This window comes from Agrobacterium sp. 22-221-1 (assembly GCF_053522445.1).
In genome coordinates this window covers 1-57,123 of sequence record NZ_JBNWCL010000020.1, presented here as the reverse complement: position 1 = coordinate 57,123, position 57,123 = coordinate 1, and the positions used below count along the sequence as shown (strand labels likewise).

The 57,123-nt window shown below is 60.4% G+C and carries 52 protein-coding genes and 1 tRNA gene (1 of these 53 only partly in view); 22 read left to right on the top strand and 31 right to left on the bottom strand.

Annotation, left to right across the window (positions count from 1 at the left end; genetic code table 11):
- On the bottom strand, window positions 1–886 hold the beginning of the coding sequence (mprF, locus tag ACQZ5N_RS22595) for a bifunctional lysylphosphatidylglycerol flippase/synthetase MprF (protein WP_448734161.1). The gene continues 1,715 nt to the left of window position 1, outside the view; only the first 886 of its 2,601 coding nucleotides appear in the window; it begins with the start codon at window positions 884–886; its stop codon lies off the left edge, out of view.
- 275 nt (window positions 887–1,161) lie between these two features.
- Here mprF and ACQZ5N_RS22590 point away from each other — a divergent pair, with 275 nt between their 5' ends.
- Window positions 1,162–1,455 (top strand): hypothetical protein, encoded by a 294-nt coding sequence (locus tag ACQZ5N_RS22590; protein WP_448734160.1) that lies wholly within the window; start codon window positions 1,162–1,164, stop codon window positions 1,453–1,455.
- 56 nt (window positions 1,456–1,511) lie between these two features.
- Here the strand turns inward: ACQZ5N_RS22590 and ACQZ5N_RS22585 are convergent, their stop codons facing one another.
- The gene (locus tag ACQZ5N_RS22585; protein WP_448734159.1) at window positions 1,512–2,552 is read right to left on the bottom strand and encodes a dipeptidase; all 1,041 of its coding nucleotides are present in this window, start codon (window positions 2,550–2,552) and stop codon (window positions 1,512–1,514) included.
- 233 nt (window positions 2,553–2,785) lie between these two features.
- On the opposite strand from ACQZ5N_RS22585, the gene ACQZ5N_RS22580 reads away from it, so the two are divergent.
- From ACQZ5N_RS22580 to ACQZ5N_RS22550, 7 genes are all read left to right on the top strand, one after another.
- A complete protein-coding gene (locus tag ACQZ5N_RS22580; protein ID WP_448734158.1) occupies window positions 2,786–4,381 on the top strand; it encodes an ABC transporter substrate-binding protein in 1,596 nt (531 codons plus the stop codon).
- Window positions 4,382–4,383: 2 nt separating this feature from the next.
- A complete protein-coding gene (locus ACQZ5N_RS22575; RefSeq protein WP_167377540.1) occupies window positions 4,384–5,397 on the top strand; it encodes an ABC transporter permease in 1,014 nt (337 codons plus the stop codon).
- Window positions 5,394–6,296: a nickel transporter permease gene (nikC, locus tag ACQZ5N_RS22570; protein WP_059755113.1), complete on the top strand. Its 903-nt coding sequence runs from the start codon at window positions 5,394–5,396 to the stop codon at window positions 6,294–6,296. The genes ACQZ5N_RS22575 and nikC overlap by 4 nt, the downstream gene beginning before the upstream one ends.
- Before the next feature lie 3 nt (window positions 6,297–6,299).
- Window positions 6,300–7,130 carry an ABC transporter ATP-binding protein gene (locus tag ACQZ5N_RS22565; protein ID WP_448734157.1) on the top strand — a complete coding sequence of 277 codons (831 nt, stop codon included), beginning with the start codon at window positions 6,300–6,302 and terminating at the stop codon, window positions 7,128–7,130.
- A complete protein-coding gene (locus tag ACQZ5N_RS22560; protein WP_448734156.1) occupies window positions 7,127–7,867 on the top strand; it encodes an ABC transporter ATP-binding protein in 741 nt (246 codons plus the stop codon). Before ACQZ5N_RS22565 ends, ACQZ5N_RS22560 begins: the two co-directional genes overlap by 4 nt.
- 242 nt (window positions 7,868–8,109) lie before the next feature.
- Entirely contained in the window at window positions 8,110–9,621 is a 1,512-nt protein-coding gene (locus tag ACQZ5N_RS22555) for a serine hydrolase domain-containing protein (protein ID WP_448734155.1), read from the top strand.
- A gap of 84 nt (window positions 9,622–9,705) precedes the next feature.
- Window positions 9,706–10,602: a LysR substrate-binding domain-containing protein gene (locus ACQZ5N_RS22550; RefSeq protein ID WP_448734154.1), complete on the top strand. Its 897-nt coding sequence runs from the start codon at window positions 9,706–9,708 to the stop codon at window positions 10,600–10,602.
- Between the two features lie 7 nt (window positions 10,603–10,609).
- Here ACQZ5N_RS22550 and ACQZ5N_RS22545 read toward each other — a convergent pair whose 3' ends face one another.
- From ACQZ5N_RS22545 to ACQZ5N_RS22505, 9 genes are all read right to left on the bottom strand, one after another.
- On the bottom strand, window positions 10,610–11,476 hold the full coding sequence (locus tag ACQZ5N_RS22545; RefSeq protein WP_448734153.1) for a D-amino-acid transaminase: 867 nt from the start codon (window positions 11,474–11,476) through the stop codon (window positions 10,610–10,612).
- 20 nt (window positions 11,477–11,496) lie between these two features.
- Window positions 11,497–12,555 (bottom strand): P1 family peptidase, encoded by a 1,059-nt coding sequence (locus ACQZ5N_RS22540; RefSeq protein WP_448734152.1) that lies wholly within the window; start codon window positions 12,553–12,555, stop codon window positions 11,497–11,499.
- A 142-nt stretch (window positions 12,556–12,697) separates the two neighbouring features.
- Window positions 12,698–13,657, bottom strand: a complete 960-nt coding sequence (locus ACQZ5N_RS22535; RefSeq protein WP_448734151.1) for a sugar kinase — start codon at window positions 13,655–13,657, stop codon at window positions 12,698–12,700.
- 21 nt (window positions 13,658–13,678) lie between these two features.
- Window positions 13,679–14,737: an ABC transporter ATP-binding protein gene (locus ACQZ5N_RS22530; RefSeq protein ID WP_448734150.1), complete on the bottom strand. Its 1,059-nt coding sequence runs from the start codon at window positions 14,735–14,737 to the stop codon at window positions 13,679–13,681.
- 30 nt (window positions 14,738–14,767) lie between these two features.
- Window positions 14,768–15,589, bottom strand: a complete 822-nt coding sequence (locus ACQZ5N_RS22525; RefSeq protein WP_031233854.1) for a carbohydrate ABC transporter permease — start codon at window positions 15,587–15,589, stop codon at window positions 14,768–14,770.
- 14 nt (window positions 15,590–15,603) lie between these two features.
- On the bottom strand, window positions 15,604–16,542 hold the full coding sequence (locus ACQZ5N_RS22520; protein ID WP_020810163.1) for a carbohydrate ABC transporter permease: 939 nt from the start codon (window positions 16,540–16,542) through the stop codon (window positions 15,604–15,606).
- Window positions 16,542–17,873, bottom strand: a complete 1,332-nt coding sequence (locus ACQZ5N_RS22515; protein ID WP_448734149.1) for an ABC transporter substrate-binding protein — start codon at window positions 17,871–17,873, stop codon at window positions 16,542–16,544. The genes ACQZ5N_RS22520 and ACQZ5N_RS22515 overlap by 1 nt, the downstream gene beginning before the upstream one ends.
- 105 nt (window positions 17,874–17,978) lie before the next feature.
- Window positions 17,979–18,635: a GntR family transcriptional regulator gene (locus ACQZ5N_RS22510; protein WP_020810165.1), complete on the bottom strand. Its 657-nt coding sequence runs from the start codon at window positions 18,633–18,635 to the stop codon at window positions 17,979–17,981.
- A gap of 21 nt (window positions 18,636–18,656) precedes the next feature.
- Complete coding sequence (locus tag ACQZ5N_RS22505) at window positions 18,657–19,541, bottom strand: dihydrodipicolinate synthase family protein (RefSeq protein WP_269829913.1); 885 nt, start codon at window positions 19,539–19,541, stop codon at window positions 18,657–18,659.
- Between the two features lie 307 nt (window positions 19,542–19,848).
- On the opposite strand from ACQZ5N_RS22505, the gene ACQZ5N_RS22500 reads away from it, so the two are divergent.
- From ACQZ5N_RS22500 to rutF, 7 genes are all read left to right on the top strand, one after another.
- On the top strand, window positions 19,849–20,460 hold the full coding sequence (locus ACQZ5N_RS22500; protein ID WP_003524196.1) for a biliverdin-producing heme oxygenase: 612 nt from the start codon (window positions 19,849–19,851) through the stop codon (window positions 20,458–20,460).
- Between the two features lie 462 nt (window positions 20,461–20,922).
- Window positions 20,923–22,014: a pyrimidine utilization protein A gene (gene rutA / locus ACQZ5N_RS22495; RefSeq protein ID WP_003492073.1), complete on the top strand. Its 1,092-nt coding sequence runs from the start codon at window positions 20,923–20,925 to the stop codon at window positions 22,012–22,014.
- Window positions 22,011–22,751, top strand: coding sequence for a pyrimidine utilization protein B (rutB, locus tag ACQZ5N_RS22490; RefSeq protein ID WP_448734148.1), 741 nt, complete (start codon window positions 22,011–22,013; stop codon window positions 22,749–22,751). The genes rutA and rutB overlap by 4 nt, the downstream gene beginning before the upstream one ends.
- A 25-nt stretch (window positions 22,752–22,776) precedes the next feature.
- Window positions 22,777–23,163, top strand: a complete 387-nt coding sequence (gene rutC, locus ACQZ5N_RS22485; RefSeq protein WP_448734147.1) for a pyrimidine utilization protein C — start codon at window positions 22,777–22,779, stop codon at window positions 23,161–23,163.
- A 13-nt stretch (window positions 23,164–23,176) separates the two neighbouring features.
- The gene (gene rutD / locus ACQZ5N_RS22480; RefSeq protein WP_448734146.1) at window positions 23,177–23,968 is read left to right on the top strand and encodes a pyrimidine utilization protein D; all 792 of its coding nucleotides are present in this window, start codon (window positions 23,177–23,179) and stop codon (window positions 23,966–23,968) included.
- 16 nt (window positions 23,969–23,984) lie between these two features.
- Complete coding sequence (locus tag ACQZ5N_RS22475; protein WP_020810327.1) at window positions 23,985–24,575, top strand: malonic semialdehyde reductase; 591 nt, start codon at window positions 23,985–23,987, stop codon at window positions 24,573–24,575.
- 26 nt (window positions 24,576–24,601) lie between these two features.
- Window positions 24,602–25,126 (top strand): NADH-dependent FMN reductase RutF, encoded by a 525-nt coding sequence (gene rutF / locus ACQZ5N_RS22470; RefSeq protein WP_448734145.1) that lies wholly within the window; start codon window positions 24,602–24,604, stop codon window positions 25,124–25,126.
- Between the two features lie 172 nt (window positions 25,127–25,298).
- Here the strand turns inward: rutF and ACQZ5N_RS22465 are convergent, their stop codons facing one another.
- The 3 genes from ACQZ5N_RS22465 to ACQZ5N_RS22455 all read right to left on the bottom strand — a co-directional run bounded on the left by ACQZ5N_RS22465 (window position 25,299) and on the right by ACQZ5N_RS22455 (window position 30,419).
- Window positions 25,299–26,744 carry an NAD(P)(+) transhydrogenase (Re/Si-specific) subunit beta gene (locus ACQZ5N_RS22465; RefSeq protein WP_425646878.1) on the bottom strand — a complete coding sequence of 482 codons (1,446 nt, stop codon included), beginning with the start codon at window positions 26,742–26,744 and terminating at the stop codon, window positions 25,299–25,301.
- 19 nt (window positions 26,745–26,763) lie between these two features.
- The gene (locus ACQZ5N_RS22460; protein WP_448734144.1) at window positions 26,764–28,338 is read right to left on the bottom strand and encodes a Re/Si-specific NAD(P)(+) transhydrogenase subunit alpha; all 1,575 of its coding nucleotides are present in this window, start codon (window positions 28,336–28,338) and stop codon (window positions 26,764–26,766) included.
- Between the two features lie 197 nt (window positions 28,339–28,535).
- Entirely contained in the window at window positions 28,536–30,419 is a 1,884-nt protein-coding gene (locus ACQZ5N_RS22455; RefSeq protein WP_448734143.1) for an MFS transporter, read from the bottom strand.
- Window positions 30,420–30,927: 508 nt separating this feature from the next.
- Between ACQZ5N_RS22455 and ACQZ5N_RS22450 the strand changes: the two genes are divergently transcribed.
- Both ACQZ5N_RS22450 and ACQZ5N_RS22445 read left to right on the top strand, forming a co-directional pair.
- A complete protein-coding gene (locus ACQZ5N_RS22450) occupies window positions 30,928–31,962 on the top strand; it encodes an aspartate-semialdehyde dehydrogenase (protein ID WP_003522626.1) in 1,035 nt (344 codons plus the stop codon).
- 215 nt (window positions 31,963–32,177) lie between these two features.
- Window positions 32,178–32,993 (top strand): lytic murein transglycosylase, encoded by an 816-nt coding sequence (locus ACQZ5N_RS22445; RefSeq protein ID WP_003522625.1) that lies wholly within the window; start codon window positions 32,178–32,180, stop codon window positions 32,991–32,993.
- Window positions 32,994–33,166: 173 nt separating this feature from the next.
- Here the strand turns inward: ACQZ5N_RS22445 and ACQZ5N_RS22440 are convergent, their stop codons facing one another.
- Window positions 33,167–33,808, bottom strand: coding sequence for a carbonic anhydrase (locus ACQZ5N_RS22440; RefSeq protein ID WP_006312112.1), 642 nt, complete (start codon window positions 33,806–33,808; stop codon window positions 33,167–33,169).
- Between the two features lie 175 nt (window positions 33,809–33,983).
- On the bottom strand, window positions 33,984–34,859 hold the full coding sequence (gene pdxY / locus ACQZ5N_RS22435) for a pyridoxal kinase PdxY (RefSeq protein ID WP_448734142.1): 876 nt from the start codon (window positions 34,857–34,859) through the stop codon (window positions 33,984–33,986).
- Between the two features lie 225 nt (window positions 34,860–35,084).
- Between pdxY and ACQZ5N_RS22430 the strand changes: the two genes are divergently transcribed.
- Both ACQZ5N_RS22430 and ACQZ5N_RS22425 read left to right on the top strand, forming a co-directional pair.
- Window positions 35,085–36,545, top strand: a complete 1,461-nt coding sequence (locus ACQZ5N_RS22430; RefSeq protein ID WP_031233581.1) for a phospholipase D-like domain-containing protein — start codon at window positions 35,085–35,087, stop codon at window positions 36,543–36,545.
- A 49-nt stretch (window positions 36,546–36,594) separates the two neighbouring features.
- Window positions 36,595–37,440: an endonuclease/exonuclease/phosphatase family protein gene (locus ACQZ5N_RS22425; RefSeq protein WP_174057346.1), complete on the top strand. Its 846-nt coding sequence runs from the start codon at window positions 36,595–36,597 to the stop codon at window positions 37,438–37,440.
- Between the two features lie 59 nt (window positions 37,441–37,499).
- Here the strand turns inward: ACQZ5N_RS22425 and ACQZ5N_RS22420 are convergent, their stop codons facing one another.
- The 4 genes from ACQZ5N_RS22420 to ACQZ5N_RS22405 form a co-directional block, all read right to left on the bottom strand.
- Window positions 37,500–37,694 carry a hypothetical protein gene (locus tag ACQZ5N_RS22420; RefSeq protein ID WP_003522620.1) on the bottom strand — a complete coding sequence of 65 codons (195 nt, stop codon included), beginning with the start codon at window positions 37,692–37,694 and terminating at the stop codon, window positions 37,500–37,502.
- 290 nt (window positions 37,695–37,984) lie between these two features.
- Complete coding sequence (locus ACQZ5N_RS22415; RefSeq protein WP_020809338.1) at window positions 37,985–41,179, bottom strand: efflux RND transporter permease subunit; 3,195 nt, start codon at window positions 41,177–41,179, stop codon at window positions 37,985–37,987.
- 131 nt (window positions 41,180–41,310) lie between these two features.
- Window positions 41,311–42,501, bottom strand: a complete 1,191-nt coding sequence (locus tag ACQZ5N_RS22410) for an efflux RND transporter periplasmic adaptor subunit (protein WP_003522618.1) — start codon at window positions 42,499–42,501, stop codon at window positions 41,311–41,313.
- Window positions 42,502–42,557: 56 nt separating this feature from the next.
- Window positions 42,558–43,364 carry an alpha/beta hydrolase fold domain-containing protein gene (locus ACQZ5N_RS22405; protein WP_003522617.1) on the bottom strand — a complete coding sequence of 269 codons (807 nt, stop codon included), beginning with the start codon at window positions 43,362–43,364 and terminating at the stop codon, window positions 42,558–42,560.
- A gap of 249 nt (window positions 43,365–43,613) precedes the next feature.
- Between ACQZ5N_RS22405 and ACQZ5N_RS22400 the strand changes: the two genes are divergently transcribed.
- On the top strand, window positions 43,614–44,513 hold the full coding sequence (locus ACQZ5N_RS22400; RefSeq protein ID WP_003522616.1) for a LysR family transcriptional regulator: 900 nt from the start codon (window positions 43,614–43,616) through the stop codon (window positions 44,511–44,513).
- A gap of 9 nt (window positions 44,514–44,522) precedes the next feature.
- Here the strand turns inward: ACQZ5N_RS22400 and ACQZ5N_RS22395 are convergent, their stop codons facing one another.
- Complete coding sequence (locus tag ACQZ5N_RS22395; protein ID WP_020809140.1) at window positions 44,523–45,422, bottom strand: LysR family transcriptional regulator; 900 nt, start codon at window positions 45,420–45,422, stop codon at window positions 44,523–44,525.
- 161 nt (window positions 45,423–45,583) lie between these two features.
- Here ACQZ5N_RS22395 and ACQZ5N_RS22390 point away from each other — a divergent pair, with 161 nt between their 5' ends.
- Entirely contained in the window at window positions 45,584–46,765 is a 1,182-nt protein-coding gene (locus ACQZ5N_RS22390; RefSeq protein ID WP_448734141.1) for an MFS transporter, read from the top strand.
- Window positions 46,766–46,826: 61 nt separating this feature from the next.
- Window positions 46,827–47,660, top strand: coding sequence for an aldo/keto reductase (locus ACQZ5N_RS22385; protein WP_448734140.1), 834 nt, complete (start codon window positions 46,827–46,829; stop codon window positions 47,658–47,660).
- Window positions 47,661–47,810: 150 nt separating this feature from the next.
- Here the strand turns inward: ACQZ5N_RS22385 and ACQZ5N_RS22380 are convergent.
- From ACQZ5N_RS22380 to ACQZ5N_RS22335, 10 genes are all read right to left on the bottom strand, one after another.
- A tRNA-Gly gene (locus tag ACQZ5N_RS22380) sits at window positions 47,811–47,885 on the bottom strand.
- A 685-nt stretch (window positions 47,886–48,570) separates the two neighbouring features.
- On the bottom strand, window positions 48,571–49,059 hold the full coding sequence (dps, locus tag ACQZ5N_RS22375; RefSeq protein ID WP_059758872.1) for a DNA starvation/stationary phase protection protein Dps: 489 nt from the start codon (window positions 49,057–49,059) through the stop codon (window positions 48,571–48,573).
- Window positions 49,060–49,181: 122 nt separating this feature from the next.
- Complete coding sequence (locus tag ACQZ5N_RS22370; protein WP_080850942.1) at window positions 49,182–49,940, bottom strand: iron ABC transporter ATP-binding protein; 759 nt, start codon at window positions 49,938–49,940, stop codon at window positions 49,182–49,184.
- The gene (locus ACQZ5N_RS22365) at window positions 49,937–50,905 is read right to left on the bottom strand and encodes an iron chelate uptake ABC transporter family permease subunit (protein WP_196379560.1); all 969 of its coding nucleotides are present in this window, start codon (window positions 50,903–50,905) and stop codon (window positions 49,937–49,939) included. Before ACQZ5N_RS22365 ends, ACQZ5N_RS22370 begins: the two co-directional genes overlap by 4 nt.
- Complete coding sequence (locus ACQZ5N_RS22360; protein ID WP_448734139.1) at window positions 50,898–51,863, bottom strand: ABC transporter permease; 966 nt, start codon at window positions 51,861–51,863, stop codon at window positions 50,898–50,900. Before ACQZ5N_RS22360 ends, ACQZ5N_RS22365 begins: the two co-directional genes overlap by 8 nt.
- Window positions 51,864–51,939: 76 nt before the next feature.
- Window positions 51,940–52,875, bottom strand: a complete 936-nt coding sequence (locus tag ACQZ5N_RS22355) for a siderophore ABC transporter substrate-binding protein (protein WP_448734138.1) — start codon at window positions 52,873–52,875, stop codon at window positions 51,940–51,942.
- Between the two features lie 382 nt (window positions 52,876–53,257).
- Complete coding sequence (locus ACQZ5N_RS22350) at window positions 53,258–53,515, bottom strand: hypothetical protein (protein ID WP_003522606.1); 258 nt, start codon at window positions 53,513–53,515, stop codon at window positions 53,258–53,260.
- 127 nt (window positions 53,516–53,642) lie between these two features.
- A complete protein-coding gene (locus ACQZ5N_RS22345; protein ID WP_020809148.1) occupies window positions 53,643–55,160 on the bottom strand; it encodes a tripartite tricarboxylate transporter permease in 1,518 nt (505 codons plus the stop codon).
- Window positions 55,161–55,266: 106 nt separating this feature from the next.
- Window positions 55,267–55,761, bottom strand: coding sequence for a tripartite tricarboxylate transporter TctB family protein (locus tag ACQZ5N_RS22340; protein WP_142779697.1), 495 nt, complete (start codon window positions 55,759–55,761; stop codon window positions 55,267–55,269).
- A complete protein-coding gene (locus tag ACQZ5N_RS22335) occupies window positions 55,758–56,702 on the bottom strand; it encodes a Bug family tripartite tricarboxylate transporter substrate binding protein (protein WP_020809150.1) in 945 nt (314 codons plus the stop codon). Before ACQZ5N_RS22335 ends, ACQZ5N_RS22340 begins: the two co-directional genes overlap by 4 nt.
- Between the last annotated feature and the right edge of the window lie 421 nt (window positions 56,703–57,123).

Sequence of the window (57,123 nt, the reverse complement as noted above, 5' to 3'; positions counted from 1 at the left end):
TTCCAAGCAGCTGATCGACGCTGATGGCGTTGCCCAGCCCCGCAACCATGACGGTTTCGAAGACGCCAAGGCCAGCGGGCACATGGCTGAGGACGCCGAGGCCGACGGCGGTGGCGTAGATGGCGAAAAATGTCGGCCAGCCGAGATGCGTGTCGGGCAGGAGGACATAAAGCACGGAGGCGGAAGCGGCGATATCGAAGGCGGAGACGAGGAACTGGCGTGACGATGTCCGGCTGTCCGGGAGACGAAGCCGCCATGCGCCGAGCCGGATGGCATGCCCGTTGCGCCCGACATAGGCCGCCGCCACGAGAACCGCGATTATGGCAAGCGCTGCACCCCTGAGAATAGCGGCATCGACGCCGATGATGGCGGCGATGCGCGGTGCGACGATGAAGGTGGAGATGGCGCTGACCGAAAGCAGCCCAAGCCCGAAGGACAGCGTGACGAAGGCGATGACGCGGGCGATTTCGCCGGGTGACAGACCCAGCCGGGAATAGGCGCGAAAACGGATGGCGCCACCGCTCAAGGGGCCGAAACCGGCAGTATTGCCAATGGCATAGGCCGCAAACGCAGTTGCCGCCATGGGCGGAAAGGGCAGCTTGCGGCCGATATATTCGATGGCATTGGCGTCGTAGAATATCAGCGCCAGAAAGCTGAGCGCGGTGAAGACGATGGCGAGCAGCACCGCCGAGGCTGAGGTCTGTGTCAGCGCATCGATGACGTCGTCATAGCGGACTTCGGAGGTCAGGTGATAGATGGCGAAAGTCATCATCACGAAGACCAGCGTAATGGCGATCGCGGTCAGATAGGGGCGGTTTCTGGCAAAAAAGCTTTCAACCGCGGATTCCGTAACATCGGTTTGTGTAATTTCGCTCTTGTCTGCCATTTACTTTGCCCAGCGCCAGTTCCTGTTGGCGAACCACAGGATTGTGTCGCTAATTCGTTTCGGTTGAGGAAATGTGATTAGCAGAAAAGCATGAAGTGTCGATGTGAAGTTTATGTCCGATCATGCGTGAATTTCACCGGGTTTGGGGCGGAAAATGCAACTATGGAATGCATGATTGACGGGATTGTTCCGAATGACGCCAAATTGACCGTTGCGGTTGCTTGGTGGTGCCGTTTGATGCGACTACACGCTCCTTTCGATTGAAGGAGATGCCAATGAACACGCCCACAAGAATAGTCGTTTCGCTCGTCGTCGCCCTCGTGGCGGGCGGCGGATACATGGCGGTGGATAAGATGCGCGGCGCCGAATGGGTCGTTTCGCCGGAACAGATCGCGGAGGCCAAGGCGAAAGGGCAGATGGGTTATGAATCCCGTCCGGGCACCGTGACCGTATTGCCGATCCGCAGCGAGACGGCGGATGTGCTGCCGATGAAATGGGCGATGATCGGTGTCGTCGCCGGACTTCTGGCCTTCCGGGCGACCGGCAAGAAAAAAGCGGCAAAGGCTTAAGGGCCCGCCGCTTGATGTCTCCGGCGTCCTGCGCCGGAGATAAATTGCAATATGCCTCACGCGCCCCAGGTTTTTTCCAGCACGCGGATCCAGTTGCCGTGGCAGATTTTGGCAAGCGCCTCGTCGTCATAACCACCCTTGCGCAGGGCTTCGACCAGCAATTGCAGATCGGCTGCGTCCTTCATGGCGGCGGGAATGGTGGTGCCGTCGAAATCCGAACCGAGCGCGACGTGATCGATGCCGATGCGGTTAACGATATAGTCCACGTGGCGGACGAGTTCGTTGAGATCGGTATCCGGATTTTTCACGCCGTCCTGCCGCAGGAACAGAACGCCGAAATTGATGCCTGCGAGGCCGCCCGTGTCACGGATGGCGTCAAGCTGCCGATCCGTCAGGTTGCGGCTGTGATTGCACAGCGCATAGGCGTTGGAGTGCGAAGCCACCAGCGGCGCGTCGGAAATCTTCGCGATATCCCAGAAACCCTGCTCGTTCATGTGCGACAGGTCGACCATGATCTTCAGTTCGTTGCAGGTCTTTATGAGCCGCTTGCCGGCATCCGTGAGGCCGGGGCCGATATCCGGCGTCGAGGGGAAACGGAAGGGAACGCCGTAAGCGAAGATGTTCGGGCGGCTCCAGACCGGCCCGAGCGTACGCAGACCCGCTTCGTAGAGAACGTGGAGCGCATCCAGATCGGCGCCGATCGCCTCCGCACCTTCGATATGGAAGACGGAGGCGAAAGCGCCTTTCGCCATGGCATCGCGGATATCGGCGGCCGTGCGGCAGACCTTGAGCGCGCCTGCGGATTGTTTCTCTGCCCGGAACAAAAGGCCGGCCATGGCAAGCGTTGCCTTCAGCGCATCCGCCTCGGTCGGTGTCGGGTAGTCGCCGTTAGCGTCCTTGTCCATGCTGGGCGAAGGCACATAAGCGGCGCAGAGGCCACCGGCCAGCCCGCCTTTCTTGGCGCGCGGCAGGTCGATGTGGCCGACGGTATCCCCTTCGATGAGAAGCGTTTCGGGGGAAGCATTGCCCGATCGCCATAACCGCAGAAGCACGTCGTTGTGGCCGTCGAAGACGGGTACGGTTTTTTGATCGGTCATGGTCATTCACCTTCGGAAATGGATTGCGCGGACGCGCGTGCGGACGAGTTTTCTGAATTGGTAGAGGAAAGGTCAAGGCGGGAGCAAATGCAATCCGTGCATAGGCTCTGCCAAATTTGGAATTGGTCGGGCCTCGTTTGCTCGTGGTAATCGCGGGAAAACATAAAAAAAATGACTGGATTGGGGCAAACCCACACCGTTTCCGAAAAATAAGGTCCGAAAGGGGATTTTCGATGATTTCAAGACGCAACCTGCTGATTGCCGGCGCTGCCGTTCCGTTCCTGTCCTATGCGCGCATTCCGGCTTTTGCCGCGACGCCGAAGGATATTCTGGTTGTCGCCCAGCAACTGGACAATATGACGAGCCTTGACCCGCATGAAGGTTTCGAAGCCGTCGGCGGTGAAATCATCTCCAACATGTATCAGAAGCTGGTGCGCGCCAACCGTGAGGATTCCACCAAGGTCGATCCCGTCATCGCCAAGTCCTGGGAAGCCGATGCGGACAGCAAGGTCTTCACCTTCACGATCGGTGACGAAGCGACCTTCGCGAGCGGCGCCAAGGTCACGGCGGAAGACGTTGCCTTCTCGCTGCAGCGCGCCATCAAGATGAACAAGAGCCCGGCCTTCATCATCAGCCAGTTCGGCTTCACGCCTGACAATGCCGAGACGACCATCGTTGCCGCCGACGACAAGACGGTGAAGCTGACGACGGCAAAGCCGACCGCCATCTCCTTCCTGCTTTATTGCCTTTCGGCCAATATCGGCGCGATCGTCGAAAAGAAGGCGGTTCTCGCCAATGCTTCGGGCGAAGACCTCGGCAATGGCTGGCTGCAGAAGAACAGCGCCGGTTCCGGCGATTTCGTCCTGCAGGCCTGGAAGCCGAGCGAAAGCGTCGCGCTCACCGTCAACCCGAACGGTCCTTACAAGGGCAATATCAAGCGCATCATCCTGCGCCATGTCACCGATCCGTCCTCCCAGCTTCTGATGCTGCAGAAGGGCGATATCGACATTGCCCGCGACCTGACCTCCGAGCAGCTGCGCACCGTCAAGGACGATGCGAATATCGAGCTGGAGCGCAAATCCATTGCCTCGCTGGTGCTGATCTCGCTCAACCAGGGCAATGAGAACCTTGCCAAGCCGCAGGTCTGGCAGGCCATCAAGTGGGCGCTGGACTACAAGGGCATGCAGGAAAACATCGTGCCGCTGACGCACGAAATCCACCAGAGCTTCGAGCCGAAAGGCTTCCCCGGCGCCGTCAACGACATTCCGTACCAGCGCGATGTCGAAAAGGCCAAGGCGCTAATGGCGGAAGCCGGTCTTGCCGACGGTTTCGAGATCAGCATGGATCACTATTCCGCCCAGCCCTATCCGGATCTGGCGCAGGCCATTCAGGCAAATCTTGCCGATATCGGCATCAAGGTGCGCCTGCAGTCGGCGGAAAACCGTCAGGTTCTGACCAAGATGCGCGCCCGCGAACACCAGATGGCGCTTTCCGCATGGGGCACGGATTATTTCGATCCGCATTCCAACGCCGATGTCTTCAACATCAACAAGGACAATGGCGACGACGCCAAGTCGAAGCCCTTCCTGTGGCGTTCGCGTTTCAAGAACGACGATTTCGCCGCCAAGGCGGAAGCCGCCCGTGACGAGAAGGACCCGGCAAAGCGCGTGGAACTTTATGAAGCCCTGCAGCGCGAGCACATGCAGAACAGCCCCTTCGTGTTCATGTTCCAGACCACGAAGACGGCCGCCTTCCGCAAGGGCGTATCCGGTTTCGAACTCGGTGTTCTCTCCGAGGGCAATTCCTACCACGATGCGAAGAAAGCGTGACATTGAACAAGCGCGTCAAAAGCATATCGTCGATACTGGGCAGCGTCATCCTGACGCTGTTCGGTTTGATGGTCATCACCTTCATGATCGGGCGCGTCATGCCTGTCGATCCCGTCATCGCGGCGGTCGGCGACAACGCGCCTGAAGACGTCATCGTGCGCGTGCGTGCGGAAATGGGCCTCGACCAGCCGCTGGTCGTGCAGTTCTTCCATTATGTCTCGCAGGTCCTGCACGGTGATTTCGGCAATTCCATCCTGACCCGCAATCCGGTCTGGGTGGATATTACCCGTGTCTTCCCCGCCACGTTCGAACTTGCCACGGCAGCGCTCATTCTTGCAGCCCTGATCGGCATTCCGCTCGGCGTCTGGGCCGCGGTGAAGCAGGGCAAGCTGACGGACCAGATCATCCGCGTCGTCTGCCTTGCCGGCCATTCGGTGCCGGTCTTCATGCTGGCGCTGATTTCGCTGCTGGTGTTTTACGCCACTCTTGGCGTCGCACCCGGACCGGGCCGGCAGGACATCATCTATGACGGCATGATCACGCAGGTCACCGGCCTGATGACGGTCGACACGCTGCTTGCCGGTGACTGGGACGCCTTTTACGACGCCATCGCCCATATGGTGCAGCCGGTCTGCATCCTTGCCTATTTCAGCATGGCCTATATCACCCGCATGACGCGCGCCTTCATGATCGACGCGTTGAAGGGCGAATATGTCATCACCGCCCGTGCCAAGGGGCTTTCGGCCATGACCGTGATCTGGGGACACGCCTTCCCGACGGTTGCCGTGCAGCTCGTCACGGTTCTGGCGCTCACCTATGCCGGCCTTCTCGAAGGTGCCGTGGTGACGGAAACCGTCTTCAGCTGGCCGGGCCTTGGCCAATATCTCACCGTCTCGCTCATGAACGCGGACATGAACCCCGTCGTCGGAGCAACCCTGTTGATCGGCCTGATCTATGTCGGCCTCAACCTGCTCGCAGACGTGCTTTACCGAGTAATGGATCCCCGCGTTCGATGATGTTAGCTAATTTCAGAAACTGGGCTCTGGATGAGACGCCGCATTCCCGCACACAGGCTGCCTGGGGAAACCGGTATCGCATCTGGCTGAACCTCAAGTCCAACCCGCTGGCGGTGATCGGTCTGACCATCATCGTCGTTTTCATCGCGCTGTCGCTGCTGGCGCCGTTCATCGCGCCTTATGATCCGGCCGCGCAGAACCTCGGCAATCGCCTTGCCTTCCCAAGTGCCGAGCACTGGTTCGGCACGGATGAGCTTGGCCGCGACATTCTTTCGCGCATCCTTTATGGCGGCCGAGTCACGCTTGGCATGGTCATCGCCGTCGTCGTTCTCGTGGCGCCCATCGGCCTCGCCATCGGCTGCATCGCCGGTTATTTCGGCGGTATCGTCGATACGGTGCTGATGCGGGTAACGGATGTGTTCCTGGCCTTCCCGCGCCTCATCCTCGCGCTTGCCTTCGTCGCGGCGCTGAAGCCGGGTGTCGAAAGCGCCATTCTCGCCATCGCGCTCACCGCATGGCCGCCCTATGCGCGTCTTGCCCGCGCCGAAACCATGACGGTGCGCGGCAGCGATTTCGTCGCGGCCTATCGCCTGACCGGCGCTTCCGCCTGGCGCATCATTGCGCGTCACATTGCGCCGCTCTGCGTGCCGAGCCTTATCGTGCGCATCACGCTCGACATGAGCTCGATCATCATCACCGCCGCAAGCCTTGGCTTCCTCGGCATGGGTGCGCAGCCGCCTTCGCCGGAATGGGGCGCGATGATCGCCACCGCCAAGCGCTTCATCTTCGAACAATGGTGGGTCGCCACCATTCCCGGCATCGCCATCTTCCTCGTTTCGCTCGCCTTCAACTTCCTTGGAGATGGCCTGCGCGACGTTCTCGACCCGAAGGGACATTGAGCCATGCTGGTCGAAATCGAAAATCTGAAGATCGCATTCCAGACCCGCACCAGCCGTTTCGAGGCGGTGCGTGGTGTTTCCATGAAGCTCGGCACAGAAAAGCTCGGCATCGTCGGCGAATCTGGTTCCGGCAAGAGCCTGACGGCGCGCGCGCTGATGAAGCTTCTGCCCTCCAATGCCGATATCCGAGCCGACAAGCTCGCCTTCGACGGCATCGATGTGCTGTCTGCCAGCGAAAGGCAGATGCGCCAGATCCGTGGCAAGCGGGCCGGCTTCATCCTGCAGGATCCGAAATATTCGCTGAACCCGGTGAAGACCATCGGCGCGCAGGTGGCCGAAGCCTGGCGCACCCACAAGGGCGGCAGCAAGCGCGCGGCCATGGAAGCGGCCATCGCGCTGCTCGATCAGGTGAAGATCCGCAATCCGCGTCAGGTCGCTTCCTCTTATGCGCATGAGGTTTCCGGCGGCATGGGCCAGCGCGTGATGATCGCCATGATGCTCGCGCCCGATCCGGAACTGCTGATCGCCGACGAACCGACCAGCGCGCTTGATGCGACGGTACAGGCGGAAATCCTGCGGCTGATCGAGGAGCTGGTGTCGGAACGCGGCATGGGCCTCATCCTCATCAGCCATGATCTGCCGCTCGTTTCGCATTTCTGCGACCGCGTGGCCGTGATGTATTCCGGCCGGGTGATGGAGGAGCTGAAGGCTTCCGAGCTTCTGAAAGCCGAACATCCTTATACGCAGGGACTGCTGAACTGCATTCCCTCGCTGACGCATCCGCGCGAGCGTCTTCCCGTTCTCAACCGTGATGCAGCGTGGTCCAGCCAATGATCGACGTCGACAATCTCCGTATCAAGTTCGGCGACCGCGAAGTGGTGAAAGGCGTCTCCTTTTCGGTTGAGAAGGGTGGCAGCTTCGGCATCGTCGGCGAAAGCGGCTCCGGCAAGTCTACCATCCTGCGGGCCATGGCCGGCCTCAATGAAAGCTGGGAAGGCCACATCGCCTTTGCCGGCAAGGATGCACCGCTGCGTCGCACGCCGGAATTCTTCCGGCAGGTGCAGATGGTGTTTCAGGACCCCTATGGGTCGCTGCATCCGCGCCAGACCATCGACCGCATTCTCAGCGAATTGCCGCTGGTGCACGGCATGGACAATATCGAAAAGCGCATCCAGCAGGCCTTGTCCGATGTGGCGCTGCCGCAGGCGGTGCGTTTCCGTTTTCCGCACCAGCTCTCCGGCGGGCAGCGCCAGCGTGTGGCGATTGCGCGTGCGTTGATTGCCGATCCGCAGGTGCTGCTGCTCGATGAGCCAACCTCGGCGCTCGATGTGTCCGTGCAGGCGGAAATCTTGAACCTGTTGCAGGACCTGCGTGCCGCGCGCAACCTCACCTATATTCTCGTCAGCCACAATCTGGCTGTTATCGCGCATCTGTGCCCGCAGGTTGGCGTGATGCTGAACGGGGAAATGGTGGAGCAGCTGAGTGCGGGTGATCTGCGTGAGGGCCGCACGAAACATCCGCATACGGAAGAGCTGCGCAGCCTGAGCATCCGGCTGGAAGAGCCGGCCTGACGGCCGGTCACCTAGCCTCCGTTACACATGGATCGAGCGGGGTGCCGCTCGCTTCTTCTCCCCCGAGGGGGAGAAGGTCGCGGCAGCGGGATGAGGGGGCAAGCTCTCCGAAATTCGGCAACGTCGCCCCCTCATCCGACCCTTCGGGCCACCTTCTCCCCCTCGGGGAGAAGAAACAAGCGGCGATGCCGGTGACAAAACCGTTGTCCTCGCGCGCTGCAATAGAGACACGAGACCGAACCATGCCACAGCAATTCGACTGGAACGCCGCTTCAACCCTTTCAGAGAGCTTCGTCTCGCAATGGGGGGGCAATGAGCCGGGTGGAGCGGTCATCGGTTTCGATCTCAACGGTATCCGTTTCGCCCATGCGGGCGGTGTCGAGAGCCTTTCGACATTCGCACCTTTCACGCCGCAGAGCGTGGTGCGTTATGCCTCCGTCACCAAACACGCTTTCTGCGCCATGGTGCTTGCCCATTCCCATCTGATCGGGTTGGACGATCCGCTCGGCAAGCATCTGCCGGAGCTGCAATCGCCGCTCCGTGAGGTGACGGTGGGGCAGGCGCTGGATATGAGTGGAGGCCTGCCGGATACGCGCGAATGCCTCTCGCTGCTCGGTCTTTCCGTTTACACTGAGACGAAGTCCGGCCCGCTTCTCGAATACCTGTCGCGGTCGACCCGGCTGAATTTCGATGCCGGCAGCGAGGTGTCCTATTCCAATACCGGTTATCGTCTGGTGGAAGCGGCGCTGGAGCGCCGGGGTTTCCGTTTTGACGATTTCGTGCAGACGCAGATTGCCGGCCCCTTCGGCGTGTTCCTGAAGGCGCCGGATGTGTGGAACGATCCGGTCGATGGCCTCGTGCCGGGTTACTGGAAAGCCGAAGACAACTGGCAGCTTTCGGCCGCCGGTCTGCATATTTCCGCTTCGGGGAGCCTTGCCGGCAGCGCCGAAGCGCTGACCCGCTGGCTGCAGGGGCTGATGCGGGGCGAGGGCAGTTTTGCGGGTGTTCTCGACAAGCTTTCTGCTGAACGTTCGTTGGCCGATGGGCGAATGAGCGAATATGGCCTCGGCCTGCGCTGGTCGCATCTCGGTGACAGGCGCTTCGTCGGTCATGGCGGTTCGCATCCGGGATACAAGACCTATTTCCTGCTCGATCCGGAAAACGGCACGGGTTTCGTCGTGGTGTCGAACCGTGAGGATACCAACGGCTTCAAGACCGCGCTGGAAAGCATGGCGGCTCTCACCGGCCTGCCTTTGCCCAAGCCCGCCGCCAGCCTGCCGGAAGGCCTTTACGTGACCGAAAGCGGGCCGTGGTGGCTGGAAATCAAGGGCAGCACATCCACCTTCATCGATGGTGACGATACGCTTTATGAAGATGTCGATGGCTGGGTATCGTCGCGTTCGGCATCGTCGCCCATGCGTTTGAGGCTTGAGGGCGGTGCGATTGTCGGTGAGGCCGGTCACGCCGCCCGCCGTTTCCTGCCGGTCGGCGATCATGCGGTGCCGGATGATCTTTCGGGGTCGTGGCGCTCCGATGAGGGCGCCGAATTTTCGATCAGCGGCTCCTCATTGATGATGGGCATCGGCCCGACGCGTCGCAGCATGCCCTTGAAGGCGCTCGGTAATGGTCGTTTCCTCTTCACGCTGATTGACGGGCCGTGGACGAAGCGCGTCTGCCTCAATCGTCTGGGCGATGACCGGATCGAGCTGGTTTCCAGCCGGGCGCGGATGATCGAATATTCAAGGGCTCTTTAAAAGAGTTTCATTCACATCCCATTGCTCCTAATAAAGACGCTTTCCGAATGAACGGATAGGATATTGTTGGTGGGAGTGTGAGCCGTGGAAGTCAAATGGCTCGAGGATTTCCTGGCGCTGGCCGGAACGCTCAATTTCTCGAAGGCGGCGGATGAGCGGCATGTGACGCAATCCGCCTTCAGCCGGCGCATCAAGCAGCTGGAAGCCTGGGTGGGCGCGACGCTGGTTGACCGCGCCTCCTATCCTTCCCGGCTGACCGAAGCGGGTGTGAAATTCGTGCCGGTGGCGCAGGAGACGCTGAAGCAGCTTTATCATGCCCGGCGCACGCTTCTTCAGGAAGAGGGGGCCGATGCCAGGACGGTGCGGCTGACGGCGTTGCATACCCTGTCCTTCACCTTCTTTCCCGACTGGCTGAAACGGGTGAACGAAAAGGCGGGACCGCTGTTTTCTGTGCTGAGGCCCGATTCCGGCAGCATGGAGGAAAACCTCAATTCGCTGGTGGACGGGCAGAGCGATTTCCTTCTGACCTATGCCCATCCCGAAGTGCCTATGCTGCTCGATGCGCAGACCTTCGAGTTCCGCGTGCTGGGTGCGGAAAACATCATTCCCGTTTCCGCGCCGGCGCAAGATGGTTCACCGCTGCATGAACTCGTGGAAAATGCGCGAAAACCCTTCGCCTATCTGGATTATGAAAAGGCCTCGTTCTTCGGGCCGTTGCTGCGCGATCTGCTCAGCGCGCGCCTGCCGCAATTCGAGCGGGTGCATGAGGGCAGCATGTCGGTGGGGCTGAAAGCCATGGCGATGGCCGGCTGGGGTGTCGCCTGGGTGCCGGAAAGTCTGATGCGGCAGGAGCTGGATAGCGGCGCGCTGGTGCGTGCCGCCGATGAGAGTTTCGATATTGCCGTCGATATCCGGCTCTATCGTTCCAAGGAGAACCGCCGGCCCGTGGTCGAGCGTATATGGGCGGTTCTCGAAGGCTGATGCTTGCTTAAATCGCTGTGCGGCGGGCGTTTTCCAGATAGAGCGCGCGCAGACGGCTGACGAGCGGGCCGGGCTTGCCATTGCCAACCGGCTTGCCGTCAATCTTCGTCACTGAAACCACGAAGTTGGAGGCGCTGGTCAGGCAGGCTTCATCGGCATTCAGCGCCTCTTCCAGCGTGAAGGGCCGCTCTTCCAGCGTGAAGCCGGCTTCCCTGGCCAGCTGCAGGGCGGCGAGGCGGGTGCAGCCGGGCAGGGTCTTGTTGCTGTTGCCGCGGGTGATGATCTTTTTGTCGCCGGTGATGATATAGGCGGTGGAAGATGCGCCTTCGGTGACGAAACCATCCTCGATCATCCAGGCTTCGTCGCAGCCCTCGGCCTTGGCGATGCGCTTTGCCATGACCTGCGGCAAAAGGCAGACGGTCTTGATGTCGCGGCGTTCCCAGCGCTGGTCGGGAACGGATTTGACAGCGATGCCGGCTTCCTCGACCGGTGTGCCGATCAGCTTCTTGGCCTGGGTGAACATGACCAGCGTCGGCTTCAGATCGGCGGAGAAGAGGAAGTTGCGGTCTTCGGCGCCACGCGTCAGCTGCAGGTAGATCATGCCTTCGACGAGGTTGTTGTCGGCGATCAGGCGGCGCTCGGCCTCGACGATCTCTTTCGTGGTGACCGGCAGCGGCACGTCGATTTCGCGGGCGCTGCGTTCCAGCCGGGCCATATGCAGGTCGCTGTCGATCAGCTTGCCTTCCAGAACCGAGGTGACTTCATAAATACCGTCGCCGAACAGGAAACCGCGGTCGAAGATGGAAAGGCGGGCGTCCGCTTCGGGCAGGAATTCGCCGTTGACGTAAACGATGCGACCGGATTGGCTAGTCATGAAAACTCCGTCTGGAAAAGTCAGGCTGAAAGAAGGGTTTTAAGGGCGTCGATGGAAATGGCCTCGACCGTGGAGGCCTTGCCGGTGCCGGCATTGAAGCCCGTGGTCGTATTGGCCGCGCAGAGCGAATTGAGGATCGCCTCCTCCGTCGCCTCTATCGCGGCTTCGAAGAGCGGCGAAATCGCATCGTTGGAAAGTTCTGGATAGTCTGCGACGGCCTTGCGGCGCGCGGGCGTGCGACGAAGGCGCTCATCGGTGGAAAATGCAAGTGCGTAGTCGCCGGAACCATTGCTGAGTGCGGCACCCGTGCGGGCCAGCCCGCCGAAGCTTCTGGCGGCCAGACGCTTCAGATTGCGGGACGACAGCGGCGCGTCGGTCGCGACCACGATGACGATGGAGCCGTCCTTGTCCTTATGCTCCGGGCTGACATAGGGCTTGCCGCAGATCAGCAGATGGCCGCCATAGTTGGACTGTACGAGAACGCCGAGCGTATAGGTCGTTCCGGCGATGGTGACGATGCGGGATGCGGTGCCGATGCCGCCCTTCATGCCGAAGGCGACCGTACCGGTTCCGGCACCCACGCCGCCCTCGGCCACCGGGCCTGTTGCAGCATTTGCCAACGCGGCTGATATTTCATCGACCGTCGGGCGGCCGGCACGGATGTCGTTCAGGCGGGAATCGTTGGTCTCTCCGACGACAGCATTGATCGACACCACCTTTTCATTGCCCGGCTGCGCCAGCGTATGGCGGTTGATCGCTTCAATGGCCCGGCCTGTCGCCAGCGTGTTGGTGAGGATGATGGGTGTTTCGAGTTCGCCGAGTTCCTCGATCTGGGTGGAGCCGGCAAATTTGCCGAAGCCGTTATAGATGGCGAAGGCGGCAGGCACCTTGTCCTGAAACAGATTGCCGCCATGCGGAAGGATCGCGGTTGCGCCGGTGCGGATCGTCTCGCCTTCGATGACGGTCGAATGGCCGATGCTCACGCCTTCGACATCGGTGATGGCGTTGAGCGGGCCGGTCTCGAAATGGCCGGGCCGGAAACCGATATCGCGCAGTCTCGGGCGGGTCGTCTGATGCATCGGGCGATCACTTTTGCGGAATGCAGGCTGAAATTGGAGCGGGCGCGGCTTGCGAAAAGCTTTGCCTGTCCGAACGTTAGCCTAGTTCTCCGCGAAACGGCATCGCAAAAATGGAATAGTTTTATGCGGGCAATGGATGCGCTCAGGAGGCGCGCAGCGCGGGTTCGCCTTCACGCTCCAGCCATTGCCGCATGGCTTCCTCGGTCTCTTCGCGCGTGGGTGCGCCGATGCGGCCGCCGAAGATCGTGCATTTCAGCGCGGCGGCAACGGAGGAGAGCCGGATGGCCGCACGGCTTTCCATCCCCTCAGCCATCGCCAGTGCAAAGGTGCCGTGGAAGATGTCGCCCGCCGCCAGCGTATCCACTGCCTTAACCTGCATCGTCGTCTGGAAATGCACGGTCGGATCGCCGGCCTCCGTCCACCAGCAGCCCGCCGGTCCGGCGGTGACGGCGATAAAGGTTTGCGGATAGCGGGCGTGTAGCACCGGTAGCATGTCTTTTACAGTTTCGATGCCCGTCAGCCGGGCGGCGGCGGGTTCGGAAAAGACGATATGGGTTGGGGCGGGGGCCAGCTTCTCAAGGGTTTCGATGGGTGCAACGTCGCCATCCAGAATGGCTGGTTTGCCCAGAGTGCGTGCCACAGTCAGCACATCGAGCGCCAGTTCCGGCCAGCGAACATCCACCAGAACGGCATCGAACGGGGCAAGGTCTTCCGGCGTGCAGGAGCGTTTTTTCTCATGCAGGCGATGATCGTAAAAAGGCACGATCAGCCGTTCTCCCCGGTCATCGATGATGATCGTCGAGAGTGCCGAGCGCGCACCGGTGGCGATGGTCATGCCGGCAACATCGATGCCGCTTTCGGCGAGATCGCGCAGGATGCGGGTACCGGTCTCGTCATCGCCCAGTGCACCCCACAGGCTGGCGCGGCCGCCCATGCGATGCACGGCATAGGCGGCGCTCGACGCCATGCCTTCGGCGATCTGCAACATCTCGTAGGGCAGAACCTTGCCTTCGCCCTTGGGCATCTCATGCACGCGAAACAGGGTGTCGAGCACGGCGGCTCCGACGCACAGCACATGTTTGCCTCGCTGTTCCCTCGTCATTCTCTTCGCTCCCGCTGCGCCTCAGATACGCTTGCCGCTGTCCTTGTCGAACAGATGCACGGTTGCCGGATCGATGGCAATGTGGATCGCATCGCCGAAGCGGACATTGAGGCGCTCGCGGAACAGGCAGGCGATCTCGTCGCCCTTGCAGTTCAGCTTGGCGTAGATTTCCGAGCCGGTGCCTTCGACCAGTTCTACCCGGCCTTCGATGCCGGTCTCAGCGGCGCGGATGTGTTCCGGCCGCACGCCGTAGACGAGGTCGCGGCCGCCCAGTTTGCCGATATCGGCATTGGCGGGCAGCGGCAGGCTGAGGCCTTTCGCCGTGCGGAACACACCTTCTTCGACGCGGCCGCGAATGAAATTCATGGCGGGCGAGCCGATGAAGCCGGCGACGAAGAGGTTGGCGGGATTGTCGTAAAGCTCCAGCGGTGCGCCGATCTGCTCAATGACGCCGTCATGCAGCACCACGATCTTGTCGGCCATGGTCATGGCTTCCACCTGATCGTGGGTGACATAGATGGTGGTCGTGCCGATGCGCTGGTGCATGGCCTTGATCTCGCCGCGCATCTGCACGCGCAGCTTGGCATCGAGGTTGGAGAGCGGCTCATCGAACAGGAAGACCTGCGGATCGCGCACCAGGGCGCGGCCCATGGCGACACGCTGGCGCTGGCCGCCGGAAAGCTGGCGCGGATAACGGTCCAGCAGCTTTTCCAGTCCCAGAATGGCGGCGGCCCTGTCGACCTTGGCCTTGGTTTCCTCGGCGCTCACCTTCTTCAGCTTCAGCGCGAAGCCCATATTATCCTTCACCGTCATGTGCGGATAAAGCGCGTAGTTCTGGAAGACCATGGCGATATCGCGGTCGCGGGCGGGCAGGTGGCTCACCTCGCGCGGGCCGATGTGGATTTCGCCGTCGCTCAGCTCTTCCAGCCCGGCGATCATGCGCAGCAGGGTGGATTTGCCGCAGCCGGAAGGGCCGACGAGCACGACGAATTCTCCGTCCTTGATGTCGATATCGATGCCGTGGATGATGTTAACCGCGCCGAAGCGCTTCTGGACGTTTAGAATGTTGACCGGTGCCATTGTAAAGGTTCCCGTTATAATTTGTTTGGTTCAGCCGCCCTTGACGGCGCCGGCGGTCAGGCCCGCCACGATCTGTTTCTGCGCGAACATTGTGAGCAGCAGCACCGGCAGCGTGACGATGAGCGCGGCTGCGGCAAGCGGACCCCAGCTCACCTGTTCGAAGGACAGCATGTTGTAGACCGCGACCGGAAGGGTGCGCGTTTCACGGCTGGCCAGCACGATGCCGAAGACGAAGTTGTTCCACGAGAAGATGACCGCGAGGATGAAGGAGACGACGATGCCGGGCTTGGCAATCGGCAGCGCCACCAGCCGGAACACCTGCCAGGAGGACGCGCCGTCAATGCTTGCCGCCTCTTCCAGTTCCTTCGGCGTGGTTTCGAAATAACCGATCATGATCCAGACGACGATCGGAACCGTCACCACCAGATGGATGATGATCTGCGGCCAGAGCGTGCCCAAGAGGTTCAGCCATTGGAACAGCAGGAACAGCGGAATGAGGAATGAGAGGCCGGGCGTCATGCGGGCGATCATGATGACGACGGCGGATTTTTCCGCCTTAAGCCGGGCGATGCCGTAACCGGCGGGCACGCCGATGACGAGCGCCAGAATGGTGGCGGCACCGGTGACGAGGACCGAATTCCAGAAATAGAGGAAGAAATTATTCTCCTCGAACACCTTCACATAATTCGACCAGGCGAAACGTTCGGGAATGAGGATCGGCGGATAGGCGCCGTTGTCGATTTCATATTTCAGCGACAGCGAGATCATCCAGATGAAGAACAGGATGACCGGCGAGATCATCACCAGCGCTACGAAGAACAGGCCGATGCGATCGAGCGTCTTGCGTTTCAGAATCTGGCGGCTCATCAGCGATCCTCCATCTCGTTCCATTGCGAACGCTGGCGCACCATCAAAAGCACGAAGGAGAGCGCCACGATGATGATGAAGAAGACGACGGCCATGGCCGAGCCGTAACCGATGTCGTAATAGGCAAAGGCCGTATTGTAGAGGTAGATATTGATAGTTTCGGACGCCGTGCCGGGTCCGCCTTGAGTCATCGCATAGATGATGTCGAAGCTTTTCACGGCGTCGATGGAGCGGATGATGACGGCGATCATCAGGAACGGCGCGATCATCGGCATGGTCAGGTAACGGAACTTCTGCCAGGCATTGGCGCCGTCGATTTCAGCGCTTTCATAGGGTTCGCGGGGAACTGCGGCCAGCCCGCCGAGCACAATCAGCATGACGAGCGGCGTCCATTGCCAGGTTTCCACCAGCACCAGCGAAGGAATGACGGTGGACTGGTTGTAGATCCATTCCAGCGGGCCGATGCCAATGAAGGACAGCAGATAATTCAGGACGCCGAGCTGTGGGTGGAACATCATGGTCCAGACGAGCGCGATGGCGACCGGGGTCGCCATCATCGGCATGACGAAGACGCCGCGCAGAAAACCGCGCAGCGGAAATTGCGCATCGAAAACCAGCGCCGCCAATGTTCCGAGGAACAGTGGGGCGACGACCGACAGCACGGTATAGATGAGCGTGTGCCAAAGCGATTCCCAGAACCGGGCGTCGCTGGCGAGCCTTATATAGTTCTCGAAACCGATAAAGCTCTGCTCCTGTCCGAGCGTCCAGCGATGTGCGCTCATCCAGAGGGTAAAGACCCATGGGAAAACGATCACCGCTGATATGACGACAAGTGCCGGTATGACAAAGGGCCAGTAGTTGGGAGCAAGCCTTGCCGGCCTGCTCCCTTCTCTCCGGCTCGCGCCTGTTTTGGTGTTTTCGATGCTCACGGAGGCCATTATCCCTCGCTACGCGCCAGAACGGGTGCGAACTGTTCCGTCGCCTTCTTGAGTTCGGCTGCGGGGTCTGCGCCGCCGATCATGTTGGTGAGGCCGACGCCGTAGATGTCGCGGAATTCCGTCACCGGAATGATGACGGGCAGCGCAAGCTGCGAGACCTTGCCGGAACCGACGACCGCATCCAGCCAGGCGGCCGGCATCTTCACGCCTTCGCGCACTTTCTGGTCTTCGAGGATGGACTGGCGGAAGGGAACGCCGGCACCGGCCTGCAGGAGACGTGCACCCATTTCATGCGAGATCGCCCATTGGCAGAAGAGGTAAGCGGCTTCCTTCTTGCTGCTGGCTTCGACAACACCAAGACCATCGCCGAAAGTGCCGGCGGCCTGGGTTGCAGGACCCTTCGGCATGACGCCATAACCGACCTTGCCGACCACGCGGGATTTTTCCGGGTTCTCGATTGGCGGCGCAAAACCGACGCCATCGAACCACATGCCGATCTTGCCCTGCAGGAAGGCCGACTGCGCTTCCGCCCAGTTGAAGCCGGAGACGCCGGGAGGGGCGGCTTTGGTCATCAGGCGCTGGTAAAGCGCTGCCGCTTCCACCGCTTCCTTGGATTCGGTAACGAGTTTGCCATCCGCGCCGATGGGCTTTGCGCCGTAACCCAGCATCAGCGAGGTCCAGACCGGGGTATTGGCGTTCTTCAGGCCACGCGCCACGAAACCGTAGGTGTTGGTTGCGGGATCGGTGATCTTTTCCGCCGCGGTTACCAATTCCTCGAAGGTTTCAGGGTATTTCAGGCCCTTGGCTTCGAAGAGTTCCTTGTTCCAGTAGACGATCCAGTAATCCACGGAGAAGGGCAGCGAGCGCAGCACGCCGTCACTATCCTTGGCAAACAACATGCCGGCTTCGGCGAAATCCTTTTCGACGAGCGACGGATCGGTCAGCGATGGGTCCTTCAGGAAGCCGCTGATATCGGCAAGCCATTTGCCCTTTTCGAACTGGCGCTTCTGCACGTGATAGCTCAGATGCACCACATCGAAGCTCGGCTTGCCGGAGGAAAGCTCGATCACGACCTTCTGGCGCTGCTGCTGTTCCGGGGTTGCTTCGGCATTGACCTTGATGCCGGTCAGCTCTTCGAATTCGCCGAGATATTTGATCAGCGTTTCGCTGCGCGGGCTTTTGACGAGGTTGACCTCAAGCGTGGTGCCGGCGTGTTTTTTCCAGTTCACCGCTGCCGATGCCGGGCGAATGCCGAGCATCGCGCCGCCGCCAAGCGCCGCCGTGCCTGCCAGAAAGGCGCGACGCGTGGGGTTGAGCAATGAATGCGTCATGTCAGTTCTCCTCCAGATTAGCCGGAAATTCTCCTCACCCCGGCTTGTTGCTTATTTTCCTGCAATCCCGGCGCAGGACCCTCTTCAGTCCCTGCCGGAATTGCCCTAAACCGCCAGCGCCCTGTCCCTTGCGTTGCGGATATGGGCGGTCAGCCGCTCCACGGCGTCTTCGACGGATCGCCGCTCGATGGCCTCTAGAATGGCGAGATGTTCCTTCATCACCGACTTCACATGGCCGGCAATGCGGAAGCGCTCCTGATTGATGAGGCGCATCTTGATGGAATTGACCCGATAGGCGTTCGAGATGATCGAATTGCCGAGCGCATCGATGAAGGCATCGTGCATGCCCCAGTCCACCTGCTGCGCATGTTCGTCCAGTTCCGGCGATTCCCCGCCATTTTCAGCCGCTTCGGCAATATCGCGATGCTGTTTTAAAAGCTTTGCGATGGCCTCGTCGGAGGCCGAGCGGGTAAAGAGCGCCACGGCCTCCTTTTCGAGAAAGATGCGGAACTGGAACGCCTCGCGGATAAGGTTGAGGTCGATATGGGCGACCTGCAACCCCCGTTGCGGCACGGTCTTAATCAGACCTTCCGCCTCCAGCCGTGGAATGGCCTCCCGGATCGCCCCCAGCGGCAGACCCGTCAATTCCACGAGGCGGCGTTGCGAGATGAACTGCCCCGGGCGAACGTCGCGCGAGAGAAGGTGATGCGTAAAGCTTTCATACGCCCGTTCCCGCAATGTCTGTTCGCCGGTATCTTCCATGCTCAACCTTTCAAGGTCTGTTCAGGCGGCCTGTTTGCGAAACAGCGCGTCGAATGCGCCTTCGATCCGCCGCCGGTCTTCAGCCGAAATGGCGACGAGCGGCGCGCGTACATCCGCCCAGATATTTTCTCCTGTCGTGTGTGATACCAGCACCTTGACCGCTGGCGTAACCGGGAATTTCAGAAGTTCCACAACAAGATCTTCGACGCGCTTGTCGTCCTTGCCATCGACGGCCATGGCGCGGACTTCCTGTGTCAGGAAATTGGCGACGCCGGAGATCGCGCCCTGGCCGCCGAGGCGGACACCCTTCGCCAGATCGCGCTCATCGCCGATCAGGATGGCGAGATCGCCATGTTCTTTCAGCAGGCGCTCGGTATGGCTCCAGTTGCCGGAGGAATCCTTGACGCCGGTGACGATGCCGGGGAATGCCTTTTTCAGCCGTCCCACCAGCTCGACCGACAATGTCACCATGGTCACGGAAGGGATGTTGTAGACGAGAATGTCGCGAGCGCCCTTGCCGATCTTTTCGAACACCGCCGAGAACCAGGCAAACAGGCCGTCATCGCCGACATTCTTGAAATAGGAGGGTGGAGCAAGAAGAATATTGCGGGCGCCTGCCTTCAGGGCCTCGGCCGATTGCTCGGCCGCATCCTCGATGGAATCCACCAGAACGCCAGTGACCAGACGGGAAGGCGCAACGCCCGCCTCGATGAAGCGGGAAAGAATGACCTGCCGTTCACGGCTGCCGACGGAGCATCCTTCGCCCGTGGTGCCGAAGAGTGTCACGCTGTCGCAGCCATTTGCGAGGCAGCGTCGGGCATGGGCGATCATGGCGTCGATATCGACCGTTCCGTCCTTTTTGAAAGGGGTGGTCAGGGCTGCCGAAAGGCCGAATTTCTGGGTCAAGTAAGATGCTCCTCGAAGGTGATTGCGCATTGATAACGCGCTGACATGTTAGTTGTAAAGAGGTAATTGCAGTTTGATTGTTCGGAAGATGGGAATCGAGGAATTCGCTTCGTCGTGCCTTGGGCGGCAACGTTGCGAGGCGTTGGGATGGAAGGGTTGTGCCGGTTGAAGGGATGCCGCTTTACCGTGGCGACAGTGGGCTTATGCTCTTTGCAGGGCGAACGGATAAATGCGAAAATAAAATTTGACTGTTGGAGTAAAGATTTTTATCAGCAATCTGAATATTAGGGATAAAGGGACCATTATCATGACCATTGCGGAGCCGTCAGCGCCTGTAGCAGACATTGAGCAGAGCCGCGTCAAGCGCCTGAAAGCTGCGACGCGCGGCGCGCATGGCGATCTCGATGCCTTCATCATGGCATCGAAGCCGTTCGAGAGCCGGGAGAACTTCGGCAAATTCGTGGAAACGCAATATCTTTTCCATCGTGACCTCGATGTCTTCTTTTCCAATGCGACGCTCGATGGTCTGCTTCCCGATCTCAAGGGCCGCCGCCGTCTCTCCATGATCGAACAGGACCTCGCCGATCTCGGCCTTTCCATTCCCGAAACGGCCGAGCCGCGCTTTACTGGTGAAACGCCGTTCGATCTGCCCGAGGCCATGGGTTGGCTTTATGTGGTTGAAGGCTCCAATCTGGGCGCTGCTTTCCTGCTGAAGGATGCGGCCAAGCTTGGTCTGAATGAAGACTTCGGGGCACGCCATCTGGCCGGTGCTCCGGAAGGACGCGGCCTGCACTGGCGCACCTTTACCGCCGCGCTCGATGAAATTTCGCTGACTGTCGAAGAGGAAGAGCGGGTCATCGCCGGTGCGGAAGCGGCTTTCCGGGCCGTACATGCTTATGCGCGGCAGCGCCTCGTCTGAGATTTCGGCATAGCTTTGCGGCAACTCCTCTGAGAGCGCTTGGAATGCTGCGTGTGCATGGATGTTTGGCCGGGTTTTAGCACCCTCGCGGCGTCACCCCGGACTAGATCCGGGGTCCAGCGCGATCAAGTCCTTGATCGCAAAAGACTCATTCCTCACGGCGCAGACGCGCCGTGGCTGGATGCCGGATCTAGTCCGGCATGACGGAGAAGAGCTTCCGGATTTTGTACGACGCTCCAAGACCGATGTAAGAGCCGCCCATTTCCCGCAGATTGCGTTCGATATTTGCCGAATAAACAGGCAAATAATTTTATCAAATGATAAAATTTTTATCTTTTGGTAAAAATAATTCGCCTCCAAAATTTTATCCATTTGATAAAATTATTTTATTTGGTCTGGCACAGAACCTGCTACTCTTTTGCCAAGTCAGGAGACACCTGATGCAAAAAAGGGAACAGCAAGATGGAAGTTGGTGTTTTTATCCCGATCGGGAACAATGGTTGGCTGCTGTCAGAAAACGCGCCGCAATACAAACCGAGCTTCGACCTGAACAAGGCCATCACATTGAAGGCGGAGCAATATGGTTTCGACTTCGCTCTTTCGATGATCAAGCTGCGCGGTTTTGGCGGCAAGACCGAATTCTGGGACTATAATCTGGAATCCTTCACGCTGATGGCGGGCCTTGCCGCCGTCACCTCCAAGATCAAGCTGTTCGGCACGGCCGCAACGCTGGTCATGCCGCCGGCCATCGTTGCTCGCATGGCGACGACCATCGATTCCATTTCCGGCGGCCGTTTCGGCATCAACCTGATTACCGGCTGGCAGCGTCCGGAATATAGCCAGATGGGCCTTTGGCCGGGCGACGATTATTTCGGTGACCGCTACGAATATCTCGGCGAATATACCTCCATCTTGAAAGAGCTGCTGACGGAGGGTCAGTCGGACTACAAGGGCAAGTTCTTCCAGATGGATGATTGCCGCATGAAGCCGGTGCCGCAGGGCGACGTCAAACTCATCTGCGCCGGCTCTTCCAATTCCGGCATGGCGTTTTCGGCCAAGTTCGCTGATTACAGCTTCTGCTTCGGTGTCGGCGTCAATACGCCGAAAGCTTTCGCGCCCACCAACGAGCGGCTGCTGGCGGCAACGGAAAAGACCGGCCGCGAGGTTAAATCCGTCGTGCTGACGATGGTGCTTGCCGAGGAAAAATCGGAGGATGCCTGGGCGAAATGGGAGCACTACAAGGCCGGTGCGGATGAGGATGCGATCAAGTGGCTCGGCCTGCAAAGCGCTGTCGACACCAAATCCGGCTCCGACACCAATGTCCGGCACATGTCCAATCCCGTCTCGGCGGTCAATATCAACATGGGAACGCTGATCGGCTCCTATGAGGAAGTGGCGGCCATGCTGGACGAGATGAGCGAAGTGCCGGGAACGGGCGGCGTGATGCTGACCTTCGACGACTTCCTCGAAGGCGTCGAGAAATTCGGCAAATATGTGCAGCCGCTGATGAAGAGCCGCGCGCATGTTCAGGCTGCACTGGAGGCTGCGGAATGAGTGAAGCCGTCGTGGCGGGTTACAAGGGGCCGGAAAGCCGTTCGGAAAGCGTGACGCTTCCCGCAAGGCCGGAGCCGATCACCCTGAAACCCAGCGAGACCGCCGTGGTCGTGGTCGACATGCAGAACGCCTATTCGACCAAGGGCGGTTATGTCGATCTTGCCGGGTTCGATATATCAGGGGCCAAGGGCACCATTGCCAACATCAAGAAGACGCTGGATGCGGCACGGGCGGCGGGCGTTCAGGTCATTTATTTCCAGAATGGCTGGGACAAGGACTATGTCGAGGCGGGCGGCCCGGGTTCGCCCAACTGGCATAAGTCCAATGCCCTGAAGACCATGCGCAAGAGGCCGGAGCTACAGGGCCAGCTGCTGGCCAAGGGGACGTGGGACTATGCCATCGTCGACGAGTTGCAGCCGCAGCCCGGCGATATTCTGGTGCCGAAGACGCGTTACAGCGGGTTCTTCAATACCAATATGGATAGCGTGCTGCGCGCCCGCGGCATCCGCAATCTGGTCTTCGTCGGCATCGCCACCAATGTCTGCGTGGAAAGCTCGCTGCGCGACGCCTTCCATCTCGAATATTTCGGGGTGATGCTGGAGGATGCCACGCATCATCTCGGGCCGGACTATATCCAGCAGGCGACGGTCTACAATGTCGAGAAATTTTTCGGCTGGGTCGCCACCGTCAATGATTTCTGCGGCGTCATCTCGCAGGCCGCACCCGTCAGCGCTTGATATCCAACCACAAGAGGAGAACGAAATGCCGAAGAAGATCGTCGTGCCCGCCGGCACCAGCAAACCCATCGCTCCCTTTTCGCCGGGAACCCTTGCCGATGGCGTGGTTTACGTTTCCGGTACGCTGCCTTTCGACAAGGACAATAATGTCGTGCATGTGGGCGATGCGAGCGCGCAGACCCGCCATGTTCTGGAGACCATCAAGTCCGTCATCGAGACCGCCGGCGGCACGATGGAGGACGTGACGATGAACCATATCTTCATCACCGACTGGGCCAACTACCAGGCCGTTAACAAGGTCTATGCAGAATATTTCCCCGGCGACAAGCCGGCGCGTTATTGCATTCAGTGCGGCCTTGTGAAGCCCGACGCGCTGGTGGAAATCGCCACCGTCGCCCATATCGGCAAATAGGGCGAAACGGCAGATGATGCATTTCGAGGTTCATGGCCGGACTGATCCTGAGGCGCCCACAATCCTGCTGTCATCGGGGCTGGGCGGATCGGGCGCCTATTGGGCGCCGCAGATCGAAGCCCTTTCCGATCATTTCCGGATCGTCACCTACGACCATCGCGGAACCGGCAGGACCGGCGGCGAGGTGCCGCTGGAGGGCGGCATATCGGCGATGGCGGATGATGTGCTGGAAATCGCTTCGGCGCTGAACCTCGAGAAATTCCACTTCATGGGTCATGCGCTTGGCGGTCTGATCGGGCTCGATATCGCGCTGCGCCAACCCGGTCTCATCGACAGGCTCGTGCTGATCAATGCCTGGAGCAAGGCCGATCCGCATTCCGGGCGCTGCTTCGATGTGCGGATCGAGCTTCTGGAGAAATCCGGCGTCGAGGCTTTCGTGAAAGCCCAGCCGCTGTTTCTTTATCCGGCCGCGTGGATGTCGGAACATCAGGAGCGGCTGGCGCGGGACGATGCCCATGGCGTCGCCCATTTTCAGGGCAGGGCGAATGTGCTTCGGCGCATCGCGGCGCTGAGGGCCTTCGATGTGGATGCCCGCCTCGGCGAGATCGGCAATCCGGTTCTGGTGGTGGGCACGAAAGACGATCTTCTGGTGCCCTACACCCGCTCCCTGCGTCTCGTTGAGGGTTTGCCGCATGGCGAACTCTGCCTTCTCGATTTCGGGGCGCATGCGGTCAATATTACCGAAGCTGACCTTTTCAACGCTCGGCTTTTGCAGTTTCTGCTACCGGCAACACGAACATTCTGACGGGATTTTTAGGACAATGACGACAGCACTTGACGACAAGGCACTTGCAGCACTTTTCACCGCGGCGCGCACCCATAATGGCTGGGCTGACAAGCCGGTCGGCGACGAGACGCTGAGAGAGCTTTACGATCTGACGAAGATGGGTCCGACCTCGGCCAATTGCTCGCCGGGGCGTTTCGTGTTCGTGCGCAGCCAGGAAGCGAAAGAAAAACTGCGGCCGGCGCTCTCTTCGGGCAACCTCGAAAAGACCATGGCAGCACCTGTCACCGTGATCGCCGCCATCGACCGCGAATTCTACGAGAAACTGCCGATGCTGTTTCCGCATGCCGATGCCCGTTCGTGGTTCACCTCCAGCCCGGCCGTGGCCGAGGAAACGGCGTTCCGCAATGCCACGCTGCAGGCGGGTTATCTCATCCTTGCAGCCCGCTCCTTGGGCCTGGATACCGGGGCGATGTCCGGTTTCGACAAAGGCAAGGTGGATACGGCGTTTTTCGCAGGCACGACGTGGAAGTCGAATTTCCTGATCAATCTCGGCTATGGCGATCCGTCGAAGCTTTTCGGACGGTTGCCCCGCCTTGGCTTCGAAGACGCCTGTGTGCTGGCTTGATGGCCTGTTAAGGAAGGATGGGTTAGATGCAGATGATGTCTCTTGAAAAGGAAGCGGAAATGGAGACGAAGACTGCACAGCAGCGCAGCCTCGATTATAGAAACGCCATGGCGCGGCTCGGTGCGGCGGTCAATATCGTCACCACAGACGGGGCGGCAGGCCGTGCAGGCTTTGCAGCGACAGCGGTTTGCAGCGTTTCCGACAATCCGCCCACGCTTCTTATCTGCCTCAACCGCAATTCTTCCGCTTACAGGGTGGTGAAGGCCAATGGCGTCGTCTGCGTCAACACGCTCGCCGCCCATCACGAGGTGCTGAGCACGCTTTTCGGCGGCAAGACGCCGGCGGAAGAGCGTTTCGCCGCCGGGAGCTGGGGTGTGCTTGAAACCGGCGCTCCGGTTCTCGAGGACGCGCTTGTCTCTTTCGACTGCCGCATCCGCGAGGCGCATGACGGCGGCACGCATGATATTCTGATCTGCGATGTCGTGGATATGAAGATCAATGAAGGCGATGAGGCGCTGATGTATTTCAACCGGCGTTACCGGGTGCTTTGAGCGCGGTCTTTTGAAAGTTGGAAGTGGCGGCAGTCTATCGACAAAGTCCCGCGAAACGGTTCCGTTTGGCGCGGCCGTAGCATCCGCACAAGTCCGGCATGACGGACGAAACGTATCGTCGTTTCTCAGAAATTCGAAGGCGTTTCCGGTTTCCCGGAAACGCCCTTTTCATTTACTTGATCAGCGGTAGAAGATCGTTGATCGACTTCTTGGCGTCGCCGTAGAACATGCGGGTATTGTCCTTGTAGAACAGCGGGTTCTCGATACCGGAGTAACCCGTGCCCTGGCCGCGCTTGGAGACGATGACCAGTTTGGACTTCCACACTTCCAGAACCGGCATGCCGGCAATCGGCGAGTTCGGATCGTCCTGGGCGGCCGGATTGACGATGTCGTTGGAGCCGATGACGATGACGACGTCGGTATTGGGGAAATCGTCGTTGATCTCGTCCATTTCCAGCACGATGTCGTAGGGCACCTTGGCTTCGGCCAGCAGCACGTTCATGTGGCCGGGAAGGCGGCCTGCGACCGGGTGGATGGCGAAGCGCACGGTCTTGCCGTCGGCGCGCAGCTTGCGGGTCAGTTCGGAGACCGCCGCCTGCGCCTGCGCCACCGCCATGCCGTAGCCGGGAACGATGATGACGCTGTCGGCGTCATTCAGCGCGGCCGCCACGCCTTCGGCGTCGATCGCCACCTGCTCGCCCTCGATTTCCATCGCTGGGCCCGTCGTGCCGCCGAAGCCGCCGAGGATGACCGAGATGAAGGAGCGGTTCATCGCCTTGCACATGATGTAGGAGAGGATCGCACCCGAGGAGCCGACCAGCGCACCGGTGACGATCAGCAGATCGTTGCCGAGCGTAAAGCCGATTGCCGCCGCCGCCCAGCCCGAATAGCTGTTCAGCATCGAAACGACGACAGGCATGTCGGCGCCGCCGATGCCCATGATCAGGTGATAACCGATGAAGAAGGCGGCCAGCGTCATCAGCACCAGCGTCCACGCGCCGGCGCCGTTGCAATACATGATGAGCAGCACGAGCGACAGGATCGCAGCGCCGGCATTGAGCAGATGCCCGCCCGGCAGCTTCTTCGCCTTGCCGTCCACCTTGCCGGCAAGCTTGCCGAAGGCGACGACGGAGCCGGTGAAGGTGACCGCACCGATGAAGACGCCAAGGAAGACCTCGACCTTCATGATCGCCAGTTCAACCGGCGTCTTGTGGGCGAGAATGGCGGAAAAGCCCGTTAGCAACGAACGCGCCGCCTCATCGAGCGAGGCGACATGCGCTTCCTCGATATGGGCGTTGAAGCCGATGAAGACGGCGGCGAGACCGACGAAGGAGTGAAGGGCTGCAACAAGCTGCGGCATTTCGGTCATCTGCACGCGGCTTGCGACGAAATAGCCGAGAACGGAGCCGCCCGCCAGCATCAGCAGCACCACGAGCCACTGCCCGACGCCCTTGCTGATCTCAGGGCCGAAGACGGTGGCGACGATGGCGAGACCCATGCCGACAATGCCGTACCAGACGGCGCGTTTTGCGCTTTCCTGTCCGGAAAGGCCACCGAGAGAAAGGATGAAAAGAACGGCTGCGGCAACATAGGCCGCGGAAACGATACCAATGGTCATTGAATGTCCCCTACACGGCTCAGGACTTCTGGAACATGGCGAGCATGCGCCGTGTCACGAGGAAACCGCCGACGATGTTGATCGTCGCGATCAGGACGGAAAGCGAGGCGAGGATCACCACCAGCCAGTTGCCGGAACCGATCTGCAGCAATGCGCCGATGATGACGATGCCGGAAATCGCGTTCGTCACCGCCATCAGCGGCGTGTGCAGCGAGTGGCTGACATTCCAGATGACCTGGAAACCGACGAAGCAGGCCAGCACGAAAACGATGAAGTGGCTCATGAAGCTTGCCGGCGCGAAAGCGCCCACCAGAAGCAGGATCGCCGTACCGACGGCGAGCAGGCCGACCTGGCTTTTCGTCTGCGCCTTGAAGTCCGCATGTTCCTTGGCGTGCTTTTCCTCAGGCGTGAGTTCTTTTGCTCTTTCCTTCGGCTTCTGCGCGGCAATCGCCTGAATTTTCGGCGGCGGCGGGGGATACGTGATTTCACCCTGATAGGTGACCGTCGCACCGCGGATGACGTCGTCTTCCATGTTGTGAACCGGCTTGCCGTCCTTGGCGGGCGTCAGATCGGTCATCATGTGGCGGATATTGGTGGAATAGAGCGTCGAGGCCTGCGTCGCCATGCGGCTCGGGAAATCCGTATAGCCGATGACGATGACGCTATTGTCGGAAACGACGCGCTGGTCGGGAACCGTGAGGTCGCAATTGCCGCCGCGCTCGGCGGCGAGGTCGATGATGACCGAACCCGGCTTCATCATCGCCACCATGTCGGCGAGCCACAGTTTCGGGGCGTCGCGGCCCGGAATGAGCGCCGTGGTAATGACGATATCGATCTGCGGCGCGAGTTCGCGGAATTTTTCGAGCTGCTTCTCGCGGAATTCCGGCGAGGAGGGGGCGGCATAACCGCCGGTGGCGGCGCCGTCCTGCTGCTGATCGGCGAAATCGAGATAGACGAATTCCGCGCCCATGGATTCGATCTGTTCGGCCACTTCCGGGCGAACGTCGAAGGCATAGGTGATGGCGCCGAGCGATGTGGCTGTGCCGATGGCGGCGAGACCGGCGACGCCTGCGCCGATGACCAGAACCTTGGCGGGCGGCACCTTGCCGGCGGCGGTGACCTGACCGGTGAAGAAGCGGCCGAAATTATTGCCGGCCTCGATCACGGCGCGATAACCGGCGATATTGGCCATGGAGGACAGGGCGTCCATTTTCTGGGCGCGGGAAATGCGGGGCACCATGTCCATGGCGATGACATTTGCGCCCTTTTCCTTCGCCTGCTCCAGAAGGTCCTTGTTCTGGGCGGGATAGAAGAACGAGATCAGCGTCTTGTCCGAAGACAGGCGATCAATCTCCGACGTTTCCGGCGGACGAACCTTGGCGATGATGTCGGAACCGGCGTAAAGCGCATCGGCGCTATCGACGATCGTTACACCGGCTGCGCGATAGGCGTCGTCGGAAAAACCCGCCGCCTTGCCTGCACCGGTTTCAAGAATGCAATCATATCCGAGTTTCTGCAATGCCTGGGCGCTGTCGGGCGTCATGCCGACGCGCGCCTCGCCCTCATATAATTCCTTAGGTGTCCCGATTCTCAAAATGGCTCTCCCTCTGCCTGATAATATAGGGGGGTCATAACCTATTCAGGGGGGCTTTGTCTCCATATTGATTTTGTCTTGCCTGCGACGGAATGACAGCCCGCTGCGACAGTCTTGTTCGATATGCGGACGTACCGCGCAATAAAAGAACCCGGCGCTTCGGCGCCGGGTTCCGAAAATGTCAAACAGGGTATGGCTCAATCCATGGCGTGGATATCGCGATCCTTGGTTTCCGGCAGGAACAGCAGGCCGACGACCAGCGTGATGCCCGCGAAGATGATCGGGTACCAGAGGCCGTAATAGATGTCGCCCTTCGCCGCGCTCATCGCAAAGGCGGTGGCGGGCAGAAGACCGCCGAACCAGCCGTTACCGATGTGGTATGGCAGCGACATGCCGGAGTAGCGGATGCGGGTCGGGAACAGTTCGACCAACAGGGCCGCGATCGGGCCGTAGACCATCGTCACGTAGATGACGAGAACGGTCAGGACTGCGATGATGACGACCCAGTTCACGGCGGCCGGATCGGCCACCATGGAGAAGGTGCCGCCGCCGGCTACGGTGTAGACGGCCATTTCCGCCGCACCTGCGGCTTCTGCCGGTGTCAGCAGCTTGTCCGCCACCAGCTTGTCGGTCGCGACCATCTTCTTGTCGGCAGCGCGAACCGCCTCCGCATTGAGGTTAAGCTCCGGGTTTGCGGCAATGAAGGCATCCAGTTTCGCGTCCGGCACCTGTGCCGCGCCGCGCACCAGCGGGTAGCCGCCATCGTGAAGCGCCATGTTGACCTGCTTCTGGAAGGCCTTGTCCTTGGCTGCCGCATCCGCGCCGGCGGCGGCCGCGTCGTAGCTGGCGATGATCGCATCGCCGATCTTGATGCTGGCCGGCTGGCCGGCTGCTCCTGCAACCACGTCATAGGGAACGGAGTTGCGCGTCAGGAACGAGGTGGCGATATCGCAGGATGTGGTGAATTTCGCCGTGCCGGTCGGGTTGAACTGGAACTTGCAGTCGCCGGGGGCTGCGGTCACGGTGGCGCGAACGCTGGACTGGGCTTGTGCAAGCGCCGGGTTGCCGGCCCATGTCAGTGCCTTGAACAGCGGGAAGTAGGTCAGCATGGCAAGGATGAGACCGGCCATGATAATCGGCTTGCGGCCGATCTTGTCGGAAAGCCAGCCGAAGATGACGAAGAAGCTGGTGCCGAGGATGAGTGCTGCCGCCACCATGATATTGGCGGACTGGCCGTCGACCTTCAGAATGCTCTGCAGGAAGAACAGTGCGTAGAACTGACCCGTATACCAGACAACTGCCTGGCCGATGACGGCGCCGACAAGCGCGATGAGCGCGATCTTGGCGTTTTTCCACTGGCCGAAGGCTTCGCTGAGCGGCGCCTTGGATGTCTTGCCTTCTTCCTTCATTTTCTTGAAGGCCGGAGATTCGTTCATTTTCAGACGAATCCAGACCGATACGCCGAGCAGCAGAACGGAGACGAGGAAGGGAATGCGCCAGCCCCAGGCGGCGAAGGCTTCCTTGCCGAGTGCGAACTGCACGCCGAGAATGACCACCAGCGACAGGAACAGGCCGAGCGTCGCCGTCGTCTGGATCCACGACGTGTAATAGCCCCTGCGGCCGTTCGGCGCATGTTCGGCGACGTAGGTTGCCGCACCGCCGTATTCACCGCCGAGCGCCAGGCCCTGCAGCATGCGCAGAACGATCAGGATGATCGGAGCGGCAATGCCGATCTGCGATGCGCCGGGCAGGACGCCGACGAGGAAGGTCGAAACGCCCATGATGAGGATGGTGATGAGGAAGGTATATTTGCGGCCGACAATGTCGCCCAGACGGCCGAATACCAGCGCGCCGAAGGGGCGCACGAGGAAGCCGGCGGCGAAGGCCAGCAGCGCAAAGATGTTGCGTGTCGTTTCCGGATATTGGCTGAAGAAGTTCGCGCCGATATAGATCGCGAGCGAGCCGTACAGATAAAAATCGTACCATTCGAAGACTGTTCCGAGAGAAGAGGCGAAAATCACCTTCTTCTCTTCACCCGTCATTGGACGGGCGGCGCCGCTCACGGCTGCAATATCTGCCATTGTCTGTCCTCCACAGATGTCCCAATTGGCGCATTGCGGAGCCCATCTCTCTCCTCCGGACTCCCCATAAGGGTGCAATGCGCGGAGTGTCAGAGTGACAGAAAATTAACTGCAATAAGAGCGATGCTTTCGGATTATGACTTTAGTCTAATGCAAGGCGTCCCGAAAATGTCGCGAGGCCGATTTGACGTCTTGCGCAAGACGTCTCCAAACGCGCCTTTTTTCTTGACACAAACAAGAAACCTTCTAATAGCTTCTCGCGAAGAAGGAGCATCACCTTGCGCATGCATGTTGCAGACATGTTCGTCATGGAAGGACCGGCACAATCCGCCGGCGATGATCCGCGCCTTTCTCATTCTACCCGAATTACGGCCAAAACGACGATTAAAACCGTCTAACGTCTCTGGCCACCGCTCTCTCCCCGGTTTGGCTGGGGATCGAGGAAGCCGCGATCTGATGCGGGTTCCCACCTCACCAAAAAGAGGAGAGACAGAAAGAGAGCTTGATCATGGGTTTCAAAGTTGCAATTGCAGGCGCCACCGGCAACGTCGGTCGCGAAATGCTCAATATCCTGGCCGAACGCGGTTTCCCCGCCGATGAAGTCGTGCCGCTCGCTTCCGCCCGCTCGCAGGGCACGGAAGTCTCCTATGGCGACCGCACGCTGAAGGTCTCGAACCTCGAGAACTACGATTTTTCCGACACGGATATTTGCCTGATGTCGGCTGGCGGCGATGTTTCCAAGAAGTGGTCGCCGAAGATCGGCCAGCAGGGCTGCGTCGTCATCGATAACTCTTCCGCATGGCGCTACGACCAGGACGTTCCGCTGATCGTCCCGGAAGTCAATGCCGATGCGGTTGCGGGCTTCACCAAGAAGAACATCATCGCCAACCCCAATTGCTCCACGGCACAGCTCGTCGTCGCGCTGAAGCCGCTGCATGACTTCGCCAAGATCAAGCGCGTCGTTGTCTCCACCTATCAGTCGGTTTCCGGCGCCGGCAAGGAAGGCATGGACGAGCTGTTCCAGCAGACCCGCGCCGTCTTCGTGGCCGATCCGGTCGAAGCCAAGAAGTTCACCAAGCGCATCGCCTTCAACGTCATTCCGCATATCGACGTCTTTATGGAAGACGGTTACACCAAGGAAGAGTGGAAGGTTTTGGCCGAAACCAAGAAGATGCTCGATCCGAAGATCAAGGTAACCTGCACGGCCGTGCGCGTTCCGGTCTTCATCGGCCATTCGGAATCGGTCAATATCGAGTTCGAAAACGAGATCACCGCCGATCAGGCGCGCGATATCCTGCGCGAAGCGCCGGGTTGCCTCGTCATCGACAAGCGTGAAAACGGCGGCTACATCACCCCGGTTGAATCCGCCGGTGAGGACGCGACCTATATCTCGCGCATCCGCGAAGATGCGACGGTCGAAAACGGCCTCAACCTGTGGGTTGTTTCCGACAATCTGCGCAAGGGTGCGGCTCTCAACGCCGTCCAGATCGCCGAACTCTTGATCAATCGTGGTTTCATCAAGCCCCGCAAGGCGGCTGCCTGATACCATTTTTTAAGGTTCGTTAAGTATAACCCGTCTGTTCTGTGTGGGGCAGGCGGGTTTCATAATTGGCGACGATCACGGCCAGTTTATTTGCAGGCCTTGCTGCCGAAAGGCAATTTAGGCCGCCAAAAGACAGTTTTGGCACCTGAATCATACAGTATTGACGGTTTGGTTCTCGGGAAAAATTCCCCAAAGGATATCGAAGGCAGATTTTGATGCGGGCAATGAAGGTAATTCTGGCTGGTGTGGCCATGGTTTCGGTTCTGGCAGCGACGCCGGTTATGGCTGCGCAATGCGGCAACACTTCGGCGGGCTTCGATGCCTGGGTCGGCGCCTTCAAGCAGGAAGCGGCGGGCCGCGGCGTCAGCGCCTCGGTACTCGACCGGGCTTTCTCCGGCGTCTCCTACAACCAGGCGACGATCCGCGCAGATCGCGGCCAGCACAGCTTCAAGCTCTCCTTCGAACAGTTCATGCAGAAGCGCGGCGGTCAGACGATCATTTCGCGCGGCAAGACCATGAAGAAGAACAACGCTTCTCTCTTTGCTTCCATCGAGCGCGCCTATGGCGTGCCGGCCGGTCCGCTGCTCGCCATCTGGGGCATGGAAACCGGCTTTGGCGGCTTCATGGGCAACCAGCACACGCTTTCCGCCGTGGCGACGCTCTCCTTCGATTGCCGTCGTTCGGATTATTTCACCGAGCAGCTTTATGCGGCCCTCAAGCTCGTCGGCAGCGGTTCGCTGAACGTCAATGCCAAGGGTGCGGCCCATGGCGAAATTGGCCAGACGCAGTTCCTGCCGCTGAATGTCGTGCGTTATGGCGTTGATTTCGACCGCGACGGCCGTATCGATCTCGTCGGCTCGCGCGCCGATGCGCTAGCCTCCACCGCGAACTTCCTTGTCGGCCATGGCTGGCAGCGCGGCGCCGGTTATCAGCAGGGACAGGCGAATTATGCGGCCATCCAGGGCTGGAACGCCGCAAGCGTCTACCAGCAGGCCATCGCCTTCATCGGCAAGGCGATTGACGGCCAATAAGGCCGCTTTCCACGGACTGAAATTTCACTTCCGTCATGCCGGTCCCCGGAACAAGCCCGAGGATGATCCGGCATCCAGCCACGGCGCGTCTGTGCCGTGGATAAGTCTTGCCCGATCAAGGGCTTGATCGCGCTGGACCCCGGATCAAGTCCGGGGTGACGAGGCTTTGAAAATCACAGATCCGGGCGACGAAAATCGCCCGTTTTGCTGTCCATCACCCACAATTCGCCGGTCGAAATATCGAACCATGCGCCGTGCAGCTTCACCTTGCCGGCGGTTTCCTGCGCCTTGACGAAGGGGAAGCCGCGCAGATTGGCGATGGAGTTGCGGATGGAAACGCGTTCCAGCGCGGTCTGGCGCTCCGATGCGGTCATGACATCGTTGCTCTGGATCTGCTCGGCGGCCGACTTGACCATGTTCATCCATTTGCCGATGAAATCGCCGGGAGACAGCGGCTCGAGATTGGGATCGAGCGCTGCCTGAATGCCGCCGCAGCGGCCATGGCCCATGACGACGATATCCTTCACCTTCAGAACCTGAACGGCATATTCGATAGCCGCCGAGGTGGCGTGGTACTGCCCGTCCGGCTCGAAGGGCGGCACCATGTTGGCGACGTTGCGGACGACGAAAAGCTCTCCCGGTCCGCAGTCGAAAATGGTTTCCGGCGCGGAGCGGGAGTCACAACAGGCAATGAACAGGGTCTGCGGCTTCTGTCCGGTGTCGGCCAGAACGCGGTATCTTTCGCGCTCGTCGACATAGCGGCCGCTCATGAAGTTCTTGTAGCCGTTGAGAAGGGTTTCCGGAAAATCTTTCATCTATCGCAGTACCGTTGTGGTTGGACCGAGATCAAGAAAAGAACTCGGTGCGTTGAAGACCAATCCTTTGGAGCATTTTCGCCTTTCTTCGAACCGCGAAACCGCTCCAACTCCTTGTTTGTCGCATTCCCGGACGGAAAACCGAGGGCCACTTTTCCTGGAAATGCTCTAGCCGCTATTTGCGCTTGCTGCGCGAAGGATGCAAGAGATGGCGCATCTGCACCATGGCCATGGGTGTGGAGAGACTTGAAGAGTCCGTCTCCAGCGTCAGTTCGTTCATGTCGCGTTTTTTGGTGCGCGCCAGAATTTCGAACACGCTGGCGGTTGCGAGCTGCAGCGCCTTTTCGTCATCCATGCCTTCCAGCAGGCGAGCGAGGAACAGCGCCGACATCAGATCGCCGAGGCCGTTCGGCGCATTCTCGATGGCGCGATGTTCGGCAAGCAGCGCGTGGCGACCGCTGAGATAAAGATTGCCGGTGCCGCCCGTCATCATCGGCACGGCTGAGGTGACCAGCATTTTCGGCGGACCGAGGGCGAGCGCGGCATCCATGATGGCATTGTTGGTCTCGAGCTCCGCGCCGCTCATCCAGGCGAGTTCATAACGGTTCGGCGTGGCGACGGTGGCAAGCGGAATGAGGTGATCGCGGATGGCTTCTGCGGTCTCGAGCGGAATGTAAAGCCCGCCCAGATCGCCCATGACCGGGTCGCAGGCGTAAATCAGCGCCGGGTTCTTTTCCTTCAGATTGCGGATCAGCCTTGCGACGGCGCGCACCTGCGCGGCGCTACCGAAATAACCGGTCAGAACAGCCTTGACCTCGCCGATCCATTTGGCGTTTTCGAGGTCGGTCATGGCCTTGTCGAAATCGTCGTCCTGAAAGCGCATGCGGGTGGAAGGGCCGTGGCCGGGATGCCAGGGCATGACGATGGTGGGCACCGCCCAGACGGGATAACCGAGTGTCTCCAGCGCAAAGACAGCGGCGCGATTGCCGACGGAGCCACGCATGACATGGCTGGAAATGACGATGACGGCGCCCTGTGTATTTTCCTGCATCACGGCCTTCTTGCTTTCAAACGAGGCAGAAAGCCCGCAAGTGCACCCCGCCTTGCCACTGCCCAAAGATCAAGATGCGCTCTCATGACATATCGCAAGGCCGGTTTCCACCGTTAATCCCGCAAGGGTCTGTCCCGCAAAAGCATGGCGCGGTCAGGTTCTTTGTCTCTGCCAGCGCTACCTGCCTGTCATTGCGAGATTGCCGAAGTACTCTATAGTTGTACCATGCTCGATCTCGTCATTGCCTATTGGCCGCATATCCTTGCCGTTCTCTCGATTTTGATGGGAACCGTGGCCGCCGTGCATGCCACGATGACGAAGGAGGAGGTCCGCTCCGCGCTCGGTTGGGTCGGCGTCATCGTCCTGTCGCCCATCGTCGGCGCGGTCATCTATGCCATTGCCGGCATCAACCGCATTCGCCGGTCCAACATCACGCAGCAGCGGTCCTTCATGCAGGACGAGATCATGGATCGCGTGGCGCGTCTGGATGCCAGCGGCGAGACGATAGCCGCGCGCTTCGGACGCCGGTTCGAGGCGATGAAGACGCTGGGCGACCGGGTGACGCGCCATGCGCTGACGACTGGCAACGGCATAGAGCCGCTGGTGACGGGGGATGCCGCCTATGCCGCCATGCTGGAGGCCATCGACGAGGCGAAGCGGTCGATCATTCTCGAAACATATATTTTCGACAATGACAGGATCGGCGCCCGTTTTGTCGCGGCGCTCGAAAGGGCGAAGTTTCGCGGCGTGGAGGTGCGGGTACTGGTGGATGCGGTGGGTGCGCGTTATTCGGTGCCGAGCATCCTGCCGACGCTCCGGGAAAAGGGCATCGTCTGCGATGTCTTCAACGGCAATGTCATCATGGGGCTGCGGCTGCCCTATGCCAATCTGCGCACCCACCGCAAGATCCTCGTGGTGGACGGGCGCATCGCATTCAGCGGCGGCATGAATATCCGCGAGGGTTTCACCCAGGAATTCGGCGGCGAAAGCCAGTCGCACGACACGCATTTCAAGATCACCGGGCCGGTCGTATCGGATTTTTTCTCCATCGCGGCGGAGGACTGGCGTTTTACGACAAGGGAGCTTCTGGATGCGCCGGTCTGGGATATCGCCATTCCCGATGGCGTGCCGGGCTCGCAGATCGTTGCCCGCGTCTGCTCCTCCGGGCCGGACAAGAGCATCGAGACCAGTCACAAAATGCTGATGGGTGCGTTTTCCGTTGCGCGCTCCTCCATTCTCATCATGTCGCCCTATTTTCTCCCCGATCGGGAGCTTATTTCGGCGCTCATAACCGCAGCAAGGCGGGGAGTCGTGGTGGATATCATCGTGCCGAAAAGCAACAATCTGGTGCTTGTGGACAGGGCGATGACGGCGCAGTTCGACCAGATGCTGAAGAATTACTGCCGCATCTGGCGGGCGACGGGGGCTTTCAATCATTCCAAGCTTCTGGTGATCGACGGGCGCTGGAGCTACATTGGCTCTTCCAATCTCGATCCGCGTTCGCTGCGATTGAACTTTGAGATCGATCTCGAAGTTATGGATGAGGAATTCGCCGCGACAATCGGCGAGCGCATCCGGGATGCACGGGCAACCGCCTTGCCCGTGCGGCTCAGCGAACTGAATGCGCGGCCATTCGTTGTCCGTTTTGTGGAGCGTGTCCTGTGGCTCGCTTCGCCTTATCTTTAGAGTGCGGTGCGTCCGGCAGGGCGCTGCGCGAGACCGGAGGCATCGACGCGTGAAAAAGAACGGTTTGCTGGATGATGAAAAAACGGCTTTGACGAAAAACACCAGCCTGTCCGCCTTCGTCATGCAGTCGCTGCGCGACCGCCGCCAGCGCCAGAATGTGGCGCCAGCGACGAAAGATCATTCCTTCCCCGTCATCGCCTCCTACAATGTGCATAAATGCGTCGGCCGCGACCGCAAGTTCGACCCCGATCGCACCAGCCGCGTCATTCAGGAAATCGGCGCTGACATCATCGCCCTTCAGGAAGCGGACAGCCGTTTCGGAGAGCGTACCGGCCTGCTCGATCTCGCGCGGCTGGAGCGGGAAAGCGGCCTTATCCCCGTGCCCGTGCAGGCCGGCGTGAAGGCGCATGGCTGGCACGGCAATGTCGTGCTGTTCAAGGAAGGGGCGGTCAGGGATGTGCATACGCTGAAATTGCCGGGGCTGGAGCCGCGCGGCGCGCTCGTCGTGGAGCTGGATCTGAAACGCGGCGGCACGCTACGGGTCATCGCCGCCCATTTCGGGCTTCTCAGACATTCCCGCGCCCAGCAGGCGAAAGCATTGATCGGCCTTCTGGAAGCACGCAACGAATGCGCGACCATCCTCATGGGAGACCTGAACGAATGGCGTCTCGGCAACGGGTCGTCGCTCAATACGTTCCGGGATGCTTTTGGCGCTTTGCCGCCGGCGGTGCCGAGTTTTCCGTCGAACCTGCCGGTGCTGGCGCTCGACAGGATCATCGCCAATCGTGAAGGGTTGATCGAGCAGGTGGAGGCGCATGACAGCGCACTGGCGCGCATCGCCTCGGATCACCTGCCGCTGAAGGCCGCGGTGCGGACCGACCTGCTTCCGGCCTGATACCGCTGCGGATGATATGCCGCAAGCAGGAGACCAGAGCCAGGGAAGGGGTAAAGCCGTTACGCTGCCGTTAGATGGCTGCGCGAACGGGCTTCCAGCAACGATGTGCGAATGGCTTCCATCAGCCGCTCACGGTTGTTTCTGGTCTTGCTTCTGTCCAGGTTCTGCGCGGAAAGCGCCAAATCCAGACCTTCATGCATCACGATCGAATAGGCAACGGTCGTTGCCCAGTTTTCGTATTCCTGCTCCATCATGCAGCCCCTGAACTAAATCATTTAGTCCGAATCACCCTGTTCTTGAGAATTTACCACAAAATACAAAGCATAAAATAGCATCGTTTCTTGCCGCTCCGTCGAGTTGGTTTGGATATATTGATTTTTGACAGATTCAATGCGGGACAATATAGGCGATTTTCCCGCTTAAGCATTTGAAACTGATTCTATTTCAGTGGAGTCGCATAGACATTTTCAGCCAAAAAAACGCCGCGCATCGGGGGATGCGCGGCGGGCTTGCTTCGAAGGTGGCGGTGGATGGGAGTGCGGTCTCAGCCGGCCTTTTCGAGCTTGTAGTCGGAATTGGCCGGTTCTTCCTGCTTGTGCTGGATGAGCGGACGATTGCCCGCCAGCCTGCGCACCAGCACGTAGAAGACCGGTGTCATGAAGATGCCGAAGAACGTTACGCCGATCATGCCGGAGAACACCGCGACACCCATGGCCGCACGCATTTCCGCACCTGCACCGGTGGAGACGACCAGCGGCACCACGCCCATGATGAAGGCGAGGGAGGTCATCAGGATCGGGCGCAGGCGAAGCCGGCTTGCCTCGATGGCCGCCTGAAGCGGCGTTCGTCCTTCGAATTCCAGCTCCCGGGCGAATTCCACGATCAGGATCGCGTTTTTCGCCGAGAGACCGACAAGGACGACAAGGCCGATCTGCGTAAAGATGTTGTTATCCCCTCCTGTCAGCCAGACGCCCGTGAGGGCCGCAAGCACACCGAGCGGGACGATCAGGATGATCGCAATCGGCAAGGTGAGGCTTTCATATTGCGCGGCGAGCACGAGATAGACGAGCAGCAGCGCCAAGGGGAAGACCACGATGCTGGAATTGCCGGCCAGAATCTGCTGGTAGGTCAGGTCCGTCCATTCGTAGTCGACGCCTGCGGGCAGGGTTTCGGCAAGGATTTTTTCAATCGCCGCCTGCGCCTGTCCCGAGGAGAAGCCCGGTGCCGGACCGCCGTTGATATCGGCCGCAAGGAAGCCGTTATAACGGTTGGTGCGCTCCGGCCCCGTCGTCGCATTTACCTTCAAGAGCGTCGACAGCGGGATCATTTGACCCGATGCGGAGCGAACCTTCAGGCGGCCGATATCTTCGGCATGGGCACGGAACTGGGAATCCGCCTGAACCCGCACGCTGTATGTCCGTCCGAAAGCATTGAAGTCGTTGACATAGAGCGAGCCGAGATAGATCTGCAGCGTCTGGAAGACGTCGCTGACGGAAACGCCCAGCTGTTCCGCCTTGGCGCGGTCGAGATCGGCAAAGAGCTGCGGCACGTTGATCTGATAGCTGGAGAAGATGCCCGCAAGTTCCGGCGTCTGATACGCCTTGCCGATCACTGCCTTCGTCGCTTCATCCAGCGTCTGGTAGCCGTAGCCGGCGCGGTCTTCGATCTGCAGCTTGAAGCCGCCCGTCTGGCCGAGACCGTTGACCGGCGGCGGCGGGAACATGGCGATGAAGGCATCCTGAATGCCCGCATATTTCTGGTTCAGCTGCATGGCGATGGCGCCGCCGGACAGTTCCGGCGTCTTGCGCTTTTCGAAGTCATCGAGAACTGCAAAGACGATGCCGGAATTGGAGCCGATGGTGAAGCCGTTGATCGACAGGCCGGGGAAGGCGATGGCGTGGCTGACGCCGGGTGTTTCCAGGGCGATGTCGCTCATCCGCTTGATGACGCTTTCGGTGCGGTCGAGCGTTGCGCCGTCCGGAAGCTGGGCGAAGCCGATCAGGTACTGCTTGTCCTGCGCCGGCACGAAGCCGCTCGGGACGGTGGTGAACATGCCGTAGGTGGCGGCCACCAGCGCCATATAAACCATCATGACAAGGCTCTTACGCGTCACCAGCCCGCCCACGGTCTTGCCGTAGCCGTTGGAGGCCGCACCGAAGGCGCGGTTGAAGCCGCGGAAGAACCAGCCGAGGATTTTATCCATGAAGCGGGTCAGCCAGTCTTTCGGTGCGCCGTGTTCCTTCAGCAGCAGGGCTGCAAGAGCGGGCGACAGCGTCAGCGAGTTGATCGCCGAAATGACGGTTGAGATGGCGATGGTCAGTGCGAACTGCCGGTAGAACTGGCCGGACAGGCCGGAGATGAAGGCAAGCGGCACGAAGACGGCGACCAGAACCAGCGCAATTGCGATGATCGGGCCGGAGACTTCGCGCATCGCCTTATAGGTGGCGTCACGCGGCGACAGCCCGTTTTCGATGTTTCTCTCGACGTTTTCGACGACCACGATCGCGTCATCCACCACGATGCCGATGGCGAGCACGAGCCCGAACAGCGTCAACGCGTTGATGGAGAAACCGAAGGCATACATGACGGCGAAGGTGCCGATGATCGAGACCGGAACGGCGATCAGCGGAATGATCGAGGCGCGCCAGGTCTGCAGGAAGAGGATGACGACAAGCACCACGAGGCCAACGGCCTCGAGGAGTGTATCGACAACCTTTTCGATGGAGGAGCGCACGAATTTCGTCGTGTCGTAGACGATTTCGTATTTCACACCGTCAGGCATTGCCAGCTGCAGATTGTCCATCGTGGCGCGGACATTGTCGGCGATTTCGATGGCGTTGGAGCCGGGTGCCTGAAGCACCGCGACAGCCACGGCGGGTTCGCCGTCGAGCAGCGAGCGCAGCGTGTAATCGGCCGCACCGAGTTCGATGCGGGCGACGTCACGCAGGCGGGTGATTTCACCATTGGCGCCGCTCTTGACGATGATGTTGCCGAATTCCTCCGGCGTGGTCAGACGGCCCTGGGCATTGACGTTGAGCTGCAGGTCGACGCCGTTCGGGCTTGGGGAAGCGCCGATGACGCCGGCAGCGGCCTGCACGTTTTGCTGGCGGATGGCGTCGGAAACGTCGCTGGCTGCCAGATCATGCTCGGCGACCTTCTGCGGATCGAGCCAGACGCGCATAGAATAGTCGCCTGCGCCGAAGACCTGCACCTGGCCCACGCCTTCGATGCGGGCGAGGCGATCCTTGACGTTCAGCGTCGCATAGTTGCGCAGATAGGTGATGTCATAGGCGTCGGTCTTCGAGACGAGGTTGACGACCATGATGAAGTCGGGCGAGCTCTTGACGGTGGTGATGCCGAGTGCGCGCACTTCCGCCGGCAGGCGCGGTTCGGCCTGCGACACGCGGTTCTGCACCAGCTGCTGCGCCTTGTCGGGATCGGTGCCCAGCTTGAAGGTCACGGTCAGCGTCAGCACGCCGTCGGACGTCGCCTGGCTGCCCATATAGAGCATGTCCTCGACGCCGTTGATCTGTTCTTCCAGCGGTGTCGCGACGGTTTCGGCAATAACGGTCGGGTTCGCGCCGGGATAGGTGGCGCGGACGACGACGGATGGCGGAACGACTTCGGGATATTCCGAAATCGGCAGGGCGCGCATGCCGAGAAGGCCTGCCACCACAATCAGGATCGACAGAACGCCGGCGAATACCGGCCTGTCGACAAAAAATCTGGAAATATTCATATCCAGTCCCTCTCCGGGTCTTTGGGAATGCGAAGGCCGTTCCGGCGGCAATCCTGCCGCCGGTGAAGGCCGGTTCTGTCTGAAGGGGCGTCTCGCGAAAGCGCGGGACGCTTGCTGATCAAAGAGGCGGGTTACTGCGAAGCAGCAACCTTGTCTTCCGCCTGCGGTGCGATGGTCGCGCCGGGGCGAATGCGCTGCAGACCGTTGACGACGATCGTATCACCGGCGGCGAGGCCGCTTTCTATGATGCGCTGGCCATCGGCCGGTGCGCCCGGCTTGATCTGGCGATAGCTCACCTTGTTTTCGGCATCGACCACGAAGACGAAACGCTTGTCCTGATCCGTGCCGATGGCCCGGTCGCTGATGACGATGCGGTTCTCCGGCTTCGGTTCACCCATGCGTACCCGCACGAACTGGCCCGGAATGAGCCTGCCGTCCGGATTTTCGAAGACGGCGCGGACACCGATGGTGCCGCTTGCCGAATCCACCTGGTTGTCGATCAGGTGCAGCGTGCCCTTGATCGGCGTGCCCTCATCCGAAAGCGTGCCGATTTCCACCGGGATCTGTTCGAGGGCGGGCAGGGCGCCGTCCGTCTGCGGCAGTTCGGCAAGCGCCTTGGCCACGACGCCTTCGCTGGCGTTGAAGCTGGCATAGATCGGGTTGACCGATACCAGTGTCGTGAGCGCCGGCGAGGTCGAGCCGGCGGCGACGAGGTTGCCGGCGGTGATTTCGATACGGCCGACGCGGCCGGAAACCGGGGCGAGGATTTCGGTATAACCGAGATCGAGCTGAGCCGTGGTCAGGGCTGCGCGGGCGGCGCGAAGCTGGGCTTCGGCATCCGCAAACGAGCTTTGACGCTGGTCGAGATCGCTCTGGGAGATGGTGCGATTGTCGGAAAGCCTGCGGCCACGGTCGAGTTCCGTTTTGGCAAGGCTGACCTTGGCTTCGGCCGAAGCAACCTGTCCTTCAGCGCCTGCAACGGCGGCCTGATAAGGGGCCGGGTCGATGGTGAAGAGAGGATCGCCTTCCTTTACCAGCGCGCCTTCGCGGAAATGCACGGCCTTGATCTGGCCGGCGACGCGGGAGCGGATCTGCACCCGGTCAACGGCTTCGAGACGGCCGGAAAACTCTTCCCAGCGCATGACGTCGCGGCTTTCCACCTTGGCGACGGTGACCGGGATCGCCGGCGTTTCGGCAGGCGTGGAGGCGGCCGTTGCATCGCGGCTGGTGGGGAGGTCGAAAAACAGTGCTGCTGCTGCAACGGACATGGCAAGTCCGATGCCGGCGCCCGTCAGGGCCCGGCGCTTTGTGTTCAGCGTCATGGGTATCTCCTTGGCCCCCGATCGGGAGCAGGTCGTTCATAAATAAATGCGAATTTTCAGTGTTTCAACTGGTCAACGAAGGTCTTGAACTCCGAACAGACGGATGAGACCCATCCGCCGCCCTCTCCTTGATAAAGCCCCGTCCAGCCGACGCCGGCGGGGAAAACATGCTGCCGGACGCTGACACCGGAGGCGATGAGTCTGTCGGCATAACCGACCGTTTCGTCGCGCAGAGGGTCGTCCTCGGCGGTAAAGATCAGCGCCGGCGCCACCCGGTTCAGCCGCGTGCACTGGCAGGGTGCGGCATAGGGGTGGAAAAACCCGCACGCCTTGGCAAGGTAATGGCTCCAGCCATCGGCCCAGCGCTGGCGCATGCCGATCCTGTCCGCGTCGCGGAAGGATTCCGTCGTCATCATCGGGTCGATCATGGGCGACAGAAGAATCTGGCCTGCGAGTTTGCCCGGCATGCGGTCACGGGCCTTCAAGGCAAGCCCCGCCGCCACATTGCCGCCAGCCTCTTCGCCGGCCACGAACAGCAGCGATTTCGCGCCGCCATAATGCTTGCGGTCCCGGCTCAGATGATCGAGCGCCTCATAGGCGCAATCGATGACCATCGGAAACTCGTTGCCGGACGGCTTGCTATAGTCGGCTTCCACGACCACTGCGCCGCTTTCCGCAAGCGCGCGGGCCACCGGAAGCTCGGGGCAATTGCCGCCCGGCTCGAGACCGGGTTCCAGAAACGATCCGCCGCGCAGATAAAGCACGACAGGCGGATGGCTGCAGAGGCAGGAACCTTCATAACGGCGCACGGAGAGCTTCGACGCGGACGTCTCGCTACCCATATTTTCCCAATGCGCGTTCATGACTCCAGATCCTTTGCGCCGCCACTTGAAGCGTGTTGCGATCCTTCGGATACGCTCCTGCGCTTTAAGTTTTTATCTTGCCGCATGTCGTCACCGCAAAACCGCAACGCACTTTTGCGCGACATGCTTGAAGGCGGATCATATTGCAAAATCTGAAATCCATATTATTGTTCGGATCGAAACGATCAAGCATGCAAATTTGAAAACACTATTCCGAAATAACGGATAATCATATCTCCGAGGCAGTGAATGGATCAGCTCTCCGCCATGCGGGTTTTTACGCGGGTCGTGGAAACCGGCAATTTCAGCCGCGCCGCCACCGCGCTGAACATGCCGAAAACCACTGTTACCAATATGGTGCAGGCGCTGGAGGCGCATTTGCACACCACACTTCTTAACCGCACCACGCGCCGGGTGATGCTGACAACGGACGGCGCTCTCTATTATGAGCGGGCCTCACAGATTTTGTCGGAAATCGAAGAACTTGACGGTAGCATGTCCAGCGCGCAGGTGCAGCCCTCCGGCCGGTTGCGGGTGGAAATGGCCGGTGTCTTCGCGGACTTGGTGGTTATCCCACATCTTTGCGAATTTTACCAGCGTTATCCGCAAATCCGTCTCGATCTCGGTGTCGGCGACCGTCTGGTCGACTATATCGCGGAGAATGTCGACTGTGCGCTGCGGGTCGGCGTGCTGCGCGATCAGTCGCTGATTGCCCGTAAAGTCGGCGAACTCCGGTTCGAGACATTCGCCTCTCCGTCCTACATCGAAAATTTCGGCATGCCGCAAGAACCGGAGGATCTGGAGAAGGAGCATTATTCGGTGGGCTACCTCAATGCCACCACCGGCCAGATCATGCCGGCCTCCTTCGACAACGGCGTGCGCAGCGTCGAGCTGACCCCGAATTATGTCGTCTCGGTCAATGACAGCCGCACCTATCTCAATGCGGCGCTGGCCGGCATGGGCATCGTGCAGCTTCCCGTCTTCATGGTGAAGGATGCGCTTTCGCGGGGAGAACTGGTGCCGGTGCTCTCCGAATGGCGGCGCGAGGCCATGCCGATCTATGTGGTCTATCCCCAGACCCGGCATGTAACCAACAAGGTCCGCGTTTTTGTCGACTGGCTGGCCAAGCTGGTGCACGGCCTGGTGTGAGGCGGCCAGTCACCGCCCGACCCTTGCTGCGACAAAATCGATGAAGGCGCGAACGCGGGCGGCCAGGTGTTCGTGGCCGGCATAAACCGCGTGGATCACTTCCATCTCCTCGGCATTATAGTCTTCCAGAACCGGCACGAGCAGGCCCGCCTCGATGTCCGGCTCGATATGAAATTCGCCGACCCTTCCCAGCCCCAAGCCCGTCAGGCAGAGCCTTCGCATGGCCATGCCGCTGTTGACCGAGACATTGCCCGTTACGGGCAGTCGGTAGACCTCCGTAGAACCGGGGTTGCGAAACGGCCATTCGTTGAGGCTGCGGCTGAAATTGAAGCTGAAGCAATTGTGCCGCGCCAGATCCTGCGGTGTTTCCGGCATGCCGTGTCGTTCGATATAGGCGGGGGAGGCGACGATGACGCGACGGACTTCCTTCAGCTTTCTCGCCTTCAGGGATGAATCTCCCATGGCGCCCGAGCGGATGGCGATATCGGTGCGTTCCTCGATCAGGCTGATGACGCCGTCGGTCAGCGAGATATCCAGCTCGATTTCCGGATAAAGCGACAGGAATTCCGGCGCAAGCGGCAGGAGATAACGTTCGCCGAAGCCCAGCGTGGCGTTGACGCGCAAAAGGCCGCGCGGCACCACCTTGCCGCCGCTCGCCACGATCTGCTCGGTCTCGGCTATGTCGGCGAGAATGCGCCTTGCCCGCGCAAGATAGACTTCGCCCTCCGGTGTGAGCGTGACAAGCCGGGTGGAGCGGGCAAGCAGCCGGGTGCCGAGGCGGTCTTCGATGCGTGTGACAAGCTTGCTCACCGCCGAAGGTGAAAGCTTCAGCCTGCGCCCGGCGGCGGAAAAACTGCCGAGTTCCGCCGCCGCCACAAAGACTTCCATTTCTCCGGCTCGATTGTCCATCGCCGCACCACCTGTGAAATCAATTCAAAGGTATTTATCCGACCTTGTCGATTATCATGCAAGTCTCCTTCGCCCATATTGCGTCCATAGATTTGATCCAACCGGACGGCGTCGCTGTCCAGAACGCCCGCGATCCCGCTCCGGGCGAAGAGGTATTCGTCATGCCATTGGCCATATTTGCCCTGACGATCGCGGCCTATGCGATCGGCACCACGGAGTTCGTGATTGTCGGTCTTCTGCCGACGGTCGCGACCGATCTTCACATCACCCTGCCGCTTGCCGGCCTCATCGTCAGCGTTTATGCGCTGGGCGTCACCTTCGGTGCGCCGATCCTGACGGCGCTGACCGGCAGGATCGAAAGAAAGCCGCTGCTGCTCGGCCTGATGGCCCTGTTCGTCATCGGCAACAGTGCGGCGGCCCTGTCGCCCAGCTATGAGATGCTGCTTGTCGCCCGCGTCATCGCCGCTTTCGCCCATGGCGTCTTCTTCTCGGTCGGCTCCACCATCGCCGCCGATCTCGTGCCGGAAAATCGTCGCGCCTCGGCCATTGCCATGATGTTCATGGGGCTGACGGTCGCCATCGTCACCGGCGTTCCGCTCGGCACCTATATCGGGCAGGTCTTCGGCTGGCGTGCGACCTTCTGGGTCGTTGCCGCCCTTGGCGTCATCGCCTTCTTCGGCATTGCCACGCTTCTGCCGAACACGCTCAAGAAGGCGCCGCCGGCGAGCCTCTTCGATCAGGTCCGTGTTCTCGGCTCCGGTCGCCTGCTCATCGTTTTCGCCATGACCGCGCTCGGCTACGGCGGCACCTTCGTCGCCTTCACCTTCCTTGCGCCGATCCTGCAGGATGTCACCGGCTTTTCGGAAAAAAGCGTCAGCCTGATCCTCGTGCTCTATGGCATCGCCATTGCAGCCGGCAATATCGGCGGCGGCAGGATCGCCAACCATAACCCGGCCAAGGCGCTGATCGGCCTCTTTCTGGCGCAGGCGATCGTGCTGCTCGTCTTTTCCTTTACGGCCTTCTCGCCGGTGCTGACGCTCATCACGCTTGCCGCGCTCGGCTTTCTGTCCTTCGCCAATGTTCCCGGCCTGCAGCTTTATGTGGTGCAGCTTGCCAAGGAACATCGCCCCGGCGCCGTCGATGTCGCCTCGGCGCTCAACATCGCCGCCTTCAACCTCGGCATCGCCATCGGCGCATGGCTTGGCGGTCTGGTGGTGGAATCGCCGATGGGGCTTGCCGCGACCCCATGGGTCGGCGCCATTCTCGTCGCCGTGGCCCTGCTCCTGACCCTCTGGAGCAGCACGCTCGACCGCCGCGCCGCGCTGACCCTGAAAACCGCCTGAACTTTCCATAAAATTCCCGGCCGCTCCCAAGTCGGCCGGGTCACTTCAAAGGAGAAAATATATGTTTGATGTCACCGCAAATGGCGCTTCGATCCCGGCACTGGGTTTCGGCACGTTTCGTATTCCCGGTCCCGATGTGCTGCGCATCGTTCCCCATGTGCTGAAAGCCGGTTTCCGCCATATCGATACCGCCCAGATCTACGGCAACGAAGCCGAGGTCGGTGAAGCCATCGCTGCCTCAGGTGTGGCCCGGGGCGACGTGTTTCTCACCACCAAGGTCTGGGTCGAGAACTACAGGCACGATGCCTTCCTCGCCTCCGTGGATGAGAGCCTGAAAAAGCTGAAGACCGATTATGTCGACCTGCTGCTGCTGCATTGGCCGAACGAGGCGGTTTCCCTTGCCGAACAGATCGGCGCGCTGAACGCGGTGAAGGAAGCGGGCAAGGTTCGCCATATCGGCGTTTCCAATTTCAGCACGGCGCTGATGGCCGAGGCGGTGAAGCTGTCCAAGGCCCCGATCGTGACCAACCAGATCGAATACCACCCCTATATCGATCAGGACGTGGTTATCGCCGCGGCAAAGGCTGCCGGCATGTCGGTGACGGGTTATTACGGCATGGCCGATGGCAAGGTGTTTACCGATCCGGTGTTGAAGGAAATCGCCGCAGGCCGTGGCAAGTCGGTGGCGCAGGTGGTGCTGCGCTGGCTCGTGCAGCAGCAGGGTGTCATCGCACTGTCGAAAACGGTCAGCGAAGCCCGCGTCGATGAAAATCTCGCCATCTTCGATTTCGAGCTTTCGGCCGATGAAATGGCGGCGATCCGTGCGCTTGCCAGGCCGGATGGTCGCATCGTTTCGCCGGAAGGGCTTGCACCCGTCTGGGACAAGGCCGCCTGACAATGAGAGCCGGGGAGGGAGCGCCCTTCCCGGTTTGCCCATGCGTGGGAAGTCCTCGCGCATTTCGCGCGGCGATGCGCGTCACAGCCCATGGAAACGTCGCGTTTCACATCGGGTGCAGTGAAGATATATCTGCATGTTCTGGAAATTTGGAGCGGGCGAAGGGATTTGAACCCTCGACCCCAACCTTGGCAAGGTTGTGCTCTACCCCTGAGCTACACCCGCTCAAATCCACCGGTCCGGGGTAGTTCGCTGAACCGTGGGCCGCCAAGCGGCGACGGGTGCTATATCGCTCAATCGTTTTTGGAATGCAACAGTTTCTTTTGCGGTTTCGGTGGAAATCCGCCTGTCTGCGGATTTATCTGAAATCTGGCGGCCATCACGGGCTGACGACCCGGGAATTTCCGCTGAAGATATTGTTTCAGCTGATTTTTATCTCCCTGTCACGGGGGTGGCGGCCGGCGGGAAGGCCAGAAAATAACCTATTTACATTTGGTTAAAATCTGATTCGACAAGTGATTCGTTCGGGTGTACAAATTTCCTGTCCACGAAAAAATCGAAACGATATTGGGAACGATACTTGGCATATCATCATCGGGAGGATGAGCCTTGTCGTACGCAGCTTTTGAAAGAGTTGGCGCACAATTGTCGCCAGAGCAGATCACCGATCTACAGAATATTTTCGATGGCGTATGTTTCGAGTGCCTTCAAGATCGCAGCAGCCATGTTGCCAATGAGTGCGCAGCGGTTTTGATCCGAAGCGCCCAGCGCGGCATTCTCGACCATGAAATGTTACGCGATATAGGGCTTGCGGTCTTACGTCGGCATTGATTGCGCCATTCCGTTTAAAAAAAAGCGCCCGGGTATCTCGGGCGCTTTGCTGTTTGGGCAGGCGAGAGCCGTTTTCCGCTCAGCTCTTTTCCTGAACATGCGCTTCGAGGAACCACAGCGACTTGTCGAGATCGCGCGAGGCGGCGGTGAAGATATCCGCCGTCGTCGGGTCGCCCGCCTCGTCGGAATCGTCGATTGCCTTGCGGATCATGTTCGCGACTTCGCCATAACGCTCGATCAGTTCGTCGAGATGGTCGTGGATCTTGTAGATATCGGTCGGATAGGCCTTGAGCTTCGTCGTCGACGAGACTGCTTGCAGGCTGCCGAGCGCCGTGCCGCCAAGCTGGACCACACGCTCGGCAATCGTGTCGCCGTGATTGTCGAGCTGGGTGCGGAAAGTGTCGAGAAGTTCATGCACGGCGATGAATTGCGGGCCCTTGAGGTTCCAGTGCGCCTGCTTGGTGATGAGTGCAAGGTCGATCACCGAGGCCAGCGATTCGTTGAGAATGCCGATCACGGTCGACTTGGCGTTGGAAGGCAGGTCGTTCTTCGTCTTGTGCGTCTTCATCGATGTCTCCTGAAGTTGCGGACGGAATGCCGCTTTGGAAAAGTCCGTCGTTTAACGTCCGGGCCAGTGGCCCTGTTCCATGCTAAGCACTGGGACAGCAAAAATCCTGCACAATCATCATGTCATTCGTAAAACAGGCAGATGCGCCGGCCGTCTATCTCATTGACGCGGATCGGCATGTCGTAGATGTCCTTGAGGACGTCCGGACGGATGATCTGTTCCGCCGGCCCCTGATGGCAGATGCGGCCTTCACGCATGGCGATGATGGTGTCGGAATACCAGGAGGCGAAGTTGATGTCGTGCAGCACCAGAACCACGGTCTTCTTCAGCTCGTCGGCGGCGCGGCGCATGATCTTCATCATGCTGGAGGCGTGTTTCATGTCGAGATTGTTGAGCGGTTCGTCGAGCAGCACGTAATCGGTATCCTGGCACAGCACCATGGCCACGAAGGCGCGCTGGCGCTGGCCGCCGGAAAGTTCGTCCAGAAACCGGCCGGCAAGGGTTTCGAGATGCAGATATTCCAGCGCCCGGTCGATATGGACCTTGTCCTCGATGGTGGGGCGGCCCTTGGAATAGGGGTAACGGCCGAAACCGACGAGGTCGCGCACTGTCAGGCGTGAGGAGATGTGGTTGTCCTGCCGCAATATGGAGAGCCGCTTGGCCAGCGTATCGGAAGGGGTTTTCGTGACATCCAGACCGTCGACGGTCACCGTTCCGGCATCCATCGACATCAGCCTTGCGACGATGGAGAGCAGCGTCGATTTTCCCGCACCATTCGGCCCGATGATGGAGGTGACGCCGCCTGCCGGAATGGAGACGGAGACGCCATCAACGACGAGGCTGTCGCCATAGGATTTGCTGATCTGACTGGCGATGATCATCGCGCACCCCGCTTCAAAATAAGACCGATAAAGACGATGCCGCCGAGAAATTCGATGATGATCGAGAGCGCCGTATCGAAGGCGAAAACCCGCTCCAGCACCACCTGGCCGCCAACGAGGCAGATCACGGCAATGAGGATCGCCGCCGGCAGCACATAGGCGTGTTTGCCGTTGCCGGTGAGATAATGGGCAAGGGCTGCGACCAGCAGGCCGAAGAACATGACCGGGCCGACCAGCGCCGTTGAGACGGCGACCAGCACCGAGACCAGCACCAGGATGATGGTGACCGTGCGCTTATATTCGACCCCGAGGCTGATGGCCGTCGCGCGGCCGAGCGAGAGGACGTCGAGCGTGTGCATCAGCCTGAGCCCGATGATGGTCACCACGCCGATGATGATGGCGGAGACGGCAAGAAGCGTCGGATCGATGGAATTGAAGCTGGCGAACAGCACATCCTGCAGCACCGTATATTCATTGGGGTCCAGCACGCGTTGCATGAAGCCCGAGAGGCTGCGGAAGAAGACGCCGAAAACGATGCCGACCAGCACGAGAAGATGCAGGCTGCGTTCCGCGCCGACGAAAAGCCAGCGATATAGCAGGGCGGAAAAGGCGACGAGCAGGCTGGTTTCGGCGAGAAACTTGAGTTGCGGATCGATCATGACGACGGTTGCCGAGCCGAAGACGAAGATCAGCCCGGTCTGCATCAGCACATAAAGCGAATCGAAACCCATCACCGAGGGGGTGAGGATGCGGTTGTTGGTGACCGTCTGGAACAGCACGGTGGAGACCGCGATGGCATAGGCCACCAGCAAGAGTGACAGAAGCTTGATGCCGCGAAACGGCAGCACGAAACTCCAGCTTCCCTTGGCGCCCAGCGTCATGAAGGCGGCCATGGAGATGAGTGCGAATGCCGCAAGCACGAGCAGAACGGCTTTTGCACGCCGGTCAGGATGTCTCTCACGCATGGTGGCGTTTCCGCAGCAGAAGATAGAGGAACAGCGCGCTGCCGATGACGCCGACCACGGTTCCGATGGGTATTTCGTAAGGCGCACGCACGGTCCGGCCGATGATGTCGCAGGAAAGCACGAAAACCGCGCCCAGCGTCGCCACCCAGGGTACCGAGCGGCGCATATTGTCGCCGATCATCAAGCTGACGACATTCGGCACGATCAGCCCGAGAAAGGGAATCATGCCGACGGTGACGACGACGACCGCGCTCACCAGCGAGACGATGGCGAGGCCGAGCGCCATGACCCGGCGATAGTTGAGGCCGAGATTGGTGGTGAAATCGCGGCCCATGCCGGCGACGGTGAAGCGGTCGGCGGCGAGATAGGCGGCGATGGCGAAAAGGAAGCCGACCCACAGCAATTCATAACGGCCGCGCAGCACGCCGGAAAAATCCCCCGTCATCCATGCGCCCAGCGATTGCAGGAGATCGAAACGATAGGCGAAGAAGGTGGTGACGGCGGAGATGACGCCGCCCAGCATGATGCCGATCAGCGGCACCAGCAGCACATCGCGCAGCGGCACTTGCCGCAGGATACGCAGGAAAAGCGCGGTGCCGGCGAGCGCGAAGACGGCGGCCACCAGCATTTTGCCGAAGATCGGCGTATCCGGCGCCAGCAGGGTGACGGTGAGAAGACCGAGGCCGGCGGATTCGGTGGTGCCCGCCGTCGAAGGCTCCACGAAGCGGTTACGCACCAGCATCTGCATGATGAGCCCGGCAATCGCCATCGAGCTTCCGGCCAGTATCAGCGCCAGCGTGCGCGGAATGCGGCTGACGAGCAGCACGCGCAGCGCGTCCGCGCTGGTATTAGGCGAAAAGAGCGTCGCGAGCGAGACATTGCTGACGCCGACGAACAGGCTGGCGATGGCGAGCACCACGGCCAGAATGAGGGCTGATATCAGTGAAAGGGACTTCACGTTGGCGGTTTCCGGAAAAGGCGAAAGCTCCCGGTAGCCTCAAGCCATCGGGAGCCCTGATGTTGTTCGGCAGGGGTTATTTCTTCTCGGAGACGGCCTTGTAGACCTGATCGAGCAGGGTGGAGAGCGCCGTATAACCGCTGCTGACAATATAGGCCGCCTGCGGATCGAGATAAACGATCTGCTTTTTCTTCCAGGCATTGGTCTGGTGCACCAGCTCGTTATCCAGCACCTGCGCGGCGGCCTTGCCGGGGTCGGTGGCGCGGCCGATGCCGGCGTCGCGGTCGATCACGAACAGCCATTCGGGGTTGACCTCGGCCAGATATTCGAAGGAGACGACATCGCCGCGGTCGAAACGGTCGTCGATGTCGGCTGCGACCGGCTTGAAGCCGATTTCGGTATGCAGCCAGCCGGTGCGCGAGCTCGGGCCATAAACGCCGACCTTGCCGGCATTGGTGACGAGGATCATCGCCGTGCCGGAGTTGGGTGCGATTTCCTTCAGCTTGGCCACTTTTTCATCGATGGCGGCGTCGAGCTTCCTGGCTTCTTCCTGCTTGCCGAAGATATCGCCGAGCTTGGTGATGTTGGCTTTGACGCTGCCGATGAATTCCTTGGAATCCACCGACATGTCGATGGCGGGCGTGATCTTCGCAACGTCCGGATATTTCGCCCGCGAACGGCCGCCGACGATGACGAGATCGGCCTCTGCCGCATTGATCGCCTCATAATCGGGCTCAAACAGCGTGCCGACCTTCAGATATTTGCCGTCGGCATATTTCTGCAGATAGGTGGGCAGGTTGGAGCCGACGACACCGGCGGGCTCGACGCCGAGCGCATCGAGATTGTCGAGCGAGGGAATATCGAGAACCAGAACCTTCTTCGGCGCCGCCTTCAGCACGGTTTCGCCCTGTGCGTGCTTGATCGTCATTTCTTCGGCAATTGCCGTCGTCGCGCCGAGGCTGAAGGCCGCTGCCGCCAGCAGCCGAAGGGGGAAGGTGAAGTTGATGGCCACTTAATATGTCCCTTGCAATATGGTTCCGAGCCGGCGGATATGATCCCGCCGGGTTAACTTGATGTTGGCGATCAGCTTTATTGGCAAGGTCGGCGGAAATCAAAATTATGTTTTAGAACGGTTCTGAATTGCCGTGAGCGGGAAAGGGGGAGCCGCGCGTAGCAAGACTCGTTGTGATCGCCGGACGTAGGACGCAGCCTAGCCACGACACCCGTCATGCCGGACTTTATCCGGCATCCAGCCGACGCGCGTCCGCGCGGCGGGAAGGACTCCTTTCAGCCCAAGGACTTGGGCTGGCTGGATGCCGGATCAAGTCCGGCATGACGGTAAGAGTGGTCAGTCGTAGTAGAAGCGGGAACCACATCGAGGCCCATATCTTCCATCAATCCGGCGGCCAGTCGCCGACGATTTCACGCCTCTCCAGTTTCAGCGACCGGTCCGGTTGCACGCGGTAGGTTTCGATCGCCAGCCGTCCGTCGCCCATCACGAATTCATTGCTGAGCGTGCTGCCGATGGGGGACTTGGTCAGTTTGGTGCGCGGCTGTCCGCCATAGGTGATGCTGCCGGGAATGGGCTCGACATCGGGGGCGGTGGTGCAGCCGGCAAGCGCCAGAACCATCATGATCGCAATCGTGCGCATGTCTTTCTCCTGCGGTTGGCGCAATTCTATCATGGGCGTGCGTGCATCACACATCCCGTTGGCGTGAATAAAAAAGGCCCCGTATCCGGAGATACGGGGCCAGTTGCCTTGGGAGGCTCTTGGTTTCTCAGTCCTCGTTGGCGGCAAGCTGCGTCAGCACCTCGCCACGGCCGCGGATACGCATGATAAGCGGGATGATGAAGGCGGCGGCTGCCACGATGAAGAGGCCAACGGCAATCGGCGAGGTGAACAGCACCGTCGGATCGCCCTGGCCGATGGCGAGCGCGCGGCGCAGCTGCTGCTCGGCGAGCGGACCGAGGATGAGGCCGACGACCGCAGGCGCAATCGGATAACCGAAGATGCGCATGATGTAGCCGAGGATACCGAAGGCGAGCAGCATGCCGAGTTCGAAGACCGACGGGTTGGCGCCAATGGTGCCGAGCGTCGCAAACAGCAGGATGCCGGCATAAAGCCAGGGCTTCGGAATGGTCAGCAGCTTCACCCAGAGACCGACGAGCGGCAGGTTCAGAACCAGCAGCATCAGGTTGGCGATGAACAGGCTGGCGATCAGGCCCCAGACGAGCTGCGGATTGGTGGCGAACAGCAGCGGGCCGGGCTGAAGGCCATATTGCTGGAAGCCGGCGAGCATGATGGCGGCGGTCGCCGTCGTCGGCAGGCCGAGCGTCAAGAGCGGAACCAGCGTACCGGCGGCGGACGCATTGTTGGCGGCTTCCGGACCGGCGACGCCTTCGATGGCGCCATGACCGAATTCTTCCGGATATTTGGTCAGCTTCTTTTCGGTGGCATAGGACAGGAAGGTGCCGATTTCAGCACCGCCCGCCGGCATGGCGCCGATGGGGAAGCCGATCAGCGTGCCGCGCAGCCAGGCTTTCCAGGAGCGTGCCCAGTCCTGCGCGCTCATCCAAACGGAGCCTTTCACGGCTTCGACCTTGTCCGGGCCGGTGCTGCCCTGGGCGACGATGAACAGCGTTTCGCCGATGGCGAACATGGCGACCGCAAGCGTCGTCACTTCCACGCCGTCGAGCAGGTCGGGAATGCCGAAGCTCATGCGGGTCTGGCCGGTGAGCTGGTCGATGCCGACGATGGCAAGCGCAAAGCCGATGAACAGCGAGGTAAGGCCGCGCAGCGCCGAATCCCCGAAGGCGGAGGAAACGGTAACGAAGGCGAGCACCATCAGCGCGAAATATTCACGCGGGCCGAAGACCAGCGCCAGCTTGACGATATAGGGCGCGATGAAGGCGAGAGCGATGGTGGCGATGAGGCCGGCGACGAAGGAGCCGATGGCGGCGGTGGCAAGGGCCGGACCGCCTCTGCCCTTGCGGGCCATCTTGTTGCCTTCGAGCGCGGTCACGATCGAGGCGCTTTCGCCCGGCGTGTTGAGCAGGATCGAGGTAGTCGAGCCGCCATACATGCCGCCATAATAGATGCCGGCGAACATGATGAGCGAACCGGCGGGATCGAGCCTATAGGTAACGGGCAGAAGCAGCGCCACGGTTAGCGCAGGGCCGATGCCGGGCAGGACGCCGACGGCGGTGCCGAGCGTGACGCCGATCAGCGCATAGAGCAGGTTCATGGGTTGGGCGGCAACCTCAAGACCGTGCAGCAGGAATTCAAAGGTACTCATGGACAGATGTCCCCCAAGTGGACCCGATGGGCGGGCGGAACGACTGGCTTTTGCGTCATCGCGCGCCAATTGTTCCTGTGATCTCGAATTTTGGTCGGAATGGCTGTTAGAACAACAGCCGTTCCAGAGGCCCGGCGGGCAGCGAAAGCTGCAGCAGCCGCGCAAAGATGAACCAGATGAAGAAGCTCAGGGCGATGCCGATGGGGATTGAATACCAGAGCTTGCGTTTGCCGAAGGCGCGCGCCGTAAAGGCGAAAAGCAGGCCGGTGGCAATGGAAAAACCCGCGACGTTGAGCAGCAACATCTGCGCGGCAAGGCCGGCGACGACCCAGATAACCGGGGCGATTTCCTGTTTGTCGCGTTCGGGAAAATCGCCGCGCCAGGCCTCAACGGCCGTCCACAGCGCCAGGCCGACGAGACAGAAGCCGATGGCATAAGGCACGGTTGCCGGGCCGACCGGCGAATAACCGGTGACGCTGGCGAGACGGGCGCTGTCCCAGAAGATCACGCAGGCGATGATGACGAGGAAGATGGCGATCGCCAGCGCCGCCCAGTCAGGGCGGCGCTTTTGATGCTGCGAAGGGTTGGAACCCTGGCTCATTTTACCAGTCCGATGTCTTTGAGGATGGCGGCGGTGGCGTCGGTATCCTTGGCGAGCTGCGCCTTGAATTCGTCACCGGCGAGATAGGTGTCCATCCAGCTCTTGGTCTTCAGGGTTTCCTGCCACTTGGCAGACTTCACCAGCTTTTCGATGTCGGCATTGACGGCCTTTTCCTGCTCCGGCGTCAGGCCGGGAGGAGCGGCGACCATGCGCCAGTTCTGGACGACGACATCGAGACCGCTTTCCTTCAGCGTCGGCGCATCGACGCCTTCCAGCTTCTCTTCGCTGGAAACTGCGAGCAGGCGCAGCGTGCCGGCCTTTACCTGGCTTTCGAATTCGCCGTAGCTCGAAATACCGGCAGTTACCTGCGAGCCGAGGATCGAGGCAAGCGCTTCGCCGCCGCCGGAGTAAGCGATGTAGTTGATCTTGGTCGGGTCGACGCCGGCCGCCTTGGCAATCAGGCCAACCGCGATGTGGTCGGTGCCGCCGGCGGAGCCGCCGCCCCAGGAAACGCTGCCCGGATCCTTCTTGAGCTGATCGACGAGGTCGCCGATTGTCTTCAGCGGCGAAGATGCCGGAACGACGATGGCTTCATATTCGCCGGTCAGACGGGCGATTGGCGTTACTTCCTTAAGCGTGACAGGCGCGTTGTTGGTGAGGATCGCGCCGACCATCACGTAACCGCCGACGATGAGGGCGTTCGGGTTGCCCTTCTGCTGGCTGGCGAACTGTGCAAGACCGATGGTGCCGCCGGCGCCCGGTACGTTCTGCACCTGAACGCTCTTGGAAATGCCTTCTTCCTGCAGCACGGTCTGCAGGGAGCGCGCGGTCTGGTCCCAGCCGCCGCCGGGATTGGCCGGGGCGATGATGGTGTAATCCGCTGCAACCGCCGGAAGCGCGATCACGCCCGCCAGGAATGTGCCGATAAGAAAATGCTTCACTTGGAAAACCCTCCTCAGGATGCCCTTTTTGGGCGTCGTTTTTCGTTTATGCGGGGGGCTTTTCGGACGCGTCTGCGCCGGCGCTGAATGCTCAGCGTGGGGCCTTGGCAATCCTGGATTTCCTCCCGCATCTTCTTCCGCCTCCACGGAATGAAGAAGAATTGCAGAGCATCACAGAAAGCTGTCATCTAACTGACGCTACGCAAGTCCTTGCGCATTTACTCTCTATTAATTTGTATCGGACGTCTACTATGGCGTGCGGGATGGCTTTGTTTTGCGCCTTTGAAGCTTGCTCCACACCCTCATTCCTGTGCCTGTCACAGGAATCCTGTGTATTGGATTTGTGCTATGTAGAGTGCGGGCGGAAGGCCGTCGGAATCCTGGTCGTTAGAGACCGCCTGCTGGCTTTTGGACCTCCGCC

Bases quoted from the DNA above. Each gene is read 5' to 3' on its own strand.
- ACQZ5N_RS22475 (WP_020810327.1), top strand. From the start codon at position 23,985: ATGACGACAGCACTTGACGACAAGGCACTTGCAGCACTTTTCACCGCG.
- rutF (WP_448734145.1), top strand. From the start codon at position 24,602: ATGCAGATGATGTCTCTTGAAAAGGAAGCGGAAATGGAGACGAAGACT.
- rutA (WP_003492073.1), top strand. From the start codon at position 20,923: ATGGAAGTTGGTGTTTTTATCCCGATCGGGAACAATGGTTGGCTGCTG.
- ACQZ5N_RS22565 (WP_448734157.1), top strand. From the start codon at position 6,300: ATGCTGGTCGAAATCGAAAATCTGAAGATCGCATTCCAGACCCGCACC.
- ACQZ5N_RS22350 (WP_003522606.1), bottom strand. From the start codon at position 53,515: ATGCGCACGATTGCGATCATGATGGTTCTGGCGCTTGCCGGCTGCACC.
- ACQZ5N_RS22405 (WP_003522617.1), bottom strand. From the start codon at position 43,364: ATGAACGCGCATTGGGAAAATATGGGTAGCGAGACGTCCGCGTCGAAG.
- ACQZ5N_RS22395 (WP_020809140.1), bottom strand. From the start codon at position 45,422: ATGGACAATCGAGCCGGAGAAATGGAAGTCTTTGTGGCGGCGGCGGAA.
- ACQZ5N_RS22340 (WP_142779697.1), bottom strand. From the start codon at position 55,761: ATGAGCCAGGGTTCCAACCCTTCGCAGCATCAAAAGCGCCGCCCTGAC.
- ACQZ5N_RS22445 (WP_003522625.1), top strand. From the start codon at position 32,178: ATGCGGGCAATGAAGGTAATTCTGGCTGGTGTGGCCATGGTTTCGGTT.
- ACQZ5N_RS22510 (WP_020810165.1), bottom strand. From the start codon at position 18,635: ATGGAAGATACCGGCGAACAGACATTGCGGGAACGGGCGTATGAAAGC.
- rutB (WP_448734148.1), top strand. From the start codon at position 22,011: ATGAGTGAAGCCGTCGTGGCGGGTTACAAGGGGCCGGAAAGCCGTTCG.
- ACQZ5N_RS22410 (WP_003522618.1), bottom strand. From the start codon at position 42,501: ATGACGCTGAACACAAAGCGCCGGGCCCTGACGGGCGCCGGCATCGGA.
- ACQZ5N_RS22515 (WP_448734149.1), bottom strand. From the start codon at position 17,873: ATGACGCATTCATTGCTCAACCCCACGCGTCGCGCCTTTCTGGCAGGC.
- ACQZ5N_RS22450 (WP_003522626.1), top strand. From the start codon at position 30,928: ATGGGTTTCAAAGTTGCAATTGCAGGCGCCACCGGCAACGTCGGTCGC.
- ACQZ5N_RS22555 (WP_448734155.1), top strand. From the start codon at position 8,110: ATGCCACAGCAATTCGACTGGAACGCCGCTTCAACCCTTTCAGAGAGC.
- ACQZ5N_RS22520 (WP_020810163.1), bottom strand. From the start codon at position 16,542: ATGGCCTCCGTGAGCATCGAAAACACCAAAACAGGCGCGAGCCGGAGA.
- ACQZ5N_RS22585 (WP_448734159.1), bottom strand. From the start codon at position 2,552: ATGACCGATCAAAAAACCGTACCCGTCTTCGACGGCCACAACGACGTG.
- ACQZ5N_RS22545 (WP_448734153.1), bottom strand. From the start codon at position 11,476: ATGACTAGCCAATCCGGTCGCATCGTTTACGTCAACGGCGAATTCCTG.
- ACQZ5N_RS22365 (WP_196379560.1), bottom strand. From the start codon at position 50,905: ATGCGTGAGAGACATCCTGACCGGCGTGCAAAAGCCGTTCTGCTCGTG.
- ACQZ5N_RS22390 (WP_448734141.1), top strand. From the start codon at position 45,584: ATGCCATTGGCCATATTTGCCCTGACGATCGCGGCCTATGCGATCGGC.
- ACQZ5N_RS22400 (WP_003522616.1), top strand. From the start codon at position 43,614: ATGGATCAGCTCTCCGCCATGCGGGTTTTTACGCGGGTCGTGGAAACC.
- ACQZ5N_RS22500 (WP_003524196.1), top strand. From the start codon at position 19,849: ATGACCATTGCGGAGCCGTCAGCGCCTGTAGCAGACATTGAGCAGAGC.
- ACQZ5N_RS22440 (WP_006312112.1), bottom strand. From the start codon at position 33,808: ATGAAAGATTTTCCGGAAACCCTTCTCAACGGCTACAAGAACTTCATG.
- ACQZ5N_RS22385 (WP_448734140.1), top strand. From the start codon at position 46,827: ATGTTTGATGTCACCGCAAATGGCGCTTCGATCCCGGCACTGGGTTTC.
- ACQZ5N_RS22580 (WP_448734158.1), top strand. From the start codon at position 2,786: ATGATTTCAAGACGCAACCTGCTGATTGCCGGCGCTGCCGTTCCGTTC.
- ACQZ5N_RS22370 (WP_080850942.1), bottom strand. From the start codon at position 49,940: ATGATCATCGCCAGTCAGATCAGCAAATCCTATGGCGACAGCCTCGTC.
- ACQZ5N_RS22535 (WP_448734151.1), bottom strand. From the start codon at position 13,657: ATGACGAGGGAACAGCGAGGCAAACATGTGCTGTGCGTCGGAGCCGCC.
- ACQZ5N_RS22560 (WP_448734156.1), top strand. From the start codon at position 7,127: ATGATCGACGTCGACAATCTCCGTATCAAGTTCGGCGACCGCGAAGTG.
- ACQZ5N_RS22415 (WP_020809338.1), bottom strand. From the start codon at position 41,179: ATGAATATTTCCAGATTTTTTGTCGACAGGCCGGTATTCGCCGGCGTT.
- nikC (WP_059755113.1), top strand. From the start codon at position 5,394: ATGATGTTAGCTAATTTCAGAAACTGGGCTCTGGATGAGACGCCGCAT.
- ACQZ5N_RS22590 (WP_448734160.1), top strand. From the start codon at position 1,162: ATGAACACGCCCACAAGAATAGTCGTTTCGCTCGTCGTCGCCCTCGTG.
- rutC (WP_448734147.1), top strand. From the start codon at position 22,777: ATGCCGAAGAAGATCGTCGTGCCCGCCGGCACCAGCAAACCCATCGCT.
- ACQZ5N_RS22530 (WP_448734150.1), bottom strand. From the start codon at position 14,737: ATGGCACCGGTCAACATTCTAAACGTCCAGAAGCGCTTCGGCGCGGTT.
- dps (WP_059758872.1), bottom strand. From the start codon at position 49,059: ATGAAGACGCACAAGACGAAGAACGACCTGCCTTCCAACGCCAAGTCG.
- rutD (WP_448734146.1), top strand. From the start codon at position 23,177: ATGATGCATTTCGAGGTTCATGGCCGGACTGATCCTGAGGCGCCCACA.
- ACQZ5N_RS22540 (WP_448734152.1), bottom strand. From the start codon at position 12,555: ATGCATCAGACGACCCGCCCGAGACTGCGCGATATCGGTTTCCGGCCC.
- ACQZ5N_RS22455 (WP_448734143.1), bottom strand. From the start codon at position 30,419: ATGGCAGATATTGCAGCCGTGAGCGGCGCCGCCCGTCCAATGACGGGT.
- ACQZ5N_RS22430 (WP_031233581.1), top strand. From the start codon at position 35,085: ATGCTCGATCTCGTCATTGCCTATTGGCCGCATATCCTTGCCGTTCTC.
- ACQZ5N_RS22465 (WP_425646878.1), bottom strand. From the start codon at position 26,744: ATGACCATTGGTATCGTTTCCGCGGCCTATGTTGCCGCAGCCGTTCTT.
- pdxY (WP_448734142.1), bottom strand. From the start codon at position 34,859: ATGCAGGAAAATACACAGGGCGCCGTCATCGTCATTTCCAGCCATGTC.
- ACQZ5N_RS22420 (WP_003522620.1), bottom strand. From the start codon at position 37,694: ATGATGGAGCAGGAATACGAAAACTGGGCAACGACCGTTGCCTATTCG.
- ACQZ5N_RS22345 (WP_020809148.1), bottom strand. From the start codon at position 55,160: ATGAGTACCTTTGAATTCCTGCTGCACGGTCTTGAGGTTGCCGCCCAA.